Annotated in this window: 44 protein-coding genes (1 of these 44 only partly in view); 20 read left to right on the top strand and 24 right to left on the bottom strand. The window is 71.6% G+C overall.

All coding sequences use genetic code 11. The annotated features are described in order from the left end of the window. Positions 1-258: 258 nt before the first annotated feature. Positions 259-1,107: an endo alpha-1,4 polygalactosaminidase gene (locus K377_RS20950; RefSeq protein ID WP_111665207.1), complete on the top strand. Its 849-nt coding sequence runs from the start codon at positions 259-261 to the stop codon at positions 1,105-1,107. Between the two features lie 24 nt (positions 1,108-1,131). On the opposite strand, the gene K377_RS20945 is transcribed toward K377_RS20950, so the two are convergent. Beyond that, entirely contained in the window at positions 1,132-2,472 is a 1,341-nt protein-coding gene (locus tag K377_RS20945; RefSeq protein ID WP_111664974.1) for a hypothetical protein, read from the bottom strand. A gap of 340 nt (positions 2,473-2,812) precedes the next feature. Between K377_RS20945 and K377_RS20940 the strand changes: the two genes are divergently transcribed. Then, the gene (locus K377_RS20940; protein WP_111664973.1) at positions 2,813-3,058 is read left to right on the top strand and encodes a hypothetical protein; all 246 of its coding nucleotides are present in this window, start codon (positions 2,813-2,815) and stop codon (positions 3,056-3,058) included. A gap of 21 nt (positions 3,059-3,079) precedes the next feature. On the opposite strand, the gene K377_RS20935 is transcribed toward K377_RS20940, so the two are convergent. Further along, entirely contained in the window at positions 3,080-4,027 is a 948-nt protein-coding gene (locus K377_RS20935) for an SDR family oxidoreductase (RefSeq protein WP_111664972.1), read from the bottom strand. A gap of 154 nt (positions 4,028-4,181) precedes the next feature. On the opposite strand from K377_RS20935, the gene K377_RS20930 reads away from it, so the two are divergent. From K377_RS20930 to K377_RS20920, 3 genes are read left to right on the top strand one after another with little or no spacing between them, the layout of a single operon-like run. Then, positions 4,182-5,855 carry an FAD-dependent oxidoreductase gene (locus tag K377_RS20930; protein WP_202454707.1) on the top strand — a complete coding sequence of 558 codons (1,674 nt, stop codon included), beginning with the start codon at positions 4,182-4,184 and terminating at the stop codon, positions 5,853-5,855. A 50-nt stretch (positions 5,856-5,905) separates the two neighbouring features. Next, positions 5,906-6,472 carry a rhodanese-like domain-containing protein gene (locus K377_RS20925; RefSeq protein WP_111664970.1) on the top strand — a complete coding sequence of 189 codons (567 nt, stop codon included), beginning with the start codon at positions 5,906-5,908 and terminating at the stop codon, positions 6,470-6,472. Beyond that, on the top strand, positions 6,469-6,735 hold the full coding sequence (locus tag K377_RS20920) for a metal-sensitive transcriptional regulator (RefSeq protein ID WP_111664969.1): 267 nt from the start codon (positions 6,469-6,471) through the stop codon (positions 6,733-6,735). The genes K377_RS20925 and K377_RS20920 overlap by 4 nt, the downstream gene beginning before the upstream one ends. A gap of 64 nt (positions 6,736-6,799) precedes the next feature. Here the strand turns inward: K377_RS20920 and K377_RS20915 are convergent, their stop codons facing one another. The 4 genes from K377_RS20915 to K377_RS20900 are packed head-to-tail and all read right to left on the bottom strand — an operon-like array spanning position 6,800 to position 11,438. Beyond that, a complete protein-coding gene (locus K377_RS20915; protein WP_111664968.1) occupies positions 6,800-8,164 on the bottom strand; it encodes a GH1 family beta-glucosidase in 1,365 nt (454 codons plus the stop codon). Between the two features lie 41 nt (positions 8,165-8,205). Further along, positions 8,206-9,102, bottom strand: coding sequence for a carbohydrate ABC transporter permease (locus K377_RS20910; protein ID WP_111664967.1), 897 nt, complete (start codon positions 9,100-9,102; stop codon positions 8,206-8,208). Continuing rightward, positions 9,095-10,108 (bottom strand): carbohydrate ABC transporter permease, encoded by a 1,014-nt coding sequence (locus K377_RS20905; protein WP_111664966.1) that lies wholly within the window; start codon positions 10,106-10,108, stop codon positions 9,095-9,097. The genes K377_RS20910 and K377_RS20905 overlap by 8 nt, the downstream gene beginning before the upstream one ends. Positions 10,109-10,121: 13 nt before the next feature. Then, positions 10,122-11,438, bottom strand: a complete 1,317-nt coding sequence (locus K377_RS20900) for a sugar ABC transporter substrate-binding protein (protein WP_111664965.1) — start codon at positions 11,436-11,438, stop codon at positions 10,122-10,124. A 223-nt stretch (positions 11,439-11,661) separates the two neighbouring features. Here K377_RS20900 and K377_RS20895 point away from each other — a divergent pair, with 223 nt between their 5' ends. Then, positions 11,662-12,954, top strand: a complete 1,293-nt coding sequence (locus tag K377_RS20895) for an ROK family transcriptional regulator (RefSeq protein ID WP_111664964.1) — start codon at positions 11,662-11,664, stop codon at positions 12,952-12,954. 19 nt (positions 12,955-12,973) lie between these two features. On the opposite strand, the gene K377_RS20890 is transcribed toward K377_RS20895, so the two are convergent. The 4 genes from K377_RS20890 to K377_RS20875 form a co-directional block, all read right to left on the bottom strand. After that, positions 12,974-14,014, bottom strand: coding sequence for a LacI family DNA-binding transcriptional regulator (locus K377_RS20890; protein WP_111664963.1), 1,041 nt, complete (start codon positions 14,012-14,014; stop codon positions 12,974-12,976). 93 nt (positions 14,015-14,107) lie between these two features. Continuing rightward, the gene (locus tag K377_RS20885; protein ID WP_111664962.1) at positions 14,108-16,540 is read right to left on the bottom strand and encodes a glycoside hydrolase family 3 C-terminal domain-containing protein; all 2,433 of its coding nucleotides are present in this window, start codon (positions 16,538-16,540) and stop codon (positions 14,108-14,110) included. 67 nt (positions 16,541-16,607) lie between these two features. Beyond that, a complete protein-coding gene (locus K377_RS20880; protein WP_111664961.1) occupies positions 16,608-18,359 on the bottom strand; it encodes a discoidin domain-containing protein in 1,752 nt (583 codons plus the stop codon). Between the two features lie 91 nt (positions 18,360-18,450). After that, positions 18,451-19,536, bottom strand: a complete 1,086-nt coding sequence (locus tag K377_RS20875) for a DUF1996 domain-containing protein (RefSeq protein WP_111664960.1) — start codon at positions 19,534-19,536, stop codon at positions 18,451-18,453. Positions 19,537-19,870: 334 nt separating this feature from the next. Between K377_RS20875 and K377_RS42335 the strand changes: the two genes are divergently transcribed. After that, positions 19,871-20,398, top strand: a complete 528-nt coding sequence (locus K377_RS42335; RefSeq protein ID WP_258395090.1) for a GNAT family N-acetyltransferase — start codon at positions 19,871-19,873, stop codon at positions 20,396-20,398. Beyond that, positions 20,395-20,892, top strand: coding sequence for a pyridoxamine 5'-phosphate oxidase family protein (locus K377_RS20865; protein WP_111664958.1), 498 nt, complete (start codon positions 20,395-20,397; stop codon positions 20,890-20,892). The genes K377_RS42335 and K377_RS20865 overlap by 4 nt, the downstream gene beginning before the upstream one ends. Positions 20,893-20,915: 23 nt before the next feature. Here the strand turns inward: K377_RS20865 and K377_RS20860 are convergent, their stop codons facing one another. Together K377_RS20860 and K377_RS20855 are read right to left on the bottom strand one after the other, a co-directional pair. Then, positions 20,916-22,526, bottom strand: a complete 1,611-nt coding sequence (locus tag K377_RS20860; RefSeq protein ID WP_111664957.1) for an MDR family MFS transporter — start codon at positions 22,524-22,526, stop codon at positions 20,916-20,918. Positions 22,527-22,689: 163 nt separating this feature from the next. Continuing rightward, positions 22,690-23,364 carry a TetR/AcrR family transcriptional regulator gene (locus K377_RS20855; protein WP_161194993.1) on the bottom strand — a complete coding sequence of 225 codons (675 nt, stop codon included), beginning with the start codon at positions 23,362-23,364 and terminating at the stop codon, positions 22,690-22,692. A gap of 135 nt (positions 23,365-23,499) precedes the next feature. On the opposite strand from K377_RS20855, the gene K377_RS20850 reads away from it, so the two are divergent. Next, entirely contained in the window at positions 23,500-24,039 is a 540-nt protein-coding gene (locus K377_RS20850) for a DUF4232 domain-containing protein (RefSeq protein ID WP_111664955.1), read from the top strand. A 191-nt stretch (positions 24,040-24,230) separates the two neighbouring features. Here the strand turns inward: K377_RS20850 and K377_RS20840 are convergent, their stop codons facing one another. Beyond that, positions 24,231-26,105 carry a discoidin domain-containing protein gene (locus K377_RS20840; RefSeq protein ID WP_111664954.1) on the bottom strand — a complete coding sequence of 625 codons (1,875 nt, stop codon included), beginning with the start codon at positions 26,103-26,105 and terminating at the stop codon, positions 24,231-24,233. A 340-nt stretch (positions 26,106-26,445) separates the two neighbouring features. Between K377_RS20840 and K377_RS20835 the strand changes: the two genes are divergently transcribed. Further along, on the top strand, positions 26,446-28,224 hold the full coding sequence (locus K377_RS20835; protein WP_111664953.1) for a coagulation factor 5/8 type domain-containing protein: 1,779 nt from the start codon (positions 26,446-26,448) through the stop codon (positions 28,222-28,224). Here K377_RS20835 and K377_RS20830 read toward each other — a convergent pair. Beyond that, positions 28,213-28,464, bottom strand: coding sequence for a DUF5133 domain-containing protein (locus K377_RS20830; protein WP_111664952.1), 252 nt, complete (start codon positions 28,462-28,464; stop codon positions 28,213-28,215). The genes K377_RS20835 and K377_RS20830 overlap by 12 nt on opposite strands. Positions 28,465-28,555: 91 nt before the next feature. Further along, positions 28,556-29,275 (bottom strand): PP2C family protein-serine/threonine phosphatase, encoded by a 720-nt coding sequence (locus tag K377_RS20825; RefSeq protein ID WP_111664951.1) that lies wholly within the window; start codon positions 29,273-29,275, stop codon positions 28,556-28,558. A gap of 330 nt (positions 29,276-29,605) precedes the next feature. Here K377_RS20825 and K377_RS20820 point away from each other — a divergent pair, with 330 nt between their 5' ends. Continuing rightward, positions 29,606-31,336 (top strand): GAF domain-containing protein, encoded by a 1,731-nt coding sequence (locus K377_RS20820; RefSeq protein ID WP_111664950.1) that lies wholly within the window; start codon positions 29,606-29,608, stop codon positions 31,334-31,336. 7 nt (positions 31,337-31,343) lie between these two features. Here the strand turns inward: K377_RS20820 and K377_RS20815 are convergent, their stop codons facing one another. After that, positions 31,344-32,039: a response regulator transcription factor gene (locus tag K377_RS20815; protein WP_111664949.1), complete on the bottom strand. Its 696-nt coding sequence runs from the start codon at positions 32,037-32,039 to the stop codon at positions 31,344-31,346. A 99-nt stretch (positions 32,040-32,138) separates the two neighbouring features. Then, positions 32,139-32,606 carry a cyclic nucleotide-binding domain-containing protein gene (locus K377_RS20810; RefSeq protein ID WP_111664948.1) on the bottom strand — a complete coding sequence of 156 codons (468 nt, stop codon included), beginning with the start codon at positions 32,604-32,606 and terminating at the stop codon, positions 32,139-32,141. Positions 32,607-33,054: 448 nt separating this feature from the next. On the opposite strand from K377_RS20810, the gene K377_RS20805 reads away from it, so the two are divergent. From K377_RS20805 to K377_RS20795, 3 genes are all read left to right on the top strand, one after another. Continuing rightward, the gene (locus tag K377_RS20805) at positions 33,055-33,915 is read left to right on the top strand and encodes a universal stress protein (protein WP_111665206.1); all 861 of its coding nucleotides are present in this window, start codon (positions 33,055-33,057) and stop codon (positions 33,913-33,915) included. Positions 33,916-34,004: 89 nt separating this feature from the next. Beyond that, complete coding sequence (locus tag K377_RS20800) at positions 34,005-35,624, top strand: alpha-amylase family glycosyl hydrolase (protein ID WP_111664947.1); 1,620 nt, start codon at positions 34,005-34,007, stop codon at positions 35,622-35,624. A gap of 78 nt (positions 35,625-35,702) precedes the next feature. Further along, positions 35,703-36,602 carry a TIGR03619 family F420-dependent LLM class oxidoreductase gene (locus K377_RS20795; RefSeq protein WP_111664946.1) on the top strand — a complete coding sequence of 300 codons (900 nt, stop codon included), beginning with the start codon at positions 35,703-35,705 and terminating at the stop codon, positions 36,600-36,602. On the opposite strand, the gene K377_RS20790 is transcribed toward K377_RS20795, so the two are convergent. Next, positions 36,592-37,839: a cytochrome P450 gene (locus K377_RS20790; protein ID WP_111664945.1), complete on the bottom strand. Its 1,248-nt coding sequence runs from the start codon at positions 37,837-37,839 to the stop codon at positions 36,592-36,594. The two genes, K377_RS20795 and K377_RS20790, sit on opposite strands and share 11 nt — an antisense overlap. A gap of 150 nt (positions 37,840-37,989) precedes the next feature. Here K377_RS20790 and K377_RS20785 point away from each other — a divergent pair, with 150 nt between their 5' ends. Continuing rightward, positions 37,990-39,003: a LacI family DNA-binding transcriptional regulator gene (locus K377_RS20785; RefSeq protein ID WP_111664944.1), complete on the top strand. Its 1,014-nt coding sequence runs from the start codon at positions 37,990-37,992 to the stop codon at positions 39,001-39,003. 21 nt (positions 39,004-39,024) lie between these two features. On the opposite strand, the gene K377_RS20780 is transcribed toward K377_RS20785, so the two are convergent. The 5 genes from K377_RS20780 to K377_RS20760 form a co-directional block, all read right to left on the bottom strand. Beyond that, positions 39,025-40,038, bottom strand: a complete 1,014-nt coding sequence (locus K377_RS20780; RefSeq protein ID WP_111664943.1) for a LacI family DNA-binding transcriptional regulator — start codon at positions 40,036-40,038, stop codon at positions 39,025-39,027. A 97-nt stretch (positions 40,039-40,135) separates the two neighbouring features. Beyond that, positions 40,136-41,740, bottom strand: coding sequence for a glycoside hydrolase family 13 protein (locus K377_RS20775; RefSeq protein ID WP_111664942.1), 1,605 nt, complete (start codon positions 41,738-41,740; stop codon positions 40,136-40,138). A 121-nt stretch (positions 41,741-41,861) separates the two neighbouring features. Next, positions 41,862-42,848 carry a carbohydrate ABC transporter permease gene (locus K377_RS20770; protein ID WP_111664941.1) on the bottom strand — a complete coding sequence of 329 codons (987 nt, stop codon included), beginning with the start codon at positions 42,846-42,848 and terminating at the stop codon, positions 41,862-41,864. A 4-nt stretch (positions 42,849-42,852) separates the two neighbouring features. Next, positions 42,853-43,785, bottom strand: coding sequence for a carbohydrate ABC transporter permease (locus tag K377_RS20765; RefSeq protein WP_202454705.1), 933 nt, complete (start codon positions 43,783-43,785; stop codon positions 42,853-42,855). 86 nt (positions 43,786-43,871) lie between these two features. Next, entirely contained in the window at positions 43,872-45,206 is a 1,335-nt protein-coding gene (locus K377_RS20760) for an ABC transporter substrate-binding protein (RefSeq protein ID WP_111664939.1), read from the bottom strand. Positions 45,207-45,685: 479 nt separating this feature from the next. On the opposite strand from K377_RS20760, the gene K377_RS20755 reads away from it, so the two are divergent. The 3 genes from K377_RS20755 to K377_RS20745 all read left to right on the top strand — a co-directional run bounded on the left by K377_RS20755 (position 45,686) and on the right by K377_RS20745 (position 52,693). Continuing rightward, a complete protein-coding gene (locus K377_RS20755) occupies positions 45,686-47,893 on the top strand; it encodes a discoidin domain-containing protein (RefSeq protein ID WP_111665205.1) in 2,208 nt (735 codons plus the stop codon). Positions 47,894-48,026: 133 nt separating this feature from the next. Further along, positions 48,027-50,951, top strand: a complete 2,925-nt coding sequence (locus tag K377_RS20750) for a CARDB domain-containing protein (RefSeq protein WP_375605942.1) — start codon at positions 48,027-48,029, stop codon at positions 50,949-50,951. 317 nt (positions 50,952-51,268) lie between these two features. Continuing rightward, a complete protein-coding gene (locus K377_RS20745) occupies positions 51,269-52,693 on the top strand; it encodes a PP2C family protein-serine/threonine phosphatase (protein ID WP_111664937.1) in 1,425 nt (474 codons plus the stop codon). 24 nt (positions 52,694-52,717) lie between these two features. Here the strand turns inward: K377_RS20745 and K377_RS20740 are convergent, their stop codons facing one another. Then, complete coding sequence (locus K377_RS20740; RefSeq protein WP_111664936.1) at positions 52,718-54,220, bottom strand: hypothetical protein; 1,503 nt, start codon at positions 54,218-54,220, stop codon at positions 52,718-52,720. Positions 54,221-54,455: 235 nt separating this feature from the next. Here K377_RS20740 and K377_RS20735 point away from each other — a divergent pair, with 235 nt between their 5' ends. Together K377_RS20735 and K377_RS20730 are read left to right on the top strand one after the other, a co-directional pair. Next, positions 54,456-55,616: an aminoglycoside phosphotransferase family protein gene (locus tag K377_RS20735; RefSeq protein ID WP_111664935.1), complete on the top strand. Its 1,161-nt coding sequence runs from the start codon at positions 54,456-54,458 to the stop codon at positions 55,614-55,616. Positions 55,617-55,984: 368 nt separating this feature from the next. Beyond that, positions 55,985-57,671, top strand: the 5' portion of a protein-coding gene (locus K377_RS20730) for an N-acetylmuramoyl-L-alanine amidase (protein WP_111664934.1). 242 nt of this gene lie beyond the right edge of the window; only the first 1,687 of its 1,929 coding nucleotides appear in the window; the start codon lies at positions 55,985-55,987; the stop codon falls past the right edge of the window.

The following is a 57,671-nucleotide window of genomic DNA, read 5'->3' as shown; positions in this document are numbered from 1 at the left end:
CAGCAGGAAGCCCCGACCGCGACGGGGGATCACGGCCGGGGCGGCTCTGTGTGGGCACGGATGGCGGTCGCCTCTCGGCGGGGGGCTCCGCAGGGCTTCAGCCGAACGATCTTCCCTGCGGGCTATCGGTAGGGCCCGGGGACACTGTCCCATCCGCGTCCACGGTGGGTTCAACGGGCAAGGGGGCCTTGTTGTTCCCGGCCGTCCCCGAGGGGCGCGTGAGGTGGGTCACGGCGCCGTGGCCCTTAAGGTTCTGTGGTGATCTTCGTCCCGCCCTCGCGTCGTTCCGCCCGCCCCTCAGCCGTCGGGCTCGTCCTCGCCGCCGTACTCCTGCTGACCGCCTGCTCGTCGACGTCCTCGCCGTCCGGTTCCGGCTCCGACACCCCGGACGTGGTCCTGCCGACACCGCACGTCGGCTTCGACTACCAGATCGGCGGGCCCTACAAGCCGCCGTCCGGGGTGCAGGCCGTCTCCCGCGACCGGAGCGCGGACCCGGTGAAGGGGCTGTACAACGTCTGCTACGTCAACGCGTTCCAGGCGCAGCCGGACGCGCTGCGCCGGTGGGAGCGCGACGACCCCGATCTCCTGCTGCGGGACGACGACGGCGACGTGGTCATCGACGAGGACTGGGACGAGGCCCTGTTCGACCTCTCGACGGCGGCCAAACGGGCGCGGCTGGCGAAGACCGTCGGCGGCTGGATCGAGGGCTGCGCCGACGACGGCTTCCAGGCCGTCGAGCTGGACAACCTGGACTCCTACTCGCGCTCGGACGGTCTGCTCGACGCCTCGGACGCGGTCGCCTTCGCACGGCTCCTCGCGGACCGGGCGCACGCGGCCGGTCTCGCGGTCGGCCAGAAGAACACCGCCGAACTCCTTCCGAAGCGGTCCGCCGTCGGCTTCGACTTCGCCGTGTCCGAGGAGTGCGGGAGCTACGACGAGTGCGGTGCGTACGCGAAGGCGTACGACGACCGGGTCTTCGCCGTCGAGTACCGGCCCGCCGACTTCGCGCGGGCCTGCCGCACCTACGGCAAGCGGCTGTCGCTCGTACTGCGCGACGTGGATGTGCGACCGGCGGGGACCAAGGGCTACGTGCGGCGCACGTGCTGACGGCTCCCGCGTGAGCCCGGCGTCCTAGCCGAGCGGTGACGGGGTGCCCAGCGCCTCCAGACGCCGGTGGATCGCCTCCAGGGCGCCCGGGCGGCGGCCCGGCACCTGCTGGCGCAGCGCGGTGAGGACGACGGCGAGGGCGTGGGCCCGGTGCGGGTCCCCGAGCTGCTCCCACTGGTGGTGGGCACGGTCGACGGCCGCCTCCACGTCCTCGTCGGTGGGCGCCTCCCCACGGGCCAGCCGCCCTTGCGCCACTTCGGACCACAAGGCGCAACTGCGGCCGGGATCGTGCGCGAGGCGTGCGAGGTCCGCCCGCACCTCCAGCCAGTGCACGGCCTGCGCGGACCCGGGCCCGTGGACCCGCAGCGCCTCTTCCTCCCAGCGCGCCGCGAGGGCGGCGGCCTCGGCGTGCCGGCCCGCCCGAGCGGCGGCGAGCAGGGCGGGGTGGGGGTCCTCGGCGGGGACGGGTTCCGCCGGGGGCGCGGTGACGCGGGCGGGGGGCACGGGTACCGCGACGGGCACGGTGGCCGTGGGGGCGAAAGCCGGCAGGGGCGGCGCGGGGACGGGCACCGGCATCGGGGCCGGGTGCTGCGGCACCACGACAGGGGCCGCCGACGCCACGGGAGCCGTCCCCCGTACGACGCTGCGCGGCGCCGGAGCGGTGGCGGGGCCCGACTGCGCCGTCGGGAACGCCCGCACCGGCGTGTCCATCGCCACGAACAGCGCCTCCGCCGGGCCCGAGCGGTCGGCCGCGGCCTCGTGGAGCCGCGCGAGGTGCGGGCGGGCGCCGGTGCGCCAGATGTCGGCGTACGTCCTGAGGTAGTCGGGGGTCAGGACCGTGCGGCGGGACGGCGGCGGGCTGACACGGCCGAAGACGCGGACGCCGTGGCCGAGACCGACACCGCCGCCGCGCACGTGCGGCCAGGCGTCGGCGTCGGCGACCAGGTCGAGGACGACGGTGGTGGTGTGCGGGGGCCGCAGGGCCAGTTCACCGGTGAGCCAGTGCCAGGGCAGCGCCGTGTAGCGCAGCGTCGACGGGGTGGTGCGGGCCAGGGCCAGGTGGAGAAGGTGCTGGCGGTGGTCGAGGTGGAGCTGGCCGGTGACGTACACGTGCAGCTGTCCGGGCAGCGCGGCGGCGGTCCGTATCCGGGTGAGGACGGTCTGCGGGTCGAGCGGGTCGGCGAGTTCGACGACGGTGGCCGCCGCGGTGCCGGTGAGCGCGCTCGGCGGGACCGCGGCGAGTGCGGGCAGGACGGCCGCCGCGTCGATGAGGCATCCCTTGCCGACGGGGGCCGCCGCGAGCAGCAGCGCCGTCCCCGGGCCCGCGGATCGTGCCTCGTTGTCGCCTTGCGTGTTGATCACCACCAGAGCACCGTAACCGGAATCCTGGTGCGCGGCCGACCGCTCACGCAAACCCAACTGGTCCGACTACGGGCTGTTTTCGGCCGTTTCGGCCACGGGGTGCGGACAGCGCAGGGTGTCCCCGGTCACGGGGGCGCCCTCCACCATGCTCCGGTCGTCCCGCTTTCCGCGCTGCCCACGGCGACGCGGAAAGCGGGACGACCGGATCCTGCCACGGGGCGGAGCCGGAGCGCGGATGTGCCCCGTCGGCGCCGTCGCGTATCGCGCACGCCGTCCGATTCACCGTCCTGCCCGTCCACCTCCGCGAGGTGCGGCCGGGCATCGGTGCGAGGAAGCTGAGTCCATGATCGATGACGCAGGACGCAACGGTTATCCCTCGGTCGTGGTGCACGCGGCCCAGCCCGGCGGGCGCCGGGTCTACATTCGGGGCGAGGACTCGGGCCTCGCCCGGTCGGTGACGGACGTGGTGGCGTTCCTGCGCCGGGCCGGTCTCGACGACGCGCCGCTCGACGATCCGGACGTCGTGGAGTGGCGCGGCGGCGGCAGCGGGATCTGGCCCGCGCGCATCGACGACCCGGACGACCGGTAGAGCTCGAACGGCCACCAGGGCTCAGCGGTATCCGGTGACGTCCGCGGGCCTGCCGGTGTCCTGCACCTCCACGAGGTAGCGCCAGGCGTCCGGCCTGCTGCCGTCGAGGTCGGTGAACCCGTAGGTCCTGGCGAGGCCGCCGCTGGACTGGGAGGTCCCGTTGAACCGGGCCACCTCCGGGTCGGCGGCGAGCGCGGCGACGGCGCGTCCGGTGTAGCGCGGCGTCTCCGAGATCGCGAAGTGCGGCTCGGTGGCGAGCGCGTCGCGCCAGGTCTCCTCGGTGACCTTGAACGCGTCGAGCATGATCTCCGAGCGCATCCAGCCGGGTGTCAGGGCGACGGCGGTGGCGCCGCGCGGGCCGAGTTCGTGGCCGAGGGAGAACGCCATGCGCAGCACGGCGCTCTTGGCGAGGTCGTAGAAGAAGGAGTTGCGGTAGTGCGCCGCGTTGTAGTCGGCGGTGCCGTCGGTCATCTCGACGACCAGGCCGCCGGGGGCGCGCAGCAGCAGCGGCAGCGCGAAGTGGCTGGTGACGGCGTGCGTCTCGACGGCGAGGCGGTGCAGGCGTAGCCCCTTGTCGAGATCGTGCTCCCAGACGGGCGCGTCCCAGGCGAAGAGGTGTTCGCCGCCCCAGATGTCGTTGACGAGGACGTCGAGGCGTCCCTGTTCGGCGTCGACCCGCTCGACGAGGGCGCGCACCCGGTCCGGTTCCAGATGGTCGGTGGGGACGGCGATGCCGACGCCGCCCGCCGCGCTCACCAGGTCGGCGGTGTCCTCGATCGTCTCGGGCCTGTCGTACTCGGAGCGCCGCTCGCGGGTGGTGCGTCCGGTGACGTAGACGGTGGCGCCCGCCGCGCCGAGTTCCACGGCGATGCCGCGGCCCGCGCCGCGCGTGGCACCCGCGACGAGGGCCACCCTGCCGCGCAGCGGCCGGTCGTCCGAGGTGCTGCCGGGATCTGTTGTGTCCGTCATGACCTGCTCTTTCGTGTCGGTCCACCCGGTCGCGCCGACCGGACACCCCGAGCATCCCCGCGAATCCCGACACCTTCTGTCCGACTTTCCGCTCGGCTCCGCGCACGGCGGTACGTGATCACTCTCACCCCGTCCGTTTCATACCCCCCAGGGTATGGCTGATACCCTCGGGGGTATAAAGTCGAAGCTGAAATCGGAGGTTCCCGTGAAGGTCGTGATCGTCGGAGGCGTGGCGGGCGGCATGTCCGCGGCGACGCGTCTGCGCCGCCTGGACGAGCAGGCGGAGATCGTCGTGCTGGAGCGCGGCGCCCATGTCAGCTATGCGAACTGCGGGCTGCCGTACTTCCTGGGCGGCGTCATAGAGGAGCGCGACGCGCTGCTCGTCCAGACCCCCGAGGCGCTGCGTGCCCGGTTCCGCATCGATGTGCGGGTGCGCAGCGAGGCCGTCGCCGTGGACACCGCGGGCCGGACCGTGACGGTGCGGGATCTCGCGGCCGGCACGGAGTACACCGAGGCGTACGACCGGCTTGTGCTCAGCCCGGGCGCCCGGCCCTTCGTGCCGGAACTGCCGGGTGCGGAGCGGGCGTTCACCCTGCGGGACGTCTCGGACACCGACCGGATCGCGGGCGAGCTGGCGGCGGGCGCGCGCTCGGCCGTGGTCGTCGGCGCCGGGTTCATCGGCGTGGAGGCCGCGGAGAACCTGCGCCACCGCGGTCTCGACGTGACGCTGGTGGAGCTGGCCGGGCAGGTGCTGCCGCCGCTCGACGCGGAGATGGCCGCGCCGCTCGCCGCCGAGCTGCGGGCGGGCGGTGTCGACCTGGCGCTCGGTACGCAGCTGAAGGAGATCCGGGACCACGAGGTCGTCCTGGACGACGGCCGGACCGTCCCCGCCGACCTCGTCCTCATGGCGATCGGGGTCCGTCCCGACGTCGGCCTGGCCCGCGCCGCCGGTCTCGCGATCGGCCCGCGCGGCGGCATCGCCGTCGACGAGCGCGGCCGCACCAGCGACGACGCCGTCTACGCGGTGGGCGACGCGGCGGAGAAGCGGGACGCGCTGAGCGGCGAGAGCACGCTCGTGCCGCTGGCGAACCTGGCCAACCGACACGGCCGGCTCGTCGCCGACGCGATCGCCGGACGCCCGGTGTCGGCCCGGCCCGCCACCGGCACCGCTGTCGTCCAGGTCTTCGGGCTCACCGCGGCGGCCACCGGCTGGAACGAGAAGCGGCTGCGCGCCGCGGGCCGCCGGTACCAGGCGCTGCACCTGCACCCCGGATCGCACGCGGGTTACTACCCCGGCGCCTCCCCCATCGCGCTGAAGGTCCTGTTCGACCCGGACGACCTGAGCATCCTCGGCGCGCAGGCGGTCGGCGCGGACGGTGTCGACAAGCGGGTCGACGTGCTCGCCACCGCGATCGCGGGCGGCCTGACCGCGCCCGACCTGGCCGATCTGGAGCTGGCGTACGCCCCGCCGTACGGCTCGGCGAAGGACCCGGTCAACATGGCGGGGATGATCGCCGAGAACCTCGTGACCCGTACCGACCGCACCGTCCAGTGGCACGAACTGGACGCGGCGCGGGCGGCCGGCGCCGCCCTCGTCGACGTCCGGACGGCGGCCGAGCACGCCCGGGGCGCCATCCCGGGCGCGGTCAACATCCCGCTCGACGAGTTGCGCGACCGGGCCGCCGAGCTGCCCGACGGTGACCTCCTCGTCCACTGCCAGGTCGGTCTGCGCGGCCACACCGCACTGCGTCTGCTCGCCGGACTGGGCCGCGACGCGGCCAACTTGGACGGCGGCTACGCCACCTGGTCCGCGGGCCAGGCCGCCTGACCCCCACCCGTACCCCCACCCACGATCCCCCCACACTTCAGGGAGAACCCATGAGCACCACCCTCGCCCCGGCGGAGCTGCGCGCCCGCCCCGCCGACAGCACCCTCGTCATCGACGTGCGGGCGCCCGGCGAGTTCGCCTCCGGCCATGTGCCCGGCGCGGTGAACGTGCCGGCCGACCACCTCGACGCGCTCCTGCCCGACCTGCGCTCCGCCGCCGAGCGGCGCCGCCTCGTCGTGGTCTGCGCCGCCGGGCAGCGCTCCGCCGCCGCCTGCGCCAAGCTGGCCGAGGCGGGCGTGGACGCGGTCGGCCTCGGCGGCGGCACCCAGGCGTGGACCGCCGAGGGACTGCCCGTCGACACGGCTGCCGTCGAGGGCCGCGCGGTATGGGCGATGGACCGCCAGGTCCGGTTCACGGCAGGTGCGCTGGTCCTGGCCGGGATCGCGCTCGGCCGCCGCGCGCCGAAGGCCCGACTGCTGGCCGCGGGTGTCGCCTCCGGCCTCGTCTACTCGGCCGTGACCAACTCCTGCGCCATGGCGGCCGTGCTGGGCAAGCTGCCCGTCAACCGTCCGGCGCCCGACGCCCTGGACGCGGCCCGCGCCGCGCTGCGCGCATGAGCGTCACCCCGGCGGCCACGGACGCCGTCCTCAAGCGACTGCGCCGCGCCCAGGGCCAGCTCGCCGGTGTCATCGCGATGATCGAGGCGGGCCGCGACTGCAAGGACGTGGTGACCCAGCTGGCCGCCGTGTCCCGGGCCCTCGACCGGGCCGGCTTCAAGATCATCGCGTCGGGCATGCGGGACTGCATGAACGCGGCGGAGGGCGAACAGCCCCCGCTGACCGAGGAAGAGCTGGAGAAGCTGTTCCTCTCCCTCGCCTGACCCCCGTACAGGCGAGACCGTCCCGGTGGGGCCGCTTCCGGTCGGCCCCACCGGGACGGCGTTCTCAGGCGGCGCGCCGCACCCGCGCCCCGTGGCGGCGCACGATGTCCGCGTAGCGGTGGCCGCTGCCCTTGATGGTGCGCACCTGCGTGTTGTAGTCGACGTGCACCAGGCCGAACCGCTTGTCGTAGCCGTAGGCCCACTCGAAGTTGTCCAGCAGCGACCAGGCGAAGTACCCGGCGAGCGGGGCGCCCTTGCGCACGGCGCGGGCGCAGGCCGCGACGTGGTCGACGAGGTACTGCTCGCGCTCGGGGTCGTCGACCGTGCCGTCGGGGCGTACCACGTCCGGGTACGCGGAGCCGTTCTCGGTGATGTACAGCTTCTGTGCGCCGTACTCGCTGGTCAGGCGGAGCAGCAGGCTCTCGATGCCGTCGGCGTCGACCTCCCAGTCCATGCCGGTGCGCGGCACGCCGAGCCGGCGCACGGCGTCGGCGTACGGGGCGGGGCCCGCCGGGTGGTCGGCGATCGCGGACGGGAAGTAGTAGTTCAGGCCCAGCCAGTCGAGCGGCGCGGCGATCGTGTCCAGGTCGCCCGGCTGCTCGGGCAGTTCGACGCCGTAGACCTCGAGCATGTCCTCGGGGAAGCCGCGGCCGTGCACCGGGTCGAGCCACCAGCGGTTGGAGTGGCCGTCCATGCGGCGGGCGGCGGCGATGTCCTCGGGCCGGTCGGTGGCGGGCTCCACCTGGGCGAGGTTGAGGACGATGCCCACCTCGGCGTCGGGGACGGCCGCGCGGATCGCCTGCGTGGCCAGGCCGTGGCCGAGCAGCAGGTGGTAGGAGGCCGGGACGGCGGCGTTCAGGTCGGCGAGGCCGGGCGCCATCCGGCCCTCCAGGTGGCCGATCCACGCCGAGCACAGCGGCTCGTTGAGCGGCGTCCAGTGCTTCACCCGGTCACCGAGCCGCTCCGCGACCACGGACGCGTACTCCCCGAAGGCGAGGGCGGTCTCCCGCGCGGGCCAGCCGCCGCGGTCCTGCAATGCCTGCGGCAGGTCCCAGTGGTAGAGGGTGACCATCGGCGTGATGCCGTCCGCGAGCAGCGCGTCGGTCAGCCGGTCGTAGAAGTCGAGGCCCTTGGCGTTGACCGGGCCGTCGCCGCCGGGGACGATCCGCGGCCAGGCGACGGAGAACCGGTAGGCGTTCGCGCCCAGGCGCTTGAGCAGGTCGAAGTCCTCGCGCCAGCGGTGGTAGTGGTCGCAGGCCACGTCTCCGGTGTCGCCGTTGTCGACCTTGCCGGGGGTGTGCGAGAACGTGTCCCAGATCGAGGGCGCGCGGCCGTCCTCGGCGACCGCCCCTTCGATCTGGTACGCGGCGGTGGCCGTGCCCCACAGGAAGTCGTTCGGGAAGGCGGCGAGGTCTAGGGGCTCGGACACAAGGTTCCTTTCACAAGTACGGTCTGCAGTAAGGGGGCCGGTCACTTGACCGCACCGGCGGTGAGACCGGTGACGAGATAGCGCTGCAGCAGGAGGAAGCCGGCGACGACGGGCACGCTGACGACGAGCGAGGCGGCCATGATCTGGTTCCAGTACACGTCGTTGAGGTTGGCGTAGGCGCCGAGTCCCACCGAGAGGGTGCGGGTGTCGTCGTTGGTCATGACCGAGGCGAACAGCACCTCGCCCCACGCGGTCATGAACGCGTAGACGGCGACCGCGACGATGCCGGGGATCGCGGCGGGCACGATGATCCGGAACAGTGCGCCGAGCGGCCCGCAGCCATCGACCATGGCGGCCTCGTCCAGGTCGCGCGGCACCGACTCGAAGTAGCCGATGAGCATCCAGATCGCGAACGGCAGCGTGAACGTCATGTAGGTGAGGATCAGTCCGCCGCGCGAGCCGAACAGGGCGATCCCGGTGGCGTTGCCGATGTTGACGTAGATGAGGAACAGCGGCAGCAGGAAGAGGATGCCGGGGAACATCTGCGTCGACAGCACGGTCACCGTGAAGACGCGCTTGCCCTTGAAGCGGTAGCGGCTGACCGCGTACGCGGCGAAGACCGCGACGATCACGGAGCAGACGGTCGCCGCGCCCGCCACGATCAGCGAGTTCACGAAGTACTTGGCGAGCGGGACCGTCGACCAGATGTCGATGTACGGACGGATCGTCAGCCCGCTGGGGATCCAGCGGAACTTGCCCTGGACGTCCTCGAGCGGCTTGAGCGAGCTGGAGACCATGACGAACACGGGCAGCAGCACGAAGCCGGTGAGCAGCGTCAGGAAGATCCGGCGGGACCACAGGAAGGACTGCGGCGACGCCATCGGCGAGCGGTGCCGCGTCCGTGTGTCCGCGGTCTCGGCCACGGCAGTGTCAGACATCGGAAGTCTTCCTTCCGCGCGAGGTGAGCGCCAGGTAGACGCCCGTCACGACGAGCAGGAACAGCAGGAGCAGCACGGACATGGCGGATCCGCTGCCGAAGTTCCAGGTGACGAACGAGGACTGGTAGATGTGCACGGAGATGATGTCGGCCGCCTCGGGCGCCGCCTTGCCGAACATCACGTAGGGCGTGTTGAAGTCGTTGAACGTCCACAGGAACAGGACGAGGACGAGGACCTGGTTGACCGGGCGCAGCGAGGGCAGCGTGATGCGGCGCAGTTGCTGCCACAGGCCGGCGCCGTCGAGCGCCGCCGCCTCGTACATCTCCTTGGGGATGTTCTGGAGGCCGGCCATCACGATGAGGAAGGCGAACGGCCAGCCCTTCCACACCGACACGGTGAGCAGGGCGTAGAAGCTGTTGTCGCCGATCAGCCAGAAGGACGGCTTGTCGGTGACGCCGAGCTGGTCGTGCAGGACGTGGTTGATCAGCCCGTTGTCGTGCTGGAACATGAAGACCCAGGTGATCACGGCGGCGTAGACGGGCAGCGCGTACGGGATCAGGAACAGGGCGCGCAGGATGCCGCGGCCCTTGAACGTCTCCTGCATGAAGACGGCCGCGGCGGTGCCGATGGCCCAGCACAGGCCGACCGACAGCACGGTGAACAGGCAGGTGACGAAGAAGGAGTGGAGCAGCGCCTGGCCGACCGGCGCGTCGAAGTCGACGGCGACCTTGAAGTTGTCGAGGCCGGCCCAGGGGGCCGAGGTCCAGTCCCTGATGAAGAACTGGGTCAGCTCCCTGAAGCTCATCACCACGCCCATGACCATGGGGATGAGGTGCACGAGGAGTTCGAGCACGAGAGCGGGCAGAAGCAGCAGGTAGGGCAGGCCGATCCGGCGGATCCGCCCGGGACGGCGGCTCTTGCCGCGCGCCGCCCCGGGGGAGTTCTTGCCGACGGCCCGCCCCTCCCCCGCAGACGCGGGGGAAGGGGCGGTCGTGGACACAGTCATCGGGTTCTCCGTGCTACTTGTTCGGCATCGACTGCTGCGCCTTGGTCAGCGCCGCCTTCACCGACTCCGTGGTGACCGCCTTGCCGTTGGCCGCGTCGGCGAACAGCTCCTTGACGGCCGTGCCGACCGCCGTCTCGAACTGGGACTCCTCGGCGACCTGCGGCAGCGGCGCCGCGCTCTTGGCCAGGGTGTCCTTGAGGACGCCGGTGGTGGAGGTCTCGAACGCGGGGTCCTCCTGCGCGGCCTTGACCGGCGGGATGGAGCCGTAGGTCTTGTTCAGGAGCTTCGACTCCGCGTCGCTGGTCATGAACTTCACGAACTTCGAGGCGCCTTCGAGGTTCTTGGTGTTCTTGAAGACGGCGATGTTGATGCCGGCGACCATCGAGTTGACCTGGTTGCCGGTGCCGGGGGTGCCGGACGGGACGGGCGCGGGGACCACGCCGTAGTCGTCCTCGGACATGCCCTGCGACTTGAACGTGGAGGCGGCGGCCTGCCACAGGACCATCGCGGTCTTGCCCTTGGAGAAGTCGCTCAGGGACTGGTTCTGCGCGTACTCGGCGTTGCCGGGCGCGATGATCTTGTCCTTGGCCATCAGGTCGACGTACTGCTTGACCGCCGCGACGGCGCCGTCGGAGGTGAAGTCCGGCTTGCCGTCGGCGGTGAACCAGTCGGCGCCGCGCTGCTTCGCCATCACGAAGATCTGGTGGATGTTGTTGGACAGGTTCGAGCCCTCGGCGCCCAGGCCCCACTTGCCGTTCTTGGAGATCTTCTTGCCGTCGGCGACGACCTCGTCCCAGGTCGTCGGGGGCTTGGATATCCCGGCGTCCTTGAACATCTTCTTGTTGTAGTAGAGCGCGTACGACATCGAGTACAGCGGGACAGCGGCAGGGTCCTTGCCCTCGGGGCCCGCCGAGCCGAGCGCCGAGTCGACGAACCGGTCCTTGCCGCCGATCTTGTCGAACTGCTTGGCGTCCCAGGGCAGCAGGGCCCCGGTCGCCTGCAGCGAGGCGCTCCAGGTGTTGCCGATGTTCAGCACGTCGGGGCCCTGCCCCGAGGTGGTCGCGGCCATGATCCGGTTGAGCAGGTCCGACCACGGGACGACCTCGAGCTTGACCTTGATCCCGGTCTGCTTCTCGAACTTGTCGAGCTCCGGCTGGAGGACCTTCTTGTCGACCTGGATGCTCGCACCCTGGTTCGACGCCCAGTACGTGAGGGTCTTCGGGGAGTCGTTGGAACCGCCTCCCGAGGAAGAGCCGCCACCACAGGCGGTCGCGGCGAGGGCGAGCGACACGGTGACGGCACCGATGGCGGTGGCTCGGATTCTGCTCATGCTCCAGGTGTCCCTTTCCGGAGGAAGTCGACGGGGGATGGCTCAAGAGGGCTCGACGGACAGAGCACGGCGGGCGCGGCCAACATCGGCGAACCGACCGCCCGCTTCAACTCTTGAACACCCTTACGACTTAATTTAGGACGTGAGTTAAACCGCACGAGAAGGTACCGTCAAGGGGGTCGGAGCTAACAACTTCGAGTCGGACAGAGCCTGAAGGAGACACATGGCCGGGCGGCGCGGTGGACGGACAGTGCACGACCTGCGAAGGGAGAACCGGACCGCCCTATTGCAACAGTTGTATTTCAACGGCCCGATGAGCCGGAACGAGCTGGGCCCCGCGATCGGGCTGAGTTCAGGTTCCATCAGCAATGTGGTGGCCGAGCTCGCCGCGGACGGCCTGGTCGAGGAGGCCGGCAGCGTCGAGTCCGAGGGCGGCAGGCCCCGCACCCTGCTGCGCATCGTGCCCGGCTGCGGGCGGCTGATCGGCGTGGACGTGGGCGAGACCCGGATCAGGGTCGAGCTGCTCGATCTGTCGCTCACCGAACTGGCACGCGCGGAGCGGCCGTTGGACCTGAAGGGGCATCCCGTCGAGGGGGTGGCCGAACTGGTCGCTTCGGCGGTGCACGAGGTGCTCGACGCGGGCCGGGGACATCCCGGCCCGCTGCTCGGCGTCGGCATCGGCGTGCCCGGCATCGTCGCGCACACCCCGGAGGGCGCCGTCGTGCACGGTCCGACGGTCGGCTGGGACGCGGTGCCGCTGGAGTCGGTCCTGCGCCGGGTCTGTCAACTCCCGCCCTCGGTGGACTACTTCATCGCCAACGGCGCCGGGACGCTCGGCCAGGCGGAGATGTGGTTCGGCGCGGGACGCGGCACGCAGAACGCGGTGGTGGTGCTCTTCGGCTCCGGCGTCGGCGCCTGCGTGGTGACGGGCGACACGGCGCAGGCCCGGGCCGTCGAATGGGGGCATCTGACGGTACGGGTCCGGGGGCGTCGCTGCCGGTGCGGCGCCCTGGGCTGCCTGGAGGCGTACGCGGGCGCCGAGGCGCTGCTTGACCGGTGGCGGGAGGCGGGCGGGCGGCCGCCGCTCGGCGCGGACGAGGAGACGGCGCTGGCCGCCATGATGGACGCCGCCCACCCGCGCGAGCCGGGCCGGGAGCCCGAGCCGACGGCGCTGGCCATCATCGAGGAGACGGCCGAGTACCTCGGCGCGGGCCTGTCCGACCTCGTCAACCTCTTCCAGCCGGACCGCGTCCTGGTCGGCGGCTGGGCCGGACTCCAGCTCGGCGAACGGTTCCTGGCCTCGGTGCGCCGCCACCTGCCGACGTACGCGCTCTCCTACCCCGTGTCCCGGGTCAGCGTGGAACTCGGCAGGCTCGGCCCCGACGCGGTGACCGTGGGCGCGGCGACGCTCCCGCTGGCGGCGTTCTTCGCCCGCGGCGGCCGGCCGCCCGAGGCGCCGCGGGCGGCCGAACCTCCGGCCTGGCAGGGGGCGTTGCGGGGCCGCGCGCTGCACTGATCCGGCGCGCGGCAGGCTGTCACGCCGACTCGCGCACCACCAGTTCCGGGTCGAAGATCCGCGACGTGGGCTCCGTGCGCTCGCCGAGGACGAACTCGTGGAGCAGTTCGGCCATGGCGGCGGCCATCGCCTCCACCGGCTGCCGGACGGTGGTCAGCGGCGGTCGGCAGGCGACGGCGGCGCTGGAGTCGTCGAACCCGACGACCGCCACGTCCTGCGGCACCCGTCTGCCCCGGTCGGCCAGCACCTGGCAGACGCCCTGCGCCATCAGGTCGTTGGCGGCGAACACGGCGTCGATGTCGGGGTGTTCGTCCAGCAGCCGCTCCATGGCCGCGACACCGCTGTCCAGGGTAAACCCGCCCTCCGCGATCGGTACGTACGGCACGCCGCCGCGCTCCATGCCGTCCCGGAACCCGGCGAGCCGCTCCTGTCCCGCGGGCAGGTCCAGCGGCCCGGAGACGGTGGCGGGGCGGCGGCAGCCGCGGGCGAGCAGGTGGCGCGCCGCCAGCAGGCCGCCGTCGCGGTGGGCGAGGTCGACGTAGCTGATCGGCGCGGCGACGGCGGGCCGGGCGAAGCACACCGCGGGCAGCCGCCCGGCGGCGAGCTGGGCGGGCAGCGGGTCCTCGGCGTGCGTGGAGACCACCAGGGCACCGTCGGCGCTGCCCTGCCGCAGATAGTCGACGACCTGGCGGCGCGCGTCGTCGGAGTCGGCGAACATGAGCACGGGGTGCATGGAGCGCGGCCGCAGGAAACCGACGACCCCGGTGACAACTCGCCCGAAGAACGGGTCGGCGAAGACCCGCGCGGTGAAGTCGCCCTGCGCTCCGTCGCGTTCGTCCCCGGCGCCGGACACCACGAGCGCGATGGTCTGCGCCCGGCGGGTGACCAGTGAGCGGGCGGCCTGGTTGGGGGTGTACCCGGTCCGCTGGACGGCTTGGCGGACCAGGTCCTGGATGCCCGGATCCACGTTCCGTACGCCGTTGATGACCCGGGAGACCGTGGCCCGGGAGACACCGGCCTCCCGTGCCACGTCCTCCAAGGTGGGCACGCTTTTGCTCATGGCCCCACCTTATCCACCGCGCCCACGTCTCGGGGAGCGCTCTCCCGGAGTCGGTGCGCAGGTGGCGGGCCTCGGAGGTGGCCTCTGCGGGAGTCACGGGAGGGGCGTCACCTCGACCTCCGTCGTCAGGGTCGGCTCCCCGGCGGAGCGGCCCGCGTGCACCCGGTAGACGCCGGGCTCGGTGCGCCAGTCGCCGGCTTCGGGCGACCAGTGCCGCAGGGCCCGCGCGGGCACGTGCACCACCGCTTCGACGCGGGCTCCGGGGGGCGCGGTCACGGCCGCGTACCCGGCGAACCAGCGTTCCGGGCGCTCGACCGCCGAGTGCGGCCGGGAGAGGTAGATCTGGACCACTTCGCGGCCCGTCCTCGCGCCGGTGTTGCGCACGGTGACGCGGACCGTGAAGCCGTCGGGGCCGGGGTGGGCGGGCGCTTCGATCCCGTCGTAGCCCCAGGTGGTGTAGCCGAGTCCGTGGCCGAACCAGTAGGCGGGTTCCCGGGCCGCGCGCAGCCAGCCGCGGTGGCCGATGTACGGGCCCTCGCGGTAGTCGAGGACGCCGTCGTCGGGGCGGGTCCGGGTGACGGGGGCGTCGGCGAGGCGGGCGGCCCAGGTGGTGGGGAGGCGGCCGCCCGGTTCGGCCCGCCCGAACAGGACGTCCGCGAGTCCCGCACCGGCCTCCTGCCCGGGGAACCAGGTGAGCAGCAGGGCACCGACCTCGTCCCGCCAGGGCAGTTCGACCGGGCCGCCGGAGTTCACCACGGCCACGGTGCGGGGCTGGGCGGCGGCGACCGCGGACACCAGGGCGTCCTGGTCGCCGGGCAGGGCGAGCGTGATGCGGTCGTGGCCCTCGGACTCGCTGCCCTCGGTGGTGCCGACCACGACGACGGCGACGTCCGCGGCGCGGGCCGCCGCGACCGCTTCGGCGAGTGCCGTCTCAGGGTTCGGGGGCGGCGGGGCGGCGGTCAGCAGGGTGGCGCGCCCGGTGTCGGGGGCGAGGCTGCGGCGGGCCACCACCTCGACCGCGCGGCCCGCCCGGAGAGGGATCCGGCCGTGCCGGCAGGGCGGTGCGACATGCACGACGGCCGGGTCGTCGGTGGTCCTGGGGTACTCCCCCGCCACCAATTGCTGCCCGTCGACGACGAGTTCGAGGTGGCCGAAGCCGCCGACGCCGAAGGTCCATTCCCCGCCGACGGTGGGCCGCAGCAGCGCGCTCAGTTCCACGGTGTGCGCGCCGGGCACCAAGGCGGGCTCCAACAGCCGCCCGGAGAGCCGGTGTTCGGCGTACAGCTCGTGTCCCGCGCGGTCGAGGACGCGCAGCAGCAGCCCCGGCTCGCCGGTGCGCGGGTCGGCGCACCGCTCCGCGTCGAGCGGCCAGGGCTGCTCGACGAGGGCGGGGCCCGGGCTGTAGGTGACCTCGGCGGTGCCGCGCAGCGCGGCACGGATGCCGTCGAGCGGTGTGACGGAGTGCCGGGGGAAGACCCCCGCGCTCCCGCCGCCCTGGAGGCGGGGCCGCGCGGCGTGGGCGCCGATCACCGCGACGGTGCGCACGGTGTCGGAGGACCACGGCAGTACGTCGTGGTTCGTGAGCAGCACGGTGCTCGCGGCGACGGCCCGGCGCAGCAGGGCGCGGGTCTGCCGCGGGCCGTGCGGTGAGGGGCGTGGCGGTGCCGGGTCGCCGAGGGCGCCGACCCGTTCGGCGAGCCGCAGCAGGCGGCGGACCTTGTCGTCGATCACCTCCTCAGGCACGTCCCCGGCCCGCACGGCGTGCAGGAGGGCGTCGCCCCACGGGCTGTCCGGGCCGGGCATGGCGAGGTCCTGGGCGGCGAGCGCCGAGGGAATCGTGGACCGGACCGCCCCCCAGTCGGACACCACGGCGCCGTCGAAGCCCCAGCGTCCCTTGAGCGGTTCCGCGAGCAGCGGGCTCTGCGACATCGTCGCGCCGCCGACGCCGTTGTAGCCGGACATGACCGTCCAGGCACCGGCTTCGACGGCCGCTTCGAAGGGCGCCAGATAGACCTCGTGCAGGGCGCGTTCGGGGACGCGGACGTCGACGGTGAGCCGGTCGGTCTCGGAGTCGTTGGCGACGTAGTGCTTGGCGGTCGCGGCGATGCCGCCGGACTGGATGCCGCGGATCAGGGCGGCTCCGGTGCGGCCGGTGAGTTCCGGGTCCTCGGAGAAGCACTCGAAGTGCCGGCCGGCCAGGGGTGAGCGGTGCAGGTTGAGGGTCGGGCCGAGGACGACGTGCACGCCCTTGGTCCGGGCCTCCTGGGCGAGGAGCGCGCCGAGCCGTTCGACCAGGCCCTCGTCCCACGTCGCGGCGAGCGCCGTGGCCGAGGGGAGCAGCGCGGAGGTGCGGCGCTCGTCCCAGGACTCGCCGCGCACCCCGGTGGGTCCGTCGGACATCACCATCTCGCGCAGGGCGACCGCGGGTTGCGCGGCGGTGCGCCAGGTGGTGGCGCCGGTCAGCAGCTCCACCTTCTGCGTGAGGGTCAACTTGTCGACGAGTCGGTTGAGTTCGTCGTCCTCCATGCGGGTCCCTCCCCGTCGAACGTGCCGGGCCCCCGCCGCGCACCACGGCCGGCGGGGGCCCGTCGGATCAGTTGTAGACGCCGAACTCGTAGAGCGAGTAGCCGTATCCGGTGCCTCGGGCGGTGCCGTTGACGCGGACGTAGCGGCCGCTGCCGGAGGCGTCGAAGTCGTCGACACCGCCGTTGCCGTCGGTCACCTCGTGGACGGTCCGCCAGTTCTGGCCGTCGTCGGACGTCTGGATCGTGTACGCCTTCGCGTACGAGGTCTCCCAGTTGAGCTGGATGTGCCGGAAGGACTGCCGGGAGCCGAGGTCGACCTGGAGCCACTGGGGGTCGCTCCAGTCGCTGGCCCAGCGGGTGTCGTTCTTGCCGTCGACGGCGGCGGACGCCAGGCACGGGCAGTCGCCGTAGTCGGTCGTCTGCTGCGAGGAGGCGGTCGCCGCCTTGCCCTGCGCGATGTTCGTGCCGCTCACGGGCGGCGGCACCACGCGCACGGACCGGGTCTCGACGCCGACGTTGCCGTGGCCGTCGGTGGCTTTGACGTATATCTTCCACACGCCCGGCTTGTCGGGCGCGGTGACCTTCAGCCGGCCGGATCCCAGGTCGGTGGCCTTGAGCGGGGTCAGTTCCTTGCTCTGGTCGATGTACATGCTGTTGGCGAGGACCTCGTACGAGATCTGGTCGCCGTTCGGGTCGGTCACCTTGGTCGCAAGGGTGAGGTCGCGGCCCGCGGCCACCTTGGTGGCGTCCCCTTCGACGGTCATCGAGGAGAAGACGGGCGGCGTGTTGTCGCCGGACGTGCTCGCGCCGTAGGCCTTCTTCACGGCGTAGTACGAGAGCCGCTTCTGTCCGGCGGGCAGCAGGTTGAACCAGATGCCGCCGAAGTCATACTCGGTGCCGTAGTGGAACATCGTGGCGCCGAGCGCCACGCCCTGGTGTCCGGTGATGCAGCCCCAGGCCTTGGTGTAGCCCTCGGCCTTGGCCTGGTCGGTGGGCTCGGCGGGCACGCCGTTGGTGTCGTCGGGCACCTCCCACTCCCCCGCCGGTCCGGTCTCGGTCACGATGTAGGGCTTGGTGTAACCGCCTTGCTCCCAGGCCGACTTGACGTCGCAGACGGCGTTGTAGGAGTTGACGGCGTACAGGTCGAGGTCGGGCGCGTTCTTCTTGTAGTAGGGCCAGGCGCCGACCCAGGCGTCGGTGGAGGTGACGGGGTGGTTCGGGTCGACGGCGTGGATCTTCTTCGCCACGTCGTTGACGAACGTCGTGTACGCGTCGCGCTGCTTTTCCAGCTCGTCGCCGCTGTAGCAGTTCTGGAGCCCGAGCACCGACTCGTTGCCCACGTTCCACATGAGGACGCCGGGGTTGTCCTTGTAGGTCTCGACCCACTTGGGGAACTCGGCGAGCATGTTGTTCTTGTACGTGGTGTCGGTCAGGTAGTTGACGCAGCCGCCGCTGCCGGGACCGCCGCCGGGCTGGAGCCAGAACCCGGCGATCACCTTGATGCCGTTCGCTGCCGCGGTGTCGAACAGCGGCTTGCTGGAGGCGTCGGTGCCCCAGGTGCGGATCGTGTTGACGCCCATCGACTTGAGGTCGGGCATGTACTTCCCGGCGTCCGCGACGGCGGGGCCCCAGGTGAGGCCCTTCACCTGGTACGGGGATCCGTCGACGGTCAGTTGCCAGTGGCCCTGTGAGCCGGTCACCTTGACGACGCTGCCGGCGGCGTGGGCCTGCTGGCCGGGCAGCATCAGGGCGCAGGCGGCGAGGACACCGGCGGTGACGGGGGCGGCGAGACGCCGGCCGGTGGAGTGCGGTCGGGGCATGGGTTTCTCCGGAGGGGGTTCGGGGTGGGGGTGCGTGGGGGCGGGCGGGGCGGAGGTGACCGGCTCCGGAAGGCACCGGCCACCTCTCGGATCACGGCAGTTGGTAGTGCGTGTCGAGCACGGCGCCCTTCTCCGGGTGGCTCTGGTCGTAGCCGCGCGGGTCGCACTGCAGACCGCCGACGACGCAGTGGTCGACCATCGCCTTCAGCGTCCGGTCGTCCCAGGCGTTGAAGAAGTCGTAGTGGAAGGAGTAGCTGGGCCCGCTGGCCAGCCTGAGCTGCGACAGGTCCCCGTTGACCGGGAAGGCCATCTTGAACTCGATCATGGGCAGCGCGACCGGGTGGTCGGCCGGGCAGACGTTGTTGTTGGTGCCGGGCTTCACCACCGGGTAGGACATGTGGCTCTTGTGGTCCGGCGTGTCCAGGTACTTCCCGTCCCAGCAACTCGGCGCCTGGAAGCGGATGTTGACCTGGGTGTCGGGGGTGGTGGGGCACTCCTTGGGGAAGTCCACGTTGAAGTAGCTGTTCCCGCACTCCCAACCCTCGACGAACCCCGGGTGGTTGCGGAACTCCTGCGCCGTCTGCATCGGGCTGCCGACCACGAACCGCAGCCCCTTGGGGAACGGCCGCACGCTCGTGTAGTCGGTGACACCGGCCTTGTAGTAGATGGTCTGCTCGCCGACCGGGAGCACCGGCTTGTCCCCGTTGAGCATGGTGGGCATCCAGTACCCGGACTTGTCGCCCGGGGCGAGGCACGAGGTCGAACCGCTGTCGAGCGAGGCGGTGGTGCTGTTCGCGTCGGTCGTCGTGTTGCCCATGAAGGTGTGGTCGTGGGACTTGCCCGGCTGGCCGGGGTAGATGATCGGGTCGTCGGGCTTGGTGTGGGTGACCGTGCAGTGGGCCTGGAACTCGTGGAAGTAGGCGTGCGGCGGCTCCTTGTCGGACGGCTGGACGCCGGTGACCGGCGGGTTCGCCGGGATGTAGCCGTCGCCGTCCGCGTCGTCGCCGGACGCCTTGGTCGACGCGGCCATCACGTGGCCCGTGTGCGCGGCGGGGGCGGCGGCCGCGACGGCGTCCGTGTCCGCGCTGACGGCCGCCACTGCGCCCACCCCGAGGGAGGTGAGGACCAGCGCGCCGGATATCAGGGCCACCGAGAGGGCTCGTGCTCTTCGGGCCATGGATGCCTCCTGCGATGCAGGGTTGTTGGGGGGATGGGGGGTTCGGAGAAGCGTTGGAGAGCGCTCTCCCACCTCTCGCAGTGTTCCGGCCGTGACGCGAGCCCGTCAAGACTCGGTGAACATCTCGTTAAACGGTGAGCCAACACGCCTCCGGAAAAACGGAGTTGCCTGCGCAGGTCAGAGGTGCCCGCTCGTCGTTGAATCGGGTCGAAGGTTTTACGCAGGATCCACGGCATCCACGGGAGAGCGCTCTCCCGCCGCGTCCCGCTCAGGGCCCCGATCGGTGCGGCAGCGCCCTCGGGCGTGGTCTGATGACACGGTGCATGACGACGGCGTGAACGGCGCAACCTTGGTACGAGAGCGTGGTGAGGACGACCTCGCCGCATGTGTCGCGGTGCTGCACGCGGTGCACCTCGCGGACGGCTATCCCACTGTCTGGCCGGACGATCCCGCGTCCTGGCTCGGTCACGGCGCCGGCGGCCGGGCCTGGGTCGCGGAGCGGTCGGGGCGGATCGTCGGCCACGTCGCGCTGGTCCGGCCCACCGCGGACGATGTCGCGCCCTCGCTGCTCCGGCACGGACCGGCGGCCGTCGTCAGCCGGCTCTTCGTCGACCCCGCCGCGCGCGGCCTGCGGGTCGGAGCCCGACTGCTCGCGCGGGCCGCGGACGAGGCGCATGTCCGGGGAGCCCGCACCGTCCTCGACGTCGTCACCACCGACACGGCCGCGATCGCCCTGTACGAGCGGCTCGGCTGGACGTTCCTGGGCACGGGCCGACAGCGCTGGTCGCCGACCGTGTCCGTCACCGTACGCTGCTACGCGGCGCCCGCCGTGAGCCCATCACTGTCGAGGGAGACCCCATGACCGAGGCCGCGCCCGCCCGTTCGGCGAAGCAACGCAAGCTGGACACCCTGGCCCGGCTGGAGCGGGACGTCGACGTGTGGGTCGCGACGGCCGACCCGGGGTCGGGGACGCCGTACATGATGCCGCTGTCGTTCCTGTGGCACGACGGCGCGCTGATCCTCTCGACCCGGGCGTCCAACCCGGTGGCCCGCAACCTCCTGGCGACCGGGAAGGTACACCTGGGGCTCGGGGAGACCCGGGACGTCGTGCACATCGAGGGCGAGGCCGAGGCCCTCACCGCCGACGAGCTGACGCCCGCGCTGGGCGACGCGTTCGCCGCGAAGACGGGCTTCGATCCGCGCACCCTGTCGGCGCCGTACCCGTACTTCCGTGTCCGGCCCCTGCACGTCCGGGCGTGGCGCGAGGTGAACGAGCTCGACGGACGGGACCTGATGCGCGACGGGGTCTGGCTATCGCTGACTGACGCGCGTGTGCCCCTCACCGCCGGGCGGTGAGGGGCACATCGGGCGGGCGCGGGTCAGCCGACCGGCTGCGGTTCCTTGTCCGCCGGCGCCTCGGGACCGGCGTTCTCGGCGTGCCAGTCGGCGGTGTCGGCCAGCGGCTTCTCCTTCAGGACGAAGGCGAGCACCAGACCGACGCCGAAGACGGGCAGCAGGTACAGGAAGATCGGGACGAGCGATTCCTGGTAGGCGTTGACGACGGTGTCGCGCAGCTCCGTCGGGAGCGACCGGACCAGGGCAGGCGTGAGCGAGTCGCTGTCGCCGATCTTGGACGCGGCCTCGGCCGGGATGCTCGCGGCGAGCTTGTCGGTGAGGCGGCTGGCGAACACCGCGCCGACGACGGCGACGCCGAGGGTCGCGCCGATCTCCCGGAAGAAGTTGTTCGCGGAGGTGGCGGTGCCGACCTCCGCGGCCGGGAAGTCGTTCTGCACGGCGAGGACCAGCGTCTGCATCATCAGGCCGACGCCGGCGCCCGCGAGACCGACGTAGACGCAGACGACCCAGACCGGGTCGGAGACGTCGAGCGTCGACATCAGGTAGGCCACGACCATGATGATGACGGTGCCGGCGATCGGATAGATCTTGTAGCGGCCGGTCTTGGACATGATCGCGCCGGACGGCAGGGCGGTCGCCATGATGCCGACGACCATCGGGATGAGCAGCAGACCGGACTCGGTCGCCGTCTTGCCGTAGACCATCTGGAGATACGTGGGCATGTAGCCGACGATCGCGAACATGCCGAGGCCGATCACGATCATGCCGAGCAGGGTGGCGACGTTGAAGATCGGCGAGCGGAACAGGTGCAGCGGGATGACCGGCTCCTGCGCGCGCCGCTCCGCGACGAAGAACAGCACCCAGGCGACGACCGCGCCGATGCCGAGCCCGATGACCAGCGGGTCGCTCCACTCGTACTGCGTGCCGCCCCAGCTCGCGAACAGGACGGTGCAGGTGACGGCGGCGGCCATCAGCGCGGTGCCGAGGTAGTCCAACGTGACGTCGACGGCCTTGCGCGGCAGCTTGATCGCGACGGCGGCGACGAAGAGGGCGAGCACGCCGAGCGGGAGGTTGACCCAGAACGCCCACCGCCAGGAGTGCGCGTCGGTGAACCAGCCGCCGAGCAGCGGTCCGACGACGGACGACAGGCCGAAGACGGCGCCCATGGGCGCCATGTACTTGGCGCGCTCACGCGGCGGCACCAGGTCGGCGATGATCGCCTGCGAGGTGATCATGAGGCCACCGCCGCCGAGTCCCTGGAGGGCGCGGCCCGCGATCAGCGTGCCCATGTTCTGGGCGAGTCCGCAGACCACCGAGCCCACCAGGAACAGGGCTATGCCGGCCAGGAAGATGTTCTTGCGGCCCATGAGGTCGCCGAGCTTGCCGTAGACCGGCATGCCGATGGTGGCGGCGAGGATGTAGGCGGTGGTGATCCACGCCATGTGCTCGATGCCGTTGAGTTCGCCGACGATGGTCGGCAGCGCCGTCGAGACGATGGTCTGGTCGAGCGCGCCGAGCAGCATGGTCAGCATCAGCGCGGCGAAGATCAGCCCGAAGTTGGCGGGCTTCACCGTGTTCTCGGCCGCCGGGTCGGGGCCGGTGTCCGTGCCCTCGGTTGCGGGGGCGTGCGTCATTGCGTGCTTCTCCGATGAGGTGGATGCGAGTGGATCAGGTCTGACTGCGCGCGCGGCGGCGGGGAGAGCGGTCGCCGCGTGCGGTCCCCGCGCGGGCGCAGGGGTTCGGGGAGAGGTGCGTGGGTGACCGCGAAGGGGGAGTCCGGTCACACGGAGAGGGCGGTTACTTCACCGCGTCCGGCCCTGGCCGCACGGTGCCTGCCGCGAGCAGGGCCCGCAGGGTGGCGAAGGAGCCGCGGATGGAGGCGGCGGGGCCGTCGGCCCCGGCTCCGTCGGTGGGGCCGCTCTCCTGCGACCACCGCTTGAGACCGCTGCGTACGGTCGCCATGGCGATCCCGGCGAGCAGTTCGGCGGCCTCGCCGTCGGCGGGGGTGCCGGTGCGGCGCGCGACGGTGCCGGCGAGATCCCGCTCCACCGCCTCGCACTGGGCGAGGAACGTGGCCAGGACCGAGGGCACGCCCTCGGCGATGCGCAGGGTGTCCTCCAGCTCCCGGGGGCTCGGGGCAGCCTCCTGGAGATGGTCGGCGAGGACGTCCCCGAGGTCGCGCAGCACGGCGTCGGTGTCCTGCCCGTCCCCCTCGGCGAAGCGGTCGGCGAGGGCGGGCGGGAGGGCGCCGGGCAGCGCGAAGAGCGCGGCTTCCTTGCTCGGGAAGTAGTTGAAGAAGGTACGGGGTGACACCCCGGCCTCCTTGCTGATCATCTCCACGGTGACGCGCGCGAAGCCGTGCTCGCGGGCGAGACGCAGCGTCGTCGCGTGCAGTTCGGCGCGCGTCTCGCGGCGCCTGCGCGCGCGGAGGCCCTCGGCGGGGGCGCTCTGCTGCGGGTGGGAGGTGGTCACGAGCCGGATTCTTGCACACCGTGCAAACTTGCGGTCACTGCACCCCCACACCTTCCCTGGTGTTCCAGATCACCCATTCGGTATAACGTGCAATGTACCCATTTCGTCGAATGCACCAGTTTGCGGGGATCCACGATGCGCGCTCGTCACATCGCAGCCGCCGCCGCGGCGGCCCTCACTCTTGCCGCCCTCACCGCACCGGCCGCCGTCTCGGCCACCGCGCCCGCCGCGTGCGGCGAGAACGATCTGACCCTGCGGGCCGAGCCGTCCGACGACAGCGACGGCGTGATCAGGCTCAGCGTCCGCAACGACTCGGGCCGGGCCTGCACGGTCGACGTCGCGCCGACGGTGACGTACGGCGACCTGGACGGTGCGGCCCAGCCGCGCCCGGCGACCAAGAGCGGCACGTACGAGCTGGCCGCGCACGCCACCGCGTACGCGGCCGTCCGCTCGCTCGCCGCCACCGACACGGACTCGGGCGGGCAGCCGCCGACCGTGCCGTCGCTCCGGGTGGCCGCGTCGCCGGACCAGAGCGGCCGGGGCTTCCAGGCGATGACGCTCGGCTCCCCGACCGGGATCCAGGTCTGGGAGCCGGTGACGACACCGTGGATGGCGTCACCGGCCCAGGCCGAACAGGTCATCGAGGAGCAGACCGCGGGCTGGTTCCAGGCTTAGGGCCTGTCTTCAAACTCCCCTCGTCGCCCGGAGGGCGGCCCCGCGGCGTCTGGTGCGTGCTCTCGGCGTGCCGGGCGTAAGGCCTCGTACTGGACGTACTCGGCTTTGCGCCCGGTGCGGCGAGAGTGCGTGCCAGGCGTCGCGGGGCAGAGGGGAGTTTGAAGACAGGCCCTAGGGACTCACGGCGAGCGTCACCCCTTCTGCTCGACCCGCACCCAGTCGACCTGTGCCTGGACACCGCCGCGCGCGATCGCGTCGACGCTGGACTGCGGCAGGCCCCAGTACGGCTGGGTGACCTTGTTCCAGCCGGCCGGGTAGGCGCCGCCGAGGGCGAGGTTGAGGATCAGGTACTGGTTCTTGTCGAAGACCCACTGCCCGCGGGTGGACTCCAGCTTGTTCCGGGTCGTGCGCTGGACGACCCGGTCGTCGACGGTGAAGCGCATCTCGGTCGGCGTCCACTCCACGCCGTAGGTGTGCCACTGGTCGGCGGTGGAGCCGCCCGGGTAGTGCTGTTGCGCGCCGATGTTGCCGTCGGCGGAGTAGCCGGGCCCGTGGAGCGCCGAGCTGGTCCAGTCGCCGTAGCCGATGTTCTCCATGATGTCGGTCTCGCCGGACGCGGGCCAGGAGACCGACGGGTTGTCGACATTGCTGCCAAGCAGCCAGAAGGCGGGCCAGAACCCGTCGCCGACCGGCAGTTTCATCCGGGCGCTCACCCTGCCGTAGGTGAAGTCGAGCTTGGTGTTGGTGTCGATCCGGCCCGAGGTGAAGTCGTAGGTGCCGCCGCCCGCTTTGGTGCAGCCCTTGCAGTACTTGGCGGCGAGGACCAGATTGCCGTTCTCGGTGCGGATGGTGTCGGTCGAGTCGACGTAGGCCTGCGACTCGCCGTTGACCGGGCCCATCTCCGTGCCGGTTCTGACCACGCGCCACTTGGAGCGGTCGAGGGCGGCGCCGGTGAAGTCGTCGAAGAACGTCGTGCGGTACGTGCCCGACTGCTCGCCGGGCAGGGCCGGATAGGCGGCGTCGGCACTGCCGCCGGTGCCCCAGACCTGGAACTCGTAGAGCGAGTAGCCGAATTGGGCGGTGGCGGGCGCCGGGTTGTAGAACGACCGGCGCTCCTTGCCGAGCATCCGGACGTAGCGGCCGGTGGCCGGCGAGGGCAGCTGGACGGTGTCGTGCCGGCCCGTCGCGTCGCCCGGGGACTTGACGTCGGCACGGCGGGCGGCGACGTCGGCGGCGCTCGGCCGGTAGACGGTGCGCCAGGTCCGGTTGTCGTCGGAGACCTGGAGTTCGTAGTCGACGGCGTACGCGGCCTCCCAGTAGAGGTCCACGCTGTTGATGGTGGAGGTCGCGCCCAGGTCGACGGAGACCCAGCGGTCCGCGTTCCAGTCGCTGGACCAGCGGGTCTGATCGGCCTTGAGGTCGGCGGGCCAGCCGCCGTCGGTCACGAACGCCGGTGAGTTCCCGGCGTGTTGGTAGTAGTTGCTGTAGGCGGGGTGGTGCAGGGCGAGGTTGGTGCGGGCGGTGGAGGCGGGGGCCGGGGTGCCGCCGTAGACCTTGAACGAGTACAGGGAGTAGCCGTAGGGCGTGGCGCGTTCGAGGCCGCGCAGCCGGACGTACCGGCCCCGCACCTCCTGCGGGTAGGTGTGGGCGGTGACGCTGCCGCCGGTGCCGGCGTCCTCGGTGTAGAAGGGCTGCCAGTCGGTGCCGTTCTTCGAGACCTCGACGACGTAGCGCTTGCCGTAGGCGGCCTCCCAGTCGAGCGTCACGCGGTCGATCCGTAAGGTCGCACCGAGGTCGACGCGCAGCCACGCCGTGTCCGAGAAGTCGCTGGACCAGCGGGAGTTGGGGTCGGCGTCGACGGCCTTGGCGGGCGTGGTGCCGCCGTTCTCGCTGCCGGACGCGGTGACGGAGGCGGGGTTCGCCGCGTAGGCGGCGGCCGCGAGATCGGTGGTCCAGTCGGCGGCCGCCGCCGCCGCGGCGGTGGGCGGTGCGGCGAGGGCTTGCGGCGCGAGCGTCAGGGCGGCGAGGGCCGCACCGGCGCAGCACAGCAGGAGGGGACGGCGCATGTCTCTCCTTCACGGGTTCACGGGTGTGGGGTGTGACGGAGCGTGCACAGGCCGGAAGGAGAGCGCTCCGGGGCGGAACGTATGGGGTGCTCTTCCGTGTGTCAACGTGGACGGCGGGGACACGTGGTGAAGCAAGGCGAAGTACAGCCGTTCTGACACTTCCTGAAGTTCACGTGCACCTCAACTGCCCCTTGTGGGCCATTTGTTGAGAGTGCACCTCGGGAATCCCACGGAATTCGGTGACACCTCTTGACGCCGGATTCACACACCTGAAACATGCGTCGCCAGGAGAGCGCTCCCACACCCCCACTCGTTCACTTCCTGAACCAGGAGAGCCGCTGTGCCCCACTTCCCCACACCCTTGTCCCGTCGTACGGTCCTCGGCGCGGCCGCCGCCACGGCGGCACTGCCCGCGCTCGGTACGGTCACGGCGTCCGCCGCCGAGGCCCGGCCGGCCACGGCGTCGACGAAGCTCCAGGCCGGTGGCGACCTCGGCCCCAACGTCATCGTGTTCGACCCGGCCACCCCCGGCATTCAGGCCAAGCTGGACGAGATCTTCAAGCAGCAGGAGTCGGCCCAGTTCGGCACGGGCCGCTACGCGCTGCTGTTCAAGCCGGGCACGTACAGCGGGCTCAACGCCCAACTCGGCTTCTACACCTCGATCTCCGGTCTCGGCCTCTCCCCCGACGACACCACGATCAACGGTGACGTGACGGTCGACGCCGGCTGGTTCGACGGCAACGCCACGCAGAACTTCTGGCGCAGCGCCGAGAACCTGGCCCTCGTCCCGGTCAGCGGGACCAACCGGTGGGCGGTGGCGCAGGCGGCCCCGTTCCGCCGGATGCACGTACGCGGCGACCTGAACCTGTCCCCGGACGGATACGGCTGGGCGAGCGGCGGCTACATCGCCGACAGCCGCATCGACGGGAGCGTCGGCCCGTACTCGCAGCAGCAGTGGTACACCCGTGACTCATCGGTGGGCGGCTGGCTCAACGCCGTCTGGAACATGGTCTTCTCGGGCGTCGAGGGCGCCCCCGCGCAGAGCTTCCCCAACCCTCCGTACACGACGCTGGACACGACACCGGTCTCCCGCGAGAAGCCGTTCCTGTACCTGGACGGCGCCGACTACAAGGTGTTCCTGCCCGAGAAGCGGACGAACGCGCGGGGCACCACCTGGGGCAGCGGCACGCCGCGCGGGACGTCGGTGCCGCTGACCGAGTTCTACGTCGCTCAGCCCGGGGACGGCGCGGCCACCCTGAACGCCGCGCTCGACCAGGGCCTCCATCTCCTGCTCACGCCGGGCGTCTACCACCTCGACGCGCCGATCGAGGTGAAGCGGGCGGGCACCGTCGTGCTCGGGCTCGGCTACGCGACGCTCATCCCGGACGGCGGGGCCACGGCCGTGCGGGTGGCCGACGTGGACGGGGTGCGGCTCGCCGGGTTCCTGGTGGACGCCGGGACGGCCAACTCCGACACCCTGCTGGAGATCGGCCCTTCGGACGCGTCCGCCGACCACTCGGCCGATCCGATCACCGTGCAGGACGTCTTCGTACGGATCGGCGGCGCGGGCGCCGGAAAGGCGACCACCAGCCTGGTGGTCAACGCGCGGCACACCATCGTCGACCACACCTGGGTGTGGCGCGCCGACCACGGCGAGGGCGTCGGCTGGGACACCAACCGGGCCGACTACGGCGTCGTGGTCAACGGCGACGACGTGCTGATGACCGGCCTGTTCGTCGAGCACTTCAACAAGTACGACGTGCAGTGGTCCGGTGAGCGCGGCCGGACCATCTTCTTCCAGAACGAGAAGGCGTACGACGCCCCGAACCAGGCCGCGGTCCAGGACGGCTCGGTCAAGGGCTTCGCCGCCTACAAGGTCGCCGACTCGGTGACGGACCACGAGGGCTGGGGGCTCGGTTCGTACTGCTTCTACAACACGGACCCGACCATCCGGCAGGACAACGGCTTCGCCGCTCCCGACAGGTCGGGCGTGAAGTTCCACGGCCTCTCCGTCGTGTCGCTCGGCGGCAAGGGCCAGTTCGAGCACGTCATCAACGACACGGGCGCGGCGACCTCGGGCAGCGACACCGTGCCCTCCACGGTCGTGTCATACCCCTGAGGTGCGCGGCCGGGGCGCCCCGATGAGCGAGTCGTCGTGGACCCGGGCACCGGGCAGCCGGTACCGGGCCGCGACGAGCGCGGCGTCGATGTCGCGGGTGCCGGTGGCGACGCACAAGGTGTAGGAGACGTCGTCGAGGCGGCGGCGCGCCTCGGGGCCGCCGCCCTTGGCGTCCAGCACGTTCAGCGAGTCGTACTCGCGGACGAGATCGGCCAGCAGAACGGGGTGGGCCAGCAGCATCGGCGGTGACTCCTCGGTTCGGGGTGATCCGGACAGTTCCGCGATTGCCCGCGCCGCCGCCTCCCAAACGGCCGACGGCGTGCGGGCATGATCACGCCCGCATGAGCGCGGGCGCCGCCTCCACGGCGAGCAGTGAGGCGTCGTCCTGGAGGTTGCCGCGCGCATGGTGCAGGAGATCGGCGGCGAGGGCCGCGGTGAACACCGCGAGCGGCCGGCCCGACAGTTCGGCGGCCCGCTCGGCGAGCGGATAGAAGACACCGTCGGCGTCGCGTGCCTCGGTGACCCCGTCCGTGTGCAGCAGCATCCGCTCCCAGGAGCGTGCGGGCACGGGCTGGGCGGCGCACCAGCCGTGGGCGAGGTCGAGCAGCCCCAGCGGGGGCGCCGGCGCGGGCACCGCGGCGGGCACGGCGCCGCCGTCGCGGATCAGCAGGGGCGGCGGGTGACCGCAGCAGACGAGGTCGGCCCCGCCGTCGGGCGCGATGGTGAGCAGGGCGGCGGTGACGAAGCGGTCGGGCTCGGCGGAGTGGACGACCACGGAGTGCAGCCGGACCGCCAGCGCCTCCAACGACCGTTCCCGCGGGGCCAGTCGGGTCCACGTCTCCAGTACCGCGGCGGCGGTGCGCGCGCCCTCGCGCCCCTTGCCCATCACATCGCCGATCAGCAGCCGGGTGCCGAACGGTGTGTCGAGGGCTCCGTGCAGATCCCCGGCCACGTCATCGCGTCCGGCACCCGCGGTCAGCCGCCGGGCACTGACGCTCAGGGAGCCGACCGTGTCCGGGCGGGACGTGCGCGACGGCGGGCGGACGGTCATGGGGAGGCCTTCCGATTGTGCGGCCGGATGCCAGGTGAGGAAGCGCGCGGCGGGTGGGACCCCCGGAAGTGTAGTCACCTCGACGCACTCTGTGACGGTTTCATCGAAGTCCTCGCGCGCGACGTGAACAGGGCGCACGCGCCGGGGGCCGCGCTCCCCCGGCGGGAGCGGCACCACCGGCCACGGCCCCCTCTCCTTGCTCACGGGCGTGTCCCGGAGCCACGGTCCGCGGTGTTTTGCTCGGCGAGGTGCGACGAAGCAGGTCGTCGGGGTGCGCCCAGCCGCTACCGTGAGAGTCGCAACGCGGCGTCTACGTCTGGCGGAGGCGGAATGGGCGTAGAGGAGGCACGGGGGCCCGGACCACTGCCCCGTCTGCGTCTCGATGAACTCCTCGAGGAACTCCAGGTCAGGATCGATGCCGTCCGAGGCACCAGAAATCGGCTGCAAGGCCTGCTCGAGGCGGTGCTGTCGGTCGGTCAGGAGCTCGATCTCTCCCAGGTGCTGCGGCGGATCGTGGAGGCGGCCGTCGTGCTGGTCGACGCCGAGTACGGCGCGGTCGGGGTGATCGGTGAGGACCGGCGCAAGCTGTCGCAGTTCCTGCCGGTCGGCATCAGCGACGAACTGCGGGCGCGGATCGGTGACTTGCCCTCCGGGCACGGGCTGCTGGGCGAGCTGATCCGGCATCCGGAGCCGCTGCGGCTGCACGAACTGGCCGAGCATCCCGCCTCGTCCGGCTTCCCGCCGCACCATCCGCCGATGCACACGTTCGTCGGGGTGCCGATCCGGGTGCGGGAGGCGGTGTTCGGAAATCTGTACCTGACGCAGAAGCGCGACGGCGGCGACTTCGACGACGAGGACGTGGCCGTGCTGCAGACCCTGGCCGCGGCGGCGGGCGTCGCCATCGAGAACGCCCGCCTGTACGAGGAGGTGCGGCTGCGCGAGCGGTGGCTGCAGTTGAGCGCAGAGTTCTCCGGCAGCCTGCTGTCGGGCGCCGGGGAGACGCAGGTGCTGCGGCTGATGGTGGAGCGGGCGCGGGAGATCACCGGAGCCGACCTCGGGGTGATCGCGCTGGTCGTGCCGGGCCGCGAGGAACTGCACGAGGTGCTGGCCCTGGGCCGCCAGTCCGGTGCGCACCACGACATCGTCCTGCCGCGCCGGGGGACGTTCGCCGGGACCGCGCTCGCCGCGGGCGAACTGGTCACCTCCGACGACATCCGCAAGGATCCCCGGATCACTTATCAGCCGGCCCGCTGGGACGGGCTCGGGCCCGCGGTGGCGATGCCCCTCGGTCCGCCCGACCGGGAGCGCGGGGTGCTGATGCTGGCCCGCCAGGCGGACGAGCAGCCCTTCTCCACGGCCGAGCTGACGCCGCTGATGGGATTCGCCGGGCAGGCGACGCTCGCCCTCGAACTCTCCGACCGGCGGCGCGACGCGGAGCAGATGAGCCTGCTGGAGGACCGTGACCGGATCGCCCGTGACCTGCACGACCTGGCGATCCAGCGGCTGTTCGCGACCGGGATGACGTTGCAGAGCGCGCAGCGGTTCGTCCAGCATCCGGAGGCGTCGGAGCGTCTGATGCGGGCCGTGGACGACCTGGACACCACCATCAAGATCATTCGGTCGACCATCTTCGGGCTGCGGGAGCGTGACGCCCCGCCGACCGGCGCGGGCCTGCGGATCCGGGTGGTGCGGGCCGTGGAGGAGGCGGCCCGGGTGCTCGGCTTCACGCCCGCCCTGCGCATGGAGGGCCTGGTCGACGTGGACGTGCCGGGGCCGGTCGCCGACGACGTGCTCGCCGTGCTCGGCGAGGCGCTGACGAACGTGGCCCGGCATGCCCGGGCGTCGTCCGCCGAGGTCGTCCTGGTCGTCAAGGGCGGCGCCGTCACCCTGAGCGTCCTCGACGACGGCATCGGCATCACCACCGAGCCGGACGCCCATCGCAGCGGGCTCGCGAATCTGGCGGCGCGGGCGGCGCGGCGCGAGGGAACGCTGACGGCCGTGCCGCGTGAGGAGGGCGGCACCCGGCTGGTGTGGAACGTCCCGCTCGGGACGCAGGGCTGACGCCGCCTCACGCTCCTTTGGGCGGGAGCCGGGTGGCGAGCACGGCCGCCTGGATGCGGCGTTCGACGCCCAGTTTGGCCAGGAGCCGCGAGATGTTGTTCTTCACCGTCTTCTCGGACAGGAAGAGGCGCTGTCCGATCTGCCGGTTGGTCAGGCCCTCGCCGACGAGTTCGAGGATGTCCCGCTCCCGCTCGGTGAGGTCGACGGCCCGGTCGTCGGGCGGTCCGCCGCTCTCTGCCGCGTGCTGCTCGGGTCCGCGCAGGCTGCGCATCAGCCGGGCGGTCGTCGCCGGGTCGAGCATGGACTCGCCCGAGGCGACGGTGCGCACGGCGGAGATCAGGTCGGAGCCCTTGATCTGCTTCAGCACATAGCCGGAGGCGCCCGCCATGATGGCGTCGAGGAGCGCGTCGTCGTCGTCGAACGAGGTGAGCATCAGACAGCTCACCTCCGGCAGCAGACCGCGCAGTTCACGGCAGACGGTGATGCCGTCGCCGTCCGGGAGCCGTACGTCGAGCACGGCCACGTCGGGCCGCAGCGCGGGCCCCCGGGCGAGGGCCTGCGCCGCGGTGGCCGCTTCCCCCACCACCGTGAGGTCGGGCTCGGCCCCGAGGAGGTCGCGCAGTCCCCGGCGGACCACTTCATGGTCGTCGAGGAGCAGGATGCGGACGGGATCGTCGGCGCTGAAGGTGCGTGGCGGCTGCATGGCGGCCCCCTCCCCTCGGGTGGTCGTCCCTAGATCCTGGGGCCACAGGGGGTGATCCGCCAGGGCCGAACGGCCCCGATCTCCTGTCCTACGGGACTGTCATCCGGACAGGGCCGCGCCGGTTCCGTCCGGCGCCCGGAGGTCGAGCAGCCGGGTGCGGGTGGTCCGGAGGCGGTGGGCGAGGACCTGGCCGACCCATTGGGCGACGAACGAGCCGAGCCCGGGGTCGGAGGCGCACATCAGGCGGACCGTGAAGGCGTCGAACTCGTGGGCCCGCACGGGGGTTTCGGCCTGCGCGCCGAGTTGCCACACGTACGGCGCGAACAGCCAGGACCAGCCGACGAGTTCACCGTGCCCCAAGGAATCGACGACGGGTGCGCCCCGCCCGGGCAGGCGGGTGTCGAGGGCGACGCTGCCGCTGCGCACGATCCAGAAGTGGTCGGCCCGGTCGCCCTCCTCGAAGAGCCGGGTGCCCTGCGGGATCGCCACGTCACGGGCGAGGCGCATCAGCCGGGCTCGATAGGTCTCAGGCAGTGCCTGGCTCATGCGCGGGGCCGTGGTGGTCATGGAGCGGCCTCCTTCGGGGGCGTCGCGTCGGCGGCGGGGAACGTTTCCCTCCGGAGGGGTGCGGTGCGGGCGGGGCCGGACGATCGGCGGCGCCCGGTCCTGCCCGCGGCTCTCCTCCACTCCGGACTGCCGTCGTGCGACGGGATCCACCTTGCGGGGGCCGCGTCGCGGCTGCCAGGGGCCGAACGGCTCCGGCCCGGGGGCCTGTCGGTTCCGGGCGGCCGGGGTGTCCGACGGTCCCGGCGCCGGGGCCGAACGTCCCTATGGCCAGGGCCGGTTCACCTCTCCTCCGACCGGGGGATCGGTAGGAACGTCTAAGCACCGCGCGCCGTCGCGAGCCCCGCCCGGAGATGTGCGCCGCCCGCGCCACGCACACGACTGACCCCGCCCTCGCGTGGAACCCGCTCGGCAGGACACCGTCCGCCTCACCGCCATGGAGGTTCCCGTCATGACCAGCATTCGCGTTCTGAGCGTCGGGACCGACGGCTCGCGCGAGAGTACGGACGCCGCCGACTGGGCGGCCCGCGAGGCGCTGCGCCGCGGTCTGCCCCTGCGTCTGGTGCACGCCGGGGACGGCCGCAGGACCGCTCCCCCGCCCCTGGACGTCGATCTGCCCCGGCGCGCCGTTCTCGACCGGACCGCACTTCAACTCTCCTACACCCACCCGGCGTTGCAGATCCTGGCCCGCCGTCGACCGCAGCCTCCAGTGGCCGGGCTCCTGGAGGCGGCGGCGAACTCGGAGGCCCTGGTGCTCGGTTCGCGGGGCTTCACGGGATACGCCGGGTTCCTCGTCGGCCCGATCGCGCTGGCCGTGACGACCCGGGCGCCGTGCCCTGTCGTGCTGGTGCGGGCCGGTGCGCTCCCCCAGGACGAGCGGACGGCCGAGGGGCGTTTCCGTCCGGTGGTCGTCGGCCTCGACGTGACGTCCGCCACCGAGGACCTGCTCAGCTACGCGTTCGAGACCGCGGCCCTGCGCGGGGCGCCGCTGCACGCACTGCACACCTGGGAGCTGCCGCCGCTGGGCTGCGGCGCGCCGGGGGGCGCGCCGGCGGGTGACGCGGCGCGCCGCGAGTCGCTGGCCCGCCAGGCGCTGTCGGGCGCCCTTCGGGCGTGGCGGGCGAAGTACCCGGAGGTGGAGGTGGCGGAGCGGCTGCTGTACGGGCAGCCCGGCCACCATCTGCTGAAGGCGTCGACGGGAGCCGGCCTGACGGTGATCGGGCGGCGCGCCGACGCGCTCCGTCTCGGCGCCACCGCCCACTCCGTGGTGCATCACGCGACGAGCCCCGTGGCGATCGTCCCGCACACCTGATCGCGGGCCCGCCGCCGGGCCCTCTACCCGGTCCCGCCCCACCCCTCGTAGGCTCGACGTCCCCACATCGCGAGGGAGTTGGCGACCCCATGCCCGACGCAGCGCCGTTCCGTCCCGCTCCGGCCTGGCTCTCCGAGGCCGTGTTCTACCAGATCTATCCGCAGTCGTTCGCCGACTCCGACGGGGACGGGATCGGTGACCTCGGCGGGATCGCCGGGCGGCTCGACCATCTCGCGTGGCTCGGCGTGAACACGGTGTGGATCAACCCGTGCTTCGCCTCGCCGTTCCGGGACGCGGGCTACGACGTCGCCGACTACCTCCGGATCGCACCGCGCTACGGCACCGCGGACGATCTGGCCAAGCTGGTGGAGCTCGCGGGGAGGCGCGGCATCCGGGTGCTGCTCGATCTGGTCGCGGGCCACACCTCCGACGAGCATCCGTGGTTCCGTGCCGCCGTCGACGATCCCGGCGACCACCGCTACATCTGGACCGCCGGGGAGGTCCCCGAGGGCTTCGTCCCGTCGCCGGGCAGCCGTCCGGGCGGCTATCTGCCGAACTTCTTCGACGCGCAGCCCGCGCTCAACTTCGGCTACGCGCGCACCAGTGCGGACGAGCCGTGGCGGCAGCCGGTCGACGCGGAGGGGCCGCGCGCCAACCGGGCGGCGCTGCGGGAGATCATGGACCACTGGCTGCGGCTCGGGGTGTCCGGGTTCCGTGTCGACATGGCGGCGTCGCTGGTGAAGGACGATCCGGGCAAGCGGGCGACGGCGGCGATCTGGACGGAGCTGCGGCACTGGCTCGACCGCGCGCATCCGGAGGCGGTGCTGCTCTCGGAGTGGGGCGACCCCGAGGTCTCGGTGCCCGCGGGGTTCCACACCGACTTCTTCCTCCAGTTCGGCGGTCCGGCCAACGGTCTGGCGATGCGCTCCCTGTGGAGCAACGGCACGGGGACCACGGACGAGGCCTGGGATCCGTTGGACTGCTTCTTCGACGCCTCCGGGCACGGCTCGCCCGGCCCGTTCGTCCGCGCGTGGCGGGAGGCGTCGGCTGCGCTCGACGGCACCGGTTTCATCGCCCTGCCGACCGCCAACCACGACTTCTCCCGCCTCAACTGCGGCCCGCGCACGGCAGAGCAGCTTCCGGCCGCGTTCGCCTTCCAGCTCACCTGGCCGACGCTGCCCGCGATCTACTACGGCGACGAGATCGGCATGCGGTACGTGCCCGGTCTCCCGGAGAAGGAGGGCAGCGTCCTCGGCCCGCGCTACAACCGGGCCGGTTCCCGCACCCCCATGCAGTGGGACGACGGCCCGGGCGCCGGTTTCTCGACCGCTGCCGAGGACCGTTTCTACCTGCCCCTCGACCCGGCCCCGGACCGCCCCTCGGTGGCGGCGCAGCGCGCGGACGCGACTTCGCTGCTGCATCTCGTACGCCGCCTGGTCGCCCTGCGCCGCGCCACTCCGGCGCTCGGGTACCGATCGCCGGTGGAGGTGCTGCACGAGGGCCATCCGTTCGTGTACGTGCGAGGAGACCGGTTCCTCGTGGTCGTCAACCCGGGCCGGGCCACGACGGGCTGGTCGCCCGGAGAGAGCGCGGGCCGGATCGCGGGAGCGCGGCCCGTCGAGGTGTGCGGTGCACGCGTCGCGGCGGACGGTTCGGAGATCGAGGCGGAGGGATTCGGCTACGGGGTCTTCGATCTGACGGGAGACTGATCGGGACCGGACCCGAGGTGGCCTGAATTGATCGTTCGGCCTCGACGGCGGTCGACAAGATCAACTTGACTGGCGGGTATGCGATTCGGCGTCAACCTCCTCAACTTCGGTTCCGGCACCACCCCCGAGAGCCTTGTCCGCCAGGCCACGGACGCCCGTGACCTGGGCTTCTCCTTCGCGATGATCTCCGATCACCTCGCGGTCACCCCGGATGTCCACGCGGTCTATCCGGCCCCGTTCTACGACCAGTTCGTCCTCGCCGCCCATCTCGCGGGCCGCGTTCCGGGACTCACCCTCGGCACGACGATCACGGTCATCCCCTACCGGCACCCGCTCCAGACGGCGCGGCTGGCCGCGAACATCGACCAGCTGAACGACGCGGGGTTCATCCTCGGCGCCGGCGTCGGCTGGTCGGCCGCCGAGTACCGCACGCTGGGTGTGCCGTTCGAGGAGCGGGGCGCGATCACCGACGAGTACCTGACGGCGATCCGGGCGGCCTGGACCCAGGACCCGTGCAGCTTCGAGGGCCGCTACGTCACGTTCGAGGACGTGCGCACGGGCCCCGCGCCGGCCACCGCCCCGCACGTGCCGGTGTGGGTCGGCGGCGACTCCCCCGCCGCGCTGCGGCGCGCCGCGCGGCTCGGCGAGGCCTGGCATCCGTATCTGCCGACGCTCGCCGGGCTCCGGGCGAAGCTCCCCCGGCTCGCGGAGGAGGCCGACCGGGCGGGCCGGGCGGTGCCGGGGCTCGCGCCCCGGATCCAGCTCGCCCTGAGCGAAGCGCCCCTCCCCGACACCGCCGACCGGCCGCTCGGCCACGGCAGCGCCGAGCAGATCCGGGCCGACGTGGAGACGCTGGCCGAACTCGGCGCCGGCCACGTGCTCTTCGACACCTACCCGGGCGACCCGGCGCGGCGCGGATCCGCCGACGACGACCGGAAGGTGCTCGAACTCGTGGCCGGGTTCCGGGTCACCAGCTGACGGGCAGCGCCTTCGGCCCCCTGATGAACCCCTTGCTCTGCCACTCCACCTCGGCCGGGTCGACCGCCAGCCGCAGCCCGGGGAAGCGGGTCAGCAGGGCGCCGAGCATCACTTCGGACTCCATGCGGGCCAGCATCGCGCCGATGCAGTGGTGCGGCCCGTGGCCGAAGGAGAGGTGGGCCGTGCCGGTGCGGTCGAGGTCGAGCGTGTCGGGGTCGGCGAAGACGTCGGGGTCCCGGTTGGCGGCGAGGTAGGAGGCGTAGACGGCCTCGCCCGCGCGGATCAGCACGCCGCCGACCTCGACGTCCTCGGTGGCGATGCGGGGCAGGCCCACGCCGTTGCGGTGCGGGATGTGGCGCAGGAGTTCGTCGACGGCCCGCGGCAGCAGCTCCGGCTCCGCGCGCAGCCGGTCGGCGAGCTCCGGCCGCGTGAGCAGCGTGTAGACCATGTTGGCGCTGTTGTTGCGGACGGCGTGGGCGCCGCTGACCAGGACGGCCGTCGCGAGGGAGACCGCTTCCGCCTCGGTGATCCCGCCGTCGGCGCAGGCCCGCCCGAGGACGGAGGCCAGATCGTCGGCGGGGCTCTCGCGGCGCTCGGTGAGCAGGTCCACGATGTACTGCCGCATCCGTTCCTTCGCGGCCTCGCTGGACTTCGGTCCGGGGCCCGCGGAGAGGATCACATCCGGCCAGTCGGCGAGCCGGGCCCGGTCCTCGACCGGCACGCCCAGCAGGTCGCTGACCACGGTCAGCGGGAACGGGCCGTGCAGATGAGCCACGAGATCGGCGGGCGGCCCCGCCTCCTCCATCGCGTCGAGCAGCCCGGCGACGGTGACCTCGGCGCGCGGGCGCAGGCCCTTCATGGTGCGGCCGGTGAACGCCTTGGTCATCACCTTGCGCAGCCGCGTGTGGTCGGGCGGGTCCGCGTAGTTGAGGCCGACGGTGGCGGCGACGCGGTGCGCCATCATGCCGTTCACCTCACGGTCGATGAGCGCGGAGCGGCTGAAGCGCGGGTCGGAGGTCACCAGGCGCACATCCGGGTAGCGCGTGACGAGCCACGCCTCGCGCTCCTGTCCGAAGGGCATCCGTACCCGGGCCACCGGCTCCTCGCGGAGCAGATCGGCGAGGAGCGGGTCGAAGGTGAGGGCGGGCAGGTCGTCCAGGGACCAGTCGCGGGCGGACGAGATACCGCCCACCGGTTCCGGGGCCGTCGGGTCGTCGCGTACGGTCGTGTCGTTCACGCGGCCATCTGTTCCCCGGGCCGGGGCCGGCGCACGCCGGAGCCGCCGCCGCGCCGCCTGATCGGCGCAGGGAGCCTCGGGGGCCGGGCCGCCGGACGGATGCCCCGATCACGCAAACGGGCCGCAAGTGTTGCGCTAATCTTGCGTTCCATGACGCGCAGACTTGCTCAGGTGGCGAAGAAGGTCGGGGTCAGCGAGGCCACGGTCAGCCGGGTGCTCAACAACAAGCCCGGTGTCTCGGAGGCGACGCGGCAGTCGGTGCTCACCGCACTCGACGTGCTCGGCTACGAACGCCCCACGCAACTGCGCGGCGAGCGCGCCCGTCTGGTCGGTCTGGTCCTGCCGGAGCTCCAGAACCCGATCTTCCCCGCGTTCGCGGAGGTGATCGGGGGCGCGCTCGCCCAGCAGGGCCTCACCCCCGTCCTGTGCACCCAGACGAAGGGCGGGGTGTCCGAGGCGGACTATGTGGAGCTGCTGCTCCAGCAGCAGGTGTCCGGGGTGGTGTTCGCCGGCGGTCTGTTCGCGCAGGCCGACGCGGAGCACGGGCACTATCAGCGGCTGGCCGAGCGCAAGGTGCCGGTGGTGCTGGTGAACGCCGCCATAGACCGGCTCGGGTTCCCGTGCGTCGCGTGTGACGACGCGGTCGCGATCGAGCAGGCGTGGCGCCACCTCGCCTCGCTGGGCCACGAGCGGATCGGCCTGGTGCTCGGTCCGGACGACCACATGCCCTCGCAGCGCAAGCTCGCGGCGGCGCGTGCCGCGGCGCAGGCGGCGGGCGGCGGTCTGGCCGACGACGCGGTGGAGCGGGCGATGTTCTCGCTGGAGGGCGGGCACGCCGCCGCGGCCCGGCTGATCGCGCGCGGCATCACGGGCATCATCTGCGCCAGCGACCCGCTCGCTCTCGGGGCGGTGCGCGCCGCACGCCGTGCCGGACGGTCGGTGCCCCGGGACATCTCGGTGGTCGGCTACGACGACTCGGCGTTCATGAACTGCACCGAGCCACCGCTGACGACCGTACGGCAGCCCATCGAGGCGATGGGGCGGGCCGCCGTCGAGCTGCTCGTCGCGCAGATCCAGGGCGGTGCGGTGCCGCCCGGTGAACTGCTCTTCGAGCCCGAGCTGGTGGTGCGCGGGTCCACCGCGCCGCCGCGGGCCGCCGACTGACCGAGCCGGCCGGTCGACGGTCTACGAGGGTGCGGTCAGCTGGCCCGTGGAGCCGCGGACGACGAGTTCCGGTTCGAAGAGCAGTTCCCCGAGATGGGTGCGCGAGCCCTGGAGCTGCGCCATCAGCAGTTCGACCGCCGCGCGTCCCATGGCCTCGATGGGCTGACGGACCGTCGACAGGGGCGGTTCGGTGCAGGTCATGAACGCGGAGTCGTCGTAGCCGACGACCGAGAGGTCCTCGGGGACGGAGAGCCCCCGGCGGCGGGCCGCCCGGATGGCGCCCAGGGCCAGTGGGTCGCTCGCGCAGATGATGCCGGTGGCTCCCCGGTCGAGGAGTCGTGAGGCGGCGGCCTGCCCTCCTTCCAGGGAGAACAGCGACCGCTCCACGAGCGTGTCGTCCAGGGTCATGCCCATCGCCTTGGCGACCCCGCGCGCGGCCCGCAGCTTGCGGCGGGACGGCATGTGGTCCAGCGGGCCGAGCAGCAGGGCGATGCGCTCGTGGCCGAGCGAGGCGAGGTGGCGCCACGCCTGCTCGACCGCGACCGCGTCGTCGCAGGACACACAGGGGAAGTCGAGGCCCGTGATCGACGCGTTGATGAAGACGACGGGGATCTTGCGCTCGGCCAGCCGCCGGTAGTGCCCGTGGTCGGCGTCGGCCTGCGCGAAGTGCCCGCCGGCGAAGACCACGCCCGAGACCTGCTGCTGGAGCAGCAGCTCCATGTAGTCGGCCTCGGAGACGCCGTTCTTGGTCTGGGTGCACAGGACGGGGGTGAGGCCCTGCTGGGCGAGTGCGCCCCCGATCACCTCCGCGAACGCGGGGAAGATCGGGTTCTGGAGTTCCGGCAGGACCAGACCGACCAGACGGGCGCGCTCGCCGCGCAGTTGCGTGGGGCGTTCGTAGCCGAGCACGTCGAGTGCGGTGAGCACCGACTGCCGCGTCGCCTCCGAGACGCCCGGCCTTTCGTTGAGGACACGGCTCACCGTTGCCTCGCTGACTCCTGCTTTCTGGGCAACTTGAGCAAGTCGTCGTGTCATATCTGCAAGATTATCTCATTGACTTGCAAAGAACTTACACTCTCTGCCATTTGATGTGCCCCCATCTGCCCGCGTCCGGTCGCGTCCGCCCCAGAGGTCAGATCCGCAGCCAGGCCGCGGTGTCGCTCGGCAGTCGTCCCTGTCCGTCGAGGGGCCCGCTGGTCAGGATCAGCCGGTCGTACGGCGGCAGTTCGGCGGGCCGGTCACGCAGATTGACCACGCAGAGCAGGCCGCCCGGCCGGGAGAAGGCGAGCACCCCGTCCTCCGCGGCCAGCCAGCTCATCGGCCCGTCGCCGAAGCCGGGGCCGCCGCGCCGGATCTCCAGCGCGGTGCGATAGAGCGTCAGCATCGACGCCGGGTCGTCGGACTGGCGGTCGACCGCGTAGTCCGCCCAGTACGCGGGCTGCGGCAGCCAGGGCTCCTCCCCCGCGCCGAAACCGCAGTTGGGGGCGTCGGCCACCCAGGGCAGCGGCACCCGGCAGCCGTCCCGGCCGGGGTCGGTGCCGCCGGAGCGGAAGTGCATCGGGTCCTCGATGCGGTCCAGCGGGATGTCCGCCTCGGGCAGCCCCAGCTCCTCGCCCTGGTAGAGGTAGACGGAGCCCGGCAGGGCCAGAGTGAGCAGGGCCGCGGCGCGGGCCCGCCGGGTGCCGAGGGCGAGGTCGACGGGGGTGCCGAACGCCTTCGTCGCGAAGTCGAACCCGGTGTCCTCGCGGCCGTAGCGGGTGGCGGTGCGGGTCACGTCGTGGTTGCACAGGACCCAGGTGGCCGGCGCGTGGACGGGAGCGTGCTCGGCGAGGGTGTCGTCGATCGTGCGGCGCAGCCGGTCCGCGTCCCACGGGCAGCTGAGGAAGTTGAAGTTGAAGGCGGTGTGCAGTTCGTCGGGGCGCAGATAGCGGGCGAAGCGCTCGGCGTCGGGCAGCCAGACCTCGCCGACGAACACGCCGGCGTACTCGTCGGCGATGGCCCGCCAGGACCGGTAGATGTCGTGCAGCTCGTCCTGGTCGACGTACGGGTGCGGGCCGACGCCCTCCTCGTAGTCGGGCAGGTCGGGGTGTTTGGCGAGCAGCGCCGCGGAGTCGATGCGGACGCCCGCGACCCCGCGCTCGAACCAGAAGCGCAGCACGTCCTCGTGTTCCCGGCGCACGTCCGGGTGGGCCCAGTTGAGGTCGGGCTGTTCCGGGGTGAACAGGTGGAGGTACCACTCGCCGTCGGGCACCCGGGTCCAGGTGCCGCCGGCGAACTCGGACGGCCAGTTGTTCGGCGGGAGTTCGCCCTGCTCACCGCGGCCGGGCCGGAAGTGGAAGCGCTCCCGCTCGGGGCTGCCGGGGCCCGCCGCGAGCGCCGCCCGGAACCAGGCGTGCTGGTCGGAGACGTGGTTCGGGACGATGTCGACGATGACCCGGATCCCGAGGTCGGCGGCCTCCGAGATCAGCTTCTCCGCCTCCTCGAGGGTGCCGAAGGCGGGGTCGATGGTGCGGTAGTCGGCCACGTCGTAGCCGCCGTCGACCAGCGGGGACTGGTACCAGGGCGTGAACCACACGGCGTCCACGCCGAGTTCGGCGAGATACGACAGGTGGGCACGGACGCCCGCCAGGTCCCCGGCTCCGTCGCCGTCTCCGTCCGCGAAGCTCCGGGGGTACACCTGGTAGATGACGGCGTCGCGCCACCAGTCGTCGGTGCGGGACGAGGGAACAGCTGCCACGGGAGGTCCTTTCGGGCAGGTGGGACTCCGCCGCCGGCCGGTGCGGGGGCATGGATGGATGAGGCCGACGGCGGAGTGCTGAGGGGTGGTACTGGCTTCGGGCCCGGCGCGGTGGGCGCGGTCAGCCCTTGAGGCTTCCGGCGGTCAGGCCCGCCATGATGCTGCGCTGGAAGAAGAAGAACACGATGATCATCGGGATGCTGGCGATGACCAGGCCGGCCATGATCTGGTTCTGCGTCACCGCGCCCGCGGTCTGTGACAGGCCCACGCTGATGGTCATCTTCTCGCTGTCGGGCAGCACGAGGAGCGGCCAGACGAAGTCCTTGAAGATCGCCACGACGGTGAAGATGGAGACCACGCCGAGGATGGGGCGCGAGATCGGCAGGATGATCGAGACCAGGATCCGCCACGCGGGTACGCCGTCGATCTCGGCCGCCTCCAGGAGTTCGTTCGGGATCGAGTCGAAGAACCGCTTCAGCAGGAAGATGTTGAACCCGTTGGCGGCGACCGGGAACCAGATCGCCCAGGGCGAGTTGAGCAGGTGCCAGCCGAAGATCGGCACATCGGTCACCGTGATGTACGCCGGGATCATCACGACGATCGGCGGGATCATCAGAGTGGCGAACATGCCGGCCAGGATCACGTTCCCGAACAGCGGCCGGAGCTTGGACAGCGCGTAGGCGGCACAGACGTCGACCGCCAGCGCGAACAGCCACGCGCCGACGGCGTAGTACAGGGTGTTCTTCAGCAGGGTCCCGATGTCGAACAGCTGCCAGGCGTCGGCGAAGACGCCGAAGTCGGGATGCTTGGGGAAGAACGTGGGCGGCATCTGGGCGATCTCCTCGCCCGACTTCATCGCCCCCGTCACCATCCAGTAGAGGGGGAAGACGAACACCAGGGTGAACACGAGCAGGACGAACACGAGGAGCGTCCAGTAGATCTTGCGGCCCCAGCGGGACTTGAGCTCCAGGGGCGAGACGATGGTCCTGGTGTGGCCCTCGGCCCAGGCGCCGCGACGCCTGCTCCTGGTCCGTACGGCACCGCGGTCGGCGGTCTTCTCGCCCCGGGTCTGCTCCGCCGCGTCCGGGCGGGCGGTGGTGTTGACCATGGACCTAGTTCTCCTCTCGGGTCAGCCGGAGCTGAACCGCGGCGACCGCCAGCAGCACGACCATGAGCATCAGGCCGAGTGCGCTGCCCGCCCCGTAGTTGCCGCCGTAGACGAACGCGTACTGGTACATGAGGTAGGCGACGGTGACCGTCGCGTTCTCCGGGCCGCCGCCCGTGAGCATGTACGGCTCGATGAACACCTGCATCGTGGCGACGATCTGGAGCATCAGCATCAGGAGCAGGATGAGCCGGGTCTGCGGGATGGTGACGTGCCAGATCCGCTTGAAGATGCCGGCGCCGTCGAGTTCGGCCGCCTCGTAGAGGTCGCCCGGGATGTTCTGCAGGGCGGCCAGATAGATCAGCACGCCGGAGCCGAGGTTCATCCAGGTGGAGACGATGACGAGGGAGATCAGCGCCGTGCTGGTGGAGTCCAGCCAGGACAGGCCCGGCAGCCCGACGAAGTCCAGTACCTGGTTGAACAGACCGGGTCCGGGATCGTAGAACCACCGGAACAGCAGCACCGCGACGATCGGCGGCAGCATCACGGGGAGATAGACGACGAACCGCAGATACGCGCGGGCGTGCCGCAGTTCGTTGAGGACGATCGCGACGGCGAACGGGATCACGTAGCCGCACACGAGGGCCAGGAGCGTGAAGACCAGGGTGTTTCGCCAGGCCTGGCCGAACGCCGGATCGTCCACCACCGTACGGAAGTTGTCCAGGCCCACCCAGGTGGGCGGGTCGACCAGGTTGGTCGACTGGAAGCTGAGCAGGACCTCCTTGACGATCGGCCACCACGCGAACATGGCGAAACAGAAAAGTGCTGCGCACAGAAATCCGTAGGCGCTCAGGTTTCTGCGCGCGGCCCGGCCGCGCTTGGAGGGTGGCCTGCGCCGTGGCGCGGTCCGCCGCTGGGGCTCCACCGTGAGTGTTTCCATCGTGATCTCCCGTTCCCGGCTCCGACCCGGTGCGGTGCCGACTCGGGGTGCCGCCACGGTGGGCGGCACCCCGGGACCTTGTGCCGTCAGCTCTTGGCGAGGATCGAGTTCGCCTTGGACTCGGCGTCCTTGAGCAGCTGGTCGACGTCCGCGTTCTCCCGCGTGAGGACCGCCGACATGGCGACGTCGAGGACGGCGTACAGCTCCTGCGCCTTCTCCGGCTCCAGCTTCGGCTCGACCGACGTCGAGTTCGCGACGTACGGCTCGTAGTACTCGACCGGGAGGCTGGCGTTCGCCTTGCGCTCCTCGGCGAGCTTCTTGCCGGTGGCCGAGTCACCCATGTAGTCGTTGTTCGGCACGCCCACGGCCTCGCCGTTGGCCTTGCCGCGGGCGAAGTCGAAGCGGCCCTTGCCCGGCGTGTTGAACTGGAAGTCGATCCACTCCAGGCCGGCCTTGGTCTGCGCCGCGCTCGCCTTGGGGTTGATCATGTACGCCTCGCCACCGGTCAGCGACGCCTTGCCGTCGGGGATCCCGGTGATGCCGTAGTCGTCGACCTTGCCCTGGAACTTCTGGACCACGTCGGTGACGACGTCCGGGGCGCCGAGCATCATGCCCGTCTTCCCGGCCGCCATCTGCTGCATCAGCGACTCCCAGCCGATGTTGACCTTGCTGCCGGTGCTGTTGTCCTTCCAGCGCATGTCGTGCAGCGTCTGGAGCACGGCCTTGCCCTCGGGGCTGTTGAAGGCCGCCTTGTGGTCGGTGACCATCTCGCCGCCGCGGCTGTAGATGGCCTGGGCGAAGTGCCAGCCGCCGGTGTTGCCGCCGCCGTACTCGCCGTAGCCGACGTAGTCCTTGCCGAGTCCGGCGATCTTCTTCGCGGCGGCGCGGACCTCGTCCCACGTCTTCGGCGGGGAGTCGGGGTCGAGGCCGGCCTTCTTGAAGACGGCTCTGTTGTAGACGAGTCCGACGCTGTAGCTGACGTTCGGGATCCCGTAGACCTTGCCGTCCTTGGTGACCATGTCGCGCACGTTCTGCTTGATGTCACCGAAGTTCTTCACGTACTTGGTGTCGCCCGTGATGTCCTTCGCCTGCCGCTTGGAGATCACGTCCGCGTAGTTGGTGACGGGGACCATGAACACGGTCTCCATCTGCCCGCCGGCCAGCTTCGCCGCGAACGTCTTCGGGTCGAAGCACGGCTGCTGGTCGGTGCTCTTGACCTTCACGTCCGGGTGCGCCTTCTCGAAGGCGGCGACGTCGTCGTTCCATGCCTTGCGCTGCTTCGGCGCGGTCTTCGCCGGCTGACAGGCCACGGTGATGCTGACCTTTCCTCCGGCTCCGTCGTCCGACGAGTCACCGCCGCAGGCGGTGGCAGTGAGTGCCAGACCTGTGGTCAGAAGGATCGCGAGGTTACGGGGCTTCATTACGGCTCCTCCAGGGGTCAAGCCCAAGCACTGCCCTTGATTCGAGACGTGACGATAGGACGGCGCACAGATGACCGCAAGATTCGAATCCAGAATTGCAAGATTACGACTGCATCACGACGGCTCATCGGTGATGCGCCGTCAGTGCCGGACCGCTCCAGGCCCGGGGCGCGTGCCCCACACCCGCCGGGAGCGGAGCCCGATCCTCCGCCGGGCGGCGATCGCGACCGAACGGTCCATCGAAGCCCACGACGGCACCAACTGCCGTCCCTGGTCAGCGATTGCGCAACGCTGTCAAATATTTGCAGTCTCTGCGCGACATCTTGTGCTCCTCTGGTCGCGATGCTTGAGTGAGCGCTGCCTGCGGCCGGGACGCCGATCGGGCCCCCGGAAGGCATCTCCGCGCCATCGGCCCCACCCTCACCCCCACCTCCCCACCCCCACCAGGAAGGCCCCCACCGCAGATGAACCCGCATGTCATGCACGCGCCAGCACGCTCTTCGCGCCGTCTCCCCGTCCTCGCCCTCGCGGTCGCCCTGGTGAGTGCCGTGGTCGGCGCCGGAGGTTCGACGGCGCACGCGGCCCCACAGCGGTCCGCCGCCGCGAGCGCCGCGGGCGCCACCCTCCCCTTCACCTCCTACGAGGCGGAGTCCGCCGTCACCGGCGGCCAGAAGATCGGCCCCGACTACACCCAGGGCACCGTCGCCTCCGAGGCCTCCGGCCGGCAGGCCGTGAAGCTGAGTGCCGGGCAGAGCGTCCAGTTCACCCTGACCGGGGCGGCCAACGCCGTGAACGTCGCCTACAACGTGCCCGACGGACAGTCCGGCTCCCTCGCGGTGTACGTGAACGGCACCAAGCTCGACCGGTCCCTCACCGTCACCTCCAAGTACAGCTACGTCGACACGTCCTGGATCGCGGGCGCCAAGACCCACCACTTCTTCGACAACGCGCGCCTCCTGCTCGGCCGGAACCTCCAGGCGGGCGACACGGTGAAGCTGGAGGCCGCCTCGACCCAGGTCACCGTGGACGTGGCCGACTTCGAGCAGGTAGCGGCCGCCGCCACCAAGCCCTCCGGCGCGATCTCCGTGGTCGACAAGGGCGCCGACCCGACCGGTCAGCAGGACTCGACCCAGGCCTTCCGCGACGCGATCAGCGCGGCCAAGGGCAGCGGCGGCACGGTGTGGATCCCCGCCGGGGACTTCAAGCTCGGCTCCGAACTCAGCGGCGTGGAGAACGTGACGCTCCAGGGCGCGGGCAGCTGGTACTCGGTGGTGCACTCCTCGCGCTTCATCAACCAGTCGAACTCCGCGGGCAAGGTGCGCCTCAAGGACTTCGCCGTCATCGGTGAGGTCACCGAGCGCGTCGACAACAACCCGGACAACTTCGTCAACGGCTCCCTCGGCCCGAACTCGTCCGTCTCCGGCATGTGGATCCAGCACCTCAAGTGCGGCTTCTGGCTGACCGGCAACAACGACAACCTGATCGCCGAGAACAACCGCATCCTCGACACCACGGCCGACGGCCTCAACCTCAACGGCAACGCGCACGGCGTCCAGGTCCGCGGCAACTTCCTGCGCAACCAGGGCGACGACTCGCTCGCCATGTGGTCGCTGAACGGCGCGGACACCGGCTCCTCGTTCTCCGGCAACACCATCTCGCAGCCCAACCTCGCCAACGGCATCGCGATCTACGGCGGCACCGACATCACCGTCAAGGACAACCTGGTCCAGGACACCAACGCCCTCGGCAGCGGCATCGCGATCTCCAACCAGAAGTTCCTCGACCCGTTCTCCCCGCTCGCGGGCACCATCACGGTCTCCGGGAACACGCTCGTCCGCACCGGCGCGATCAACCCCAACTGGGGCCATCCGATGGGCGCGCTGCGCGTCGACGCGTACGACAGCGCCATCGAGGCGACCGTGAACATCACGAACACCACGATCAAGGACAGCCCCTACAGCGCCTACGAGTTCGTCTCGGGCAGCGGCACCGGCAAGGCCGTCAAGAACGTGACCGTCGACGGGTCGGCCGTGGACAAGGTCGGCACGGTCGTGGTGCAGGCGGAGACGCCCGGCGCGGTGAAGATCAGCAACCTGAAGGCCACCGGGGTCGGCGCGGCCGGCGTCTACAACTGCCCCTACCCGTCCGGCTCCGGCACCTTCACGCTCACCGACGGCGGCGGCAACTCCGGCTGGTCCAGCACCTGGTCGAACTGCTCGGCCTGGCCGCAGGCGGGCGCCGGCAACCCGGACCCCGACCCGGCCCGCAACCTCGCCCAGGGCCGTCCGGCCACCGCGACCGGCTCGGCCGATGTGTACACGCCCGGCAAGGCGGTCGACGGCGACGCGAACTCGTACTGGGAGTCGACCAACAACGCCTTCCCGCAGGCGCTCACCGTCGACCTCGGCTCGGCCCAGGCGGTCCGGCGGGTCGTCCTCAAGCTGCCGCCGTCGGCCGCCTGGGGTGCGCGGACCCAGACCCTCTCGGTGCTGGGCAGCACCGACGGCTCGTCGTTCACCACCCTGGCCGCGTCGAAGGCCTACCGCTTCGATCCGGCCACCGGCAACACCGTGACCGTCACCCTGCCCGACTCCTCGCCCGCGACCCGCCAGCTGCGTGTGCAGGTGACCGCCAACACGGGCTGGCCCGCCGCGCAGCTCAGCGAGGTCGAGGCGTACCTGAAGTGAACCACCCGCGTATCCCCCGTATCCCCCGTATCCCCCGTATCGAGAGGACCACGTCGTGAGACACAGGCAGAGAGACAGGCAGAGGGACAGGCAGAGAGGCAGGCGGCTGACCGCCGTCCTGCTCGGCGCCGCGCTGGGCACGCTCGGGCTGCTGCCCGTCACCGCTCCCACCGCCTCGGCGGCCGGTGCGAACCTGGCCCTGAACAAGCCGGTCGAGGCGTCGTCGACCATCCAGAACTACGTCGCCAAGAACGCCGTCGACGGCAGCACGGGCAGCTACTGGGAGGCGAGCGGCAGCCCGTCGACGCTCACGGTGAAGCTCGGCTCGGACGCCGACCTCGACTCGCTCGTCCTGAAGCTGAACCCGGACCCGGCCTGGGCCACCCGCACGCAGAGCATCGAGGTGCTCGGGCGGGCGGCGTCGGCGAGCGCGTTCAGCTCGGTCAAGGCGAAGGCCGACTACACGTTCAACCCGTCGGGCAACCAGAACACCGTGACGATCCCGGTCTCCGGGCGCTACTCCGACGTCCAGCTGAAGTTCTCCTCGAACACAGCGGGCTACGGCGGTCAGGTGGCCGAGCTCGAGGTGCACGGCACTCCGGCGCCGAACCCCGACCTGACGGTGTCGGCCCTGTCCTGGGATCCCGCGCAGCCCAGTGAGGCCGACTCGATCAAGGTGAACACCACGGTGCGCAACACCGGTTCGGCGGCAGCCGCCGCGACCACCGTGGACGTGAGCGTCGGCGGGACGGTCGCCGGCAGCGTGGCGGTTCCCGCGCTCGCCGCCGGGGCGTCGGCCACGGTGCCGGTCACCATCGGCAAGCGCGCCGAGGGCAGCTACACCGTGTCCGCGCTGGTCGACCCGACCAACGCGATCAACGAGCAGGACGAGACCAACAACAGCCGCACCGCCGACACCAAGCTGACCGTCGGCCAGACCCCGGGTCCCGACCTGGAGGTCACCGGCATCACGTCGAACCCGGCCAGTCCCGCGGTCGGCGCGAGCGTCTCGTTCTCGGTGAAGGTGCACAACCGCGGCACCAGCGCGGTGCCCGCCGGTTCCGTGACCCGTCTGACGGTGGGCGGCACGACGCTGAACGGCACGACGCCCGCCCTCGCCGCGGGTGCGAGCGCCGACGTCGCCCTCTCCGGCACCTGGACCGCGGCCAGCGGCGGCGCCACCCTCACCGCCACCGCGGACGCCACCAACACGGTCGCGGAGACGAACGAGAACAACAACGTCCTCGCGCGCTCGATCGTGGTGGGCCGCGGCGCGGCCGTGCCCTACACCGAGTACGAGCTGGAGGACGGCACCTACACCGGCACCCTCCTGACGGCGGACGCCAAGCGCACCTTCGGCCACACCAACTACGCGTCCGAGTCCTCCGGCCGCAAGTCGGTGCGGCTCAACTCCACCGGCCAGTACGCGGAGTTCACCTCCACGAACGCGACGAACTCCATCGTCGTGCGCAACTCCATCCCGGACGCGGCCGGCGGTGGCGGCCAGGAGAAGACCCTCAGCCTGTACGCGAACGGCACCTTCGTGCAGAAGCTGAACCTGTCCTCCAAGCACAGCTGGCTCTACGGACACACGGACGACCCCGAGGGTCTGACCAACACCCCGGGCGGTGACGCACGGCGCCTCTTCGACGAGACGCACGCCCTGCTCGCGCAGAGCTATCCCGCGGGCACGAAGTTCCGGCTGCAGCGCGACTCCGGTGACGACGCCGCGTACTACATCCTCGACCTCGTCGACCTGGAGCAGGTGGCTCCGCCGGCGAGCAAGCCCGCCGAGTGCACCTCGATCACCGCGTACGGCGCGGTGCCGAACGACGGCAACGACGACACTGCGGCGATCCAGAAGGCCGTGACCGCCGACCAGAACGGCGACATCGCCTGCGTGTGGATCCCGGCAGGACAGTGGCGCCAGGAGCAGAAGATCCTCACGGACGACCCGCTGAACCGCGGCCAGTACAACCAGGTCGGCATCCGCGACGTCACCATCAAGGGCGCCGGCATGTGGCACTCGCAGCTCTACACGCTGACCGCGCCGCAGAACGCGGGCGGCATCAACCATCCGCACGAGGGCAACTTCGGCTTCGACATCGACGACAACACCAAGATCTCCGACATCGCGATCTTCGGCTCGGGCACGATCCGCGGCGGTGACGGCAACGCCGAGGGCGGCGTCGGTCTCAACGGCCGCTTCGGCAAGAACACCAAGATCTCCAACGTGTGGATCGAGCACGCCAACGTCGGCGTCTGGGTGGGCCGCGACTACAGCAACATCCCGGAGCTGTGGGGCCCGGCCGACGGCCTGGAGTTCAGCGGCATGCGGATCCGGGACACGTACGCCGACGGCATCAACTTCTCCAACGGCACCCGCAATTCGAGCGTCTACAACTCGTCGTTCCGCACCACCGGCGACGACGCGCTCGCCGTGTGGGCCAACAAGTACGTGAAGGACACCTCGGTCGACATCGGGCACGACAACGTCTTCCGCAACAACACGGTGCAGCTGCCGTGGCGGGCCAACGGCATCGCGGTGTACGGCGGTTACGGCAACAAGATCGAGAACAACCTCGTCTACGACACCGCGAACTACCCCGGCATCATGCTCGCGACCGACCACGACCCGCTGCCCTTCTCCGGGCAGACGCTGATCGCGAACAACGGCCTGTACCGCACCGGCGGGGCGTTCTGGAACGAGGACCAGGAGTTCGGCGCGATCACCCTGTTCGCGCAGGGTCAGAACATCCCGGGCGTCACCATCCGGGACACCGACATCCAGGACTCGACGTACGACGGCATCCAGTTCAAGACGGGTGGCGGCGCCATGCCGGACGTGGCCATCAGCAATGTGTCGATCTCCAAGTCCGTCAACGGCTCCGGCATCCTCGCCATGAGCGGGGCCCGCGGCAGCGCCACGCTGTCCGGGGTGACGATCAAGGACTCGCGCGACGGTGACGTGCTGATCGAGCCCGGCTCGCAGTTCGTCATCAACGGGTCTCCCACGAAGGCCGCCGCGGCCGTGCCCGGCAACAGACTGGGGCAGTAAGGACCCCGGCCCGAACGATGCGTGCCGCCCGGACCCCTTCCACACGGGGGCCGGGCGGCACCGCGTCCGGCGTAGGGCGGCTACGCGTTTGAGCTCCCCGCCCCGCACGGCACGGACCGGCCGGAACTACGCCACAACCGGGCACCCGTTCGACCAGGCCGCCCGGTAGAACGAATCGCAAGGACTCGGGCATATGCCAGAAGCACCACCGCGTCGTGTATGGCCAAATGCCTTACGAGGCCAGGCGGCCTGTGCCAGAGTCTTTAGCGGTCCTTCCGTCCGCCTCGGCCGTTCCCGTGCCTGCATCGGAGTTCGTCATGCCGCCCCATGTCTTCGCGGACCGCCCCGCCGGCCAGCCGCCGGAGCGTGGCACCGTCGACGCGCTGATCGACCAGACGCGTCGGCTCCTCGGTGACGTCGACGCGGTGCGCCGTGACTCCGTCGACGCGGCACCCGACGAGACCGCCCCCGAGGCCCGCTGGCAGCGCGCCCTGTACGAGCTGGCGGTCCATCAACTCAGCGATCTGGACCGGCACTTGGCACAGCTGCGCGAGGGACCGGCGCTGCGGAACGGGGTGCCGCCCCAGCGTCCGGCCGCCGAGCCGCCCAGCGGCTCCCTGGTCACCCGCGTCGGCAGCGCGGACTGGAACCTGCTGACCGACGAGGCCCACTGGTCCGGCGAGCTGTACGAGATCCTCGGCCGCGACCCCGCCTCCCCCGCCCTGACCCTCGACGAGCTGTCCGCCGTGGTGCACGCCGACGACCAGCCCAAGCTGACCGCGATGGTCACGGACTGCCTGATCGACGGCAAACCCATCGACGGCGAGTTCCGCATCGTGCGCCCGGACGACACCGTGCGCGCGGTGCACATGATGGGCGAGCCCGTGCTCGACGCGGACGGCTCGACCGCCTCCATGTGGGCGGTCGTGCGCGACGTCAGCGAACTGCGCCGCAGCCAGCGAGCGGTGAGCGAGACCCGTGACTCGCTCCAGCGCCAGCGGCACATCGCGCAGACCGAGCACCGGCTCGCGGTCGAGCTGCAGGAAGCCGTGCTGCCGCCGTGGCGTGGCTCCCTGCGGCTCCCGCACGGCGGCCCCGGCGGTCTCCATGTCGCGGCCCGCTACCTCCCTTCCTCCACCGGCACCCCGACCGGCGGCAACTGGTACGACGCGCTGGAACTGCCCGACGGGAAGACCCTGCTGACCGTCGGCGATCTCACCGGACAGGGCGTCGCCGTCACCTCCGGCATGGCGATGCTGCTCGGCGCCGTCCGCGGCATGGCCGTGTGCGACGCCCCGCCGGCCGAGCTCCTCGGCCGCCTCGGCCACCTGCTCGACAACGCCGTACGGCCCGCCCTCGGCAGCGCCCTGTGCTGTCGGTACGACCCGGCGGACCGCACACTGGCGTGGGCGCAGGCGGGACACCCCGCCCCGCTGCTCTTCCGTGACGGGACGGGGCGTGCGCTCACGCCTCCTCGGGGCGTGCTGCTCGGCGCCACCTCCGGTCCCGAGTACGAGCAGGCCGACGTACGGCTTCACAGCGGTGACGTGCTGCTGCTGCACACCGACGCGCTCGTGCCACGGCGCGGCGAGAAGGCGGCGGCCGGCCGACTGCTCGCACTGGCCCCACGCCTCGCTCAGGCCCGCGACGCGCAGGAGTGCGTGCGCGTGGTGACCGACGCGTTCGGCTCCGGTGAGCGCGAGGACGACGCCTGTGTGCTCATCGCGAGGATCGACTCCTGACGCCCTGCCGGCGCCCTTGCGGACTCAGGCCTGCAGCCTCTTCCCCGAACTCCTCGGCAGTGCCAGCTTGATCTCCTGTCGCAGGTCCTCGATCTTCGGATACCCGGCGTACTGGCCGGTGAGCCGGTACATCTCGCGCAGCCGGTCCCAGGTGCGGTGCGAGGAGTTCGCCCCCATCGAGGAGAGGGCGAGGCGCGCGTACCGGTCCGCCTGCTCGGGGTCGTCGGCGATGAAGCAGGCCGACGCCATCGACAGGTGGTCGAAGATCTTCGACCGGTCCCGGCCGCCCGCCCGCAGCGCGAGAGCCTCCCTGGCGTGCTGCTGGGCGATGACGGCGGCGCCCGGCTCGTGCTCGGCGAGGGTGCGGTAGGCGAGGGCCTGCATCCCGTGCAGGTCCGCCTCGTCGAACATCTGCATCCAGGTCGGCGGCGCCACGTCACCCTTGTCGGAGACGAAGAGATCCTCCGCGTGCCCGAGGGTGCGCCGCATCGCCTGCCCCTTGCCCATGGACGCCTGGGCCCAGGCCTCGATGGTGTAGAGCATCGCCTTGGTGCGGGGCAGCACCTGGTCGCCCGAGCCGGACTTGGCGAGCTTCATCAGGTCGAGCGCCTCGTCGGGGGCGCCGAGATGGATCTTCTGGCGGGCGGCCCTGGACAGGGCCTCGCCGGCCCGTGGCCGGTCGCCGCCCTCGCGCGCGGCGTGCGCGGCGATGACGAAGTACTTCTGGGCCGTGGGCTCCAGGCCGACGTCGTGCGACATCCAGCCCGCGAGGACGGCGAGATTGGCGGCGACGCCCCACAGGCGCCGCTGGAGATGGTCGGGATGGCGGTACGAGAGCATTCCGCCCACTTCGTTGAGCTGGCCCACGACTGCCTTGCGCTGCAACCCGCCGCCGCGGGAGGCGTCCCAGGCCCGGAACACCTCGACGGAGCGCTCCAGTTCCTCGATCTCCTGCGACCCGATGGGGGCCGCCTCGTAGCGGTCGAAGCCGGCCGAGTCGGCCGTGCCCGCTGCGGAGAGGGGATCGGAGGTACGGGGAGCGTCGGCCGCGAGGGCCGGGTCGGTGTGCAGCCAGTCGTGCATGGCGCTGCTGAGTGCGGATCCTGCGGCGAGCGCGGCACCCGCGCCCACCAAGCCGCGTCGGTTGAGCATGAGGTCCATTCCCGTGAATTCGGTGAGGACCGCAGCTGTCCGCTCGGGCGCCCACGGCACTCCGTCGGGGCCTTGGTGTTCCAGGCCTCCGGCACCCTGCCGTTTCCCCGTGCGCCCGTGTCGGACAAGACCGAGATCCTCGATGGTCACGACACGGCCGAGTCGCTCGGTGAACAGCGCCGCCAGCACCCGCGGTACCGGATCGCGCGGGATCTCTCCCATGTCGATCCAACGCCGCACCCGCGAGGTGTCCGTCGCCAGCTGGGGGTGGCCCGTGGCCGCCGCCTGCCGGTTGACGAGTCGCGCGAGTTCGCCCTTGGACCAGCCGGCCAGGCCGAACAGGTCGTTCAGACGGGTGTTGGGTTGTCCGCTCACTTCAAGCCCCCAGGTTCTCGGCTGAAGTTGACAGTAGCCCTCTGTCAGTTGCTGAGCGACTATTCGCCACGGTTCGCCAGGGTGCGCCAGCTGTTGTGCTTCTGCCCCTCGGGTGTCAGGTAGGAATGCGCCACCCCGACCCGGTCGTCGCAGGGCATTCCCCAGGGTGTCACCGAACTCGGCCGGGCCGGGAGGCGCAGCAACTGATCGGCACACGAAGGGATCTGTATCTCCCATGTACGCAGCATCGTCCTCCGTGTCCGCCCCGCCCCGGCCGCTGTGCTGCGCCCGCCCGGTGGTCGGCGGCGGCCCGTACCTCGACCCCGCGCGACCGGGGTCCACGGCGCTCGGTGGCGTCGGCCGGACCCGGCGAGTCCCGGGGCTCGGCACGCAACCGCTCAGCGGGAGACTCGACTTGTCCGGCCCCCAGGGCGCCCAGCTGCGCACGGCCGTCGCCGCGGTGCACCGGATCTGCCCGGAGTTCCATCCGGTGCAGGTGCTGCGCCGCAGCCCGCGGTCCGTGCTCCTCGTCGGAACGACAGGGCGCAGCACCGCCGTCGCGAAATGTTTACTGGACCACTCCCCCGTGTGGGCGGAGCGGGTCCGGCACGAGATAGCCGCCTACCGCTCGTTCGTCCGGCACCGGCCCCCCGTGCGGGTACCGCGCCTGATCGCGGCGGACCCGGACAACGGGACGCTGGTGATCGAGCGGATGCCCGGCCGGGTGGCCGCCCTGCAGCGTCACCCGGCCGAGGCACCGCCCCGGGCGGACATCAGGGCGGCGCTCGGCGCCGTCTGCCGGCTCAACCAGTGGCGGCCCCCGGCGGGTACCTTCGACGCGCCGCTGGACTACGCGGAGCGGATCAACCGGTTCCACGATCTGGGTCTGCTGACCGACCGTGACATGGGTGATCTGCAGAAGCTGCTGCACGGCATCGCGCACACCTCGGGCCGCGGCTCGATGGGCCAGTTCTGTCACGGCGACGCCCTGCTGTCGAACATCCTGCTCTCCCCGGCGGGCCCGGTGCTCGTGGACTGGGAGCACGCGGGCTGGTACCTGCCGGGGTACGACCTGGCGACGCTGTGGGCGGTGCTCGGCGACGCGCCGGTGGCCCGTCGGCAGATCAGCCAGCTCGCGCAGTCCGGCGGCCCGGCCTCCCGCGACGCGTTCCTGGTCAATCTGATGCTGGTCCTGACCCGCGAGATCCGTACCTACGAGACGGTCGTGCAGCGTTCGATGCACGACCAGGCCCCGGCGGCACCGGCACAGCCCGGTCAGCCCCAGCCGCCCGGCGCCGTACCGACCGGCGAGGAGCAGCGGCTGTTGCTGCGCCGTCTGCACGACGACTGCAACATGGCCCGCAAGGCGGTGCGTGCGGCCGTCGGCACGCGCTGACCCGAGACGAAGATCCGTGGTACGCCGGGGTGGAGGATGGCGTACCGCGGATCTTCCCTGTGTCCGGACCCAACTCCGGCTCCCGCGCCTGCCGTTGCCCCACATTGGTCCACACCACTGACGCGCCGCAGGCGGCCGCACCACCGCGCAGGAAACCCGCGCACACGCGCGCTGACATGGGAAATCCCGTGAATCTCCGCTGCCCGTCCGATCATTGACGGATCGTCGGTGAGCCGATACCACTGACGACGATCGGCCCCGCACGCACCGCGCACCATCCCGAGATTCGCCGGCCCCTGGAGGCACCGTTGCAACGAACCCCGCGTTCCCTCACTGGCAGAGGTCCCGGCAGCACGCGCGCACGGGCGGTGGGCACCCTCGCGACCGGCGCCCTGCTCCTGCCCCTCCTCGGCGCGGCCCCGCCCCAGGACCCGGCGGCGCCGTCTGCCGCGCTGCAGAACGCGTTCGCGTCCGCGGCGGCCGAGTACAAGGTGCCGCAGAGCGTGCTCCTCGGTGTGTCGTACCTTCAGTCGCGGTGGGACGGGCACGCCGGAGCGCCCAGCGTCAGCGGCGGCTACGGTCCGATGCACCTCACCGACGCGCGCACCGCGATCGCGAACACGGTGGCGTACGACCATGCGGAGGGCGACGCGCGCGGCGACGACTCGCGTGCCGCGCTGAAGGCCGCCCCTGCGTCCCGGACGGTCCCGAAGGACTCGCAGCTCCCGGCCCGGCTCAAGACGCTGGTGCGCGCCGCCGACCTGACCGGCATCCCGGCCGGCGAGCTGCGCACCGACCCGGCGGCGAACGTGCGGGGCGGCGCGGCCCTGCTCGCCGCCGCCCAGAAGCAGCTCGGCAAGCCGCTCAGCTCCGACCCCGCGGACTGGTACGGCGCGATCGCCACATTCGCCGGCGCGGACGACGCGGCGACGGCTGCGACGTACGCCAATGACGTCTTCGCGGTGATCCGCGACGGCGAGCGGCGCACCACGGACGCCGGGCAGCAGGTGACCCTGGCGGCCGACCGGGCGGCCCGCCCGCAGGCCGCGCAGCTCAGGGCGATGGGTCTGAAGAAGACGAACGCCTCCGACACCGAGTGCCCGAAGTCGGTGTCGTGCGAGTGGATCCCGGCGCCCTACGAGGAGTTCGGCGACGGCGACTACGGCAACCACGACCTGGCGGACCGGCCGAACGACCAGAGCATCGACTACATCGTCATCCACGACACCGAGGCGACGTGGGAGCAGACGCTCAAGCTGGTCCAGGACCCCACGTATCTGGCGTGGCACTACTCGCTGCGCTCGACGGACGGCCACATCGTCCAGTCGATCAAGGCGAAGGACGTCGGCTGGCACGCGGGCAACTGGTATGTGAACGCGAAGTCGATCGGTCTGGAGCACGAGGGTTTCCTCGCGCAGCCCGACTCCTGGTACACGGAGGAGATGTACCGCTCGTCGGCGCGTCTGGTGTCGTACCTGTCGAAGAAGTACGACATCCCGCTGGACCGGCAGCACATCCTCGGCCATGACACGGTGCCGGGGCCGACGACGGCCACCATCCCGTCGATGCACACGGACCCGGGCCCGTACTGGGACTGGGCGCACTACTTCCAGCTGATGGGCAAGCCGTTCCACCCGACGGCCGGCTCGCGCGGCGGCGTGGTCACGATCGACCCGCAGTTCGCGCGGAACCAGCCGGAGTTCACGGGCTGCGAGAAGGCGGGCGAGGCGTGCGCGCCGCACGGTTCGAGCGCGGTGCGGCTGTACACGGCGCCGAGCGAGGACGCCCCGCTGGTGAAGGACATCGGGCTGCGTCCGGGTGGCCAGGACTCCACGATCGATGTGAACGACATGGCGTCGCGGGCCTCGACGGGCCAGCAGTACGCGGTGGCGGGCCGCGAGGGCGACTGGACGGCGATCTGGTACCTGGGGCAGAAGGCCTGGTTCAAGAACCCGAAGAAGGCGCCGACGGCCGTGAACGCCAAGGGACTTGTGGTGGAGCCGAAGGACGGCGCGGAGTCGGTCCCGGTGTACGGGCGGGCCTACCCGGAGAAGG

It is taken from the genome of Streptomyces sp. PsTaAH-137 (assembly GCF_003259365.1).
GTDB lineage: Bacteria > Actinomycetota > Actinomycetes > Streptomycetales > Streptomycetaceae > Streptomyces.
Note: the sequence above shows the minus strand (reverse complement) of the source record. Positions and strands in the feature narration are given on the sequence as shown.

Bases quoted from the DNA above. Each gene is read 5' to 3' on its own strand.
- K377_RS20885 (WP_111664962.1), bottom strand. From the start codon at position 16,540: ATGGAGGACGACGAACTCAACCGACTCGTCGACAAGTTGACCCTCACG.
- K377_RS20745 (WP_111664937.1), top strand. From the start codon at position 51,269: ATGCCGCCCCATGTCTTCGCGGACCGCCCCGCCGGCCAGCCGCCGGAG.
- K377_RS20840 (WP_111664954.1), bottom strand. From the start codon at position 26,105: ATGCGCCGTCCCCTCCTGCTGTGCTGCGCCGGTGCGGCCCTCGCCGCC.
- K377_RS20810 (WP_111664948.1), bottom strand. From the start codon at position 32,606: ATGACCACCACGGCCCCGCGCATGAGCCAGGCACTGCCTGAGACCTAT.
- K377_RS20865 (WP_111664958.1), top strand. From the start codon at position 20,395: ATGACCGAGGCCGCGCCCGCCCGTTCGGCGAAGCAACGCAAGCTGGAC.
- K377_RS20935 (WP_111664972.1), bottom strand. From the start codon at position 4,027: ATGACGGACACAACAGATCCCGGCAGCACCTCGGACGACCGGCCGCTG.
- K377_RS20805 (WP_111665206.1), top strand. From the start codon at position 33,055: ATGACCAGCATTCGCGTTCTGAGCGTCGGGACCGACGGCTCGCGCGAG.
- K377_RS20925 (WP_111664970.1), top strand. From the start codon at position 5,906: ATGAGCACCACCCTCGCCCCGGCGGAGCTGCGCGCCCGCCCCGCCGAC.
- K377_RS20820 (WP_111664950.1), top strand. From the start codon at position 29,606: ATGGGCGTAGAGGAGGCACGGGGGCCCGGACCACTGCCCCGTCTGCGT.
- K377_RS20795 (WP_111664946.1), top strand. From the start codon at position 35,703: ATGCGATTCGGCGTCAACCTCCTCAACTTCGGTTCCGGCACCACCCCC.
- K377_RS20910 (WP_111664967.1), bottom strand. From the start codon at position 9,102: ATGTCTGACACTGCCGTGGCCGAGACCGCGGACACACGGACGCGGCAC.
- K377_RS20930 (WP_202454707.1), top strand. From the start codon at position 4,182: ATGGCTGATACCCTCGGGGGTATAAAGTCGAAGCTGAAATCGGAGGTT.
- K377_RS20850 (WP_111664955.1), top strand. From the start codon at position 23,500: ATGCGCGCTCGTCACATCGCAGCCGCCGCCGCGGCGGCCCTCACTCTT.
- K377_RS20860 (WP_111664957.1), bottom strand. From the start codon at position 22,526: ATGACGCACGCCCCCGCAACCGAGGGCACGGACACCGGCCCCGACCCG.
- K377_RS20890 (WP_111664963.1), bottom strand. From the start codon at position 14,014: ATGAGCAAAAGCGTGCCCACCTTGGAGGACGTGGCACGGGAGGCCGGT.
- K377_RS20735 (WP_111664935.1), top strand. From the start codon at position 54,456: ATGTACGCAGCATCGTCCTCCGTGTCCGCCCCGCCCCGGCCGCTGTGC.
- K377_RS20900 (WP_111664965.1), bottom strand. From the start codon at position 11,438: ATGAGCAGAATCCGAGCCACCGCCATCGGTGCCGTCACCGTGTCGCTC.
- K377_RS20765 (WP_202454705.1), bottom strand. From the start codon at position 43,785: ATGGAAACACTCACGGTGGAGCCCCAGCGGCGGACCGCGCCACGGCGC.
- K377_RS20770 (WP_111664941.1), bottom strand. From the start codon at position 42,848: ATGGTCAACACCACCGCCCGCCCGGACGCGGCGGAGCAGACCCGGGGC.
- K377_RS20755 (WP_111665205.1), top strand. From the start codon at position 45,686: ATGCACGCGCCAGCACGCTCTTCGCGCCGTCTCCCCGTCCTCGCCCTC.
- K377_RS20800 (WP_111664947.1), top strand. From the start codon at position 34,005: ATGCCCGACGCAGCGCCGTTCCGTCCCGCTCCGGCCTGGCTCTCCGAG.
- K377_RS20825 (WP_111664951.1), bottom strand. From the start codon at position 29,275: ATGACCGTCCGCCCGCCGTCGCGCACGTCCCGCCCGGACACGGTCGGC.
- K377_RS20940 (WP_111664973.1), top strand. From the start codon at position 2,813: ATGATCGATGACGCAGGACGCAACGGTTATCCCTCGGTCGTGGTGCAC.
- K377_RS20920 (WP_111664969.1), top strand. From the start codon at position 6,469: ATGAGCGTCACCCCGGCGGCCACGGACGCCGTCCTCAAGCGACTGCGC.
- K377_RS20760 (WP_111664939.1), bottom strand. From the start codon at position 45,206: ATGAAGCCCCGTAACCTCGCGATCCTTCTGACCACAGGTCTGGCACTC.
- K377_RS20830 (WP_111664952.1), bottom strand. From the start codon at position 28,464: ATGCTGCTGGCCCACCCCGTTCTGCTGGCCGATCTCGTCCGCGAGTAC.
- K377_RS20815 (WP_111664949.1), bottom strand. From the start codon at position 32,039: ATGCAGCCGCCACGCACCTTCAGCGCCGACGATCCCGTCCGCATCCTG.
- K377_RS20875 (WP_111664960.1), bottom strand. From the start codon at position 19,536: ATGGCCCGAAGAGCACGAGCCCTCTCGGTGGCCCTGATATCCGGCGCG.
- K377_RS20895 (WP_111664964.1), top strand. From the start codon at position 11,662: ATGGCCGGGCGGCGCGGTGGACGGACAGTGCACGACCTGCGAAGGGAG.
- K377_RS20785 (WP_111664944.1), top strand. From the start codon at position 37,990: ATGACGCGCAGACTTGCTCAGGTGGCGAAGAAGGTCGGGGTCAGCGAG.
- K377_RS20905 (WP_111664966.1), bottom strand. From the start codon at position 10,108: ATGACTGTGTCCACGACCGCCCCTTCCCCCGCGTCTGCGGGGGAGGGG.
- K377_RS20880 (WP_111664961.1), bottom strand. From the start codon at position 18,359: ATGCCCCGACCGCACTCCACCGGCCGGCGTCTCGCCGCCCCCGTCACC.
- K377_RS20780 (WP_111664943.1), bottom strand. From the start codon at position 40,038: ATGACACGACGACTTGCTCAAGTTGCCCAGAAAGCAGGAGTCAGCGAG.